Genomic DNA, 55,802 nt, shown 5'->3' with positions numbered 1-55,802 from the left:
TTCGAACCTGGGAGCGCCCTTCAGCTTAGCCTCAGATCGACGCCGGGGTGGAGTTTCTTGAGGTTCGGCAGGGACTTCGTCTGCCAGGGGAACTCGGAGCTTCCGCGAACGGTAAACTGGATGTTCGGCCGCTTGCGCGCTTCGATGGTGAGCTTCGCGAGCAGGTTGATTCCGGAGGAATTGAGAAACTGCAGCCCCGTGAGATCCACAGTCATGCGCTCCGGCTCGGCTTCGAGCATATCCATTACGAGGGAGAAAATCGGGGCGTAGGCTTCGGTGCTCGGCAAGCGCATCGTCCCGTCGAAATAGATGTCCTTGTCTTCCGACCAAACGCGATATTCGTCTTCCTTGATTTCCATGTTTTCGTTGTCCGTCAATTCGAGAGGTCGGGGATGGCGATAGAAGCATAGGTTTCCAGCGGGATCTTGCCATCCGCTTCGCCGGATCCGAATATCCAGGCGAAGTGTGCACCATAATCGCTCATGAGCGTCAAAAGTCCAAGGCCGGAACCGGAGCCGGATCCTGTTGCGTTCGCCTCTATCCGCTCAATCAGGAGGTCGGACGGATCTCCTATCGTTATTTCAGAAAGCAGATGGCGGAACTTGTCGGCCGTGCCCTCGTCGACAAGATTGGAAATCTTGGTTCGGAACGTGTTGGAGGCGATCGCCGCCTCTACGACGATTTCGCCGCCTGCACGGAATTTCACGGCGTTCTCTATCAGCTCATTGGTCAGATAGCCGACATTGTGCCGGACTTCCTTGTAGAGGCCGCGGGACGTCTTGTAGCGCAGAGCCGCGAACTCGGCGACGAAATCGGACGTCATCGCGCAATGCTTCCAGCCGAGATCGAGCGGGCCGTCGAAGAGACGAAGTTTCGTCGAATTCTCGCCCGTGCCGACGGCAAGGTCCTCCAGTCCATATAAGGTCGTCATACGCTCACCTGTGCCTCATCACCACCAGAGTGATATCGTCATGAATTTTCTGGGTGCCGATATGTGCCATCAAATCCTCGATGATACCGGACTTGACGTCCTCGGCGCTGCTGCCATAGCGGCATCGCGCGCTTTCGCAGAGCCTTTCGATGCCGAAGAGTTCGCCGGTTCCGCTCTCCGCCTCCGTCACGCCATCGGTATGGAGGATGATCATGTCGCCGCGACCGAAGGAGATTTCGCGCGTTGCGACAAAGGCGGAAATATCCGGCTCCAAACCGATGGGCAGACCGAGATCGAGAGTGTCGATCCGCTCCACCCTTTCCAGATCTCTGATGACGATCAGCTCCTCGTGCTGACCGGAGAGCGTCAGCCTTGCGCCGTCATAGTCGAGAAATGCCAGGGAGAGATGCTTGTTGGTCCTGGTCCTGACGAGATTCTTGTAGATCGCCCGGTTCACGCGATTGAGGAATTGCGCCGGCTCCATCTCGCCCATCTCCTGCAAGGCGCGGGCTACGGATTGGACCATCAGCATCAGCACGCCACTCTCGAGACCATGCCCCGTCACGTCGCCAATGCCGATCTTCAGCCGCTTTCCGTCCTTCAGCACGTCGTAATAGTCGCCGCCGACCTCGTCGGCGGGCCGCATATAGGCGGCGATCTCCAGTTCGGCAATTTCTTCGAGTTCGCCGGCCTTCGGCAGGACCATCATCTGGATATGGCGGGCAACGGCGAGTTCCGCGCCGAGACGCAGGTTCTCGCTGCGCAACTGCTGGTTCAGCGCTGATATCTGGAGGTTCGCCTCCTCGATCTCTTTCGTCCGATCCTCGACCAGCTGTTCGAGGTTCTCGGTGTGGAAGCTGATCTCTTCCGCCATACGATTGAAGGCGGCGCCGGCGTCGCCGACCTCGTCACGCGTCGGAATGTCGACCCGCACCGAATAGTCCTTGGCCTCGATGCGCTTGGCGGCATTGGCAAGGGCGCTGATGCCGCCGGTGATCCGCTTGGATATGGCGAATACTGCGGCAATGACGAAAAACAGGGATACGAGGAGCGCCAGGACCTGATAAATCAAGATCCTGTTGGTCGCCTCCGATATCCCGGCTTGGGCGGCAAACAGCGAAGCGTAGATTTCCCGCTCGGGCACGGCGATGCCAAGCAGCATCGCTTCACGGCGGACCGGGCCCGATGCCCAAAGGTTGGTCGGCTGCAACTGTTTCAGGACGACCAGATAGGGTACCCTCTCGCCGTTCTCCTCAAGGAAAATATGCTTGAGCAGCCCATCCTCGCCCAAGGGCAATCGTGCAATTTCCGGCTGGGCGCTACGACGGAGAGAGCGATCGACACCCGTCACACCTCCGCTGGCGGCCGCGTTCGACGCCCGAAGGCCGATGATCTTTTCTCCAACCGGATTGATGGCAACGACGTTGCCGTCCGACATCGTCAGAAAGCCGAAACCGGTCTCGGCAACCTTAACGTTCTCGACGATCTCGGCCAGCTGGTCGAGCGTGATATCCGTGCCGGCAGCGCCCAGCACACGACTGCGGTCGCGCGACCACAGCGGCTGGAAGAAACTCACGATGAGCTTGCCGGTAATCGCGTCGGTATAGGGCGCCGTCTGAGTGATGTCGCCATTCATGGGACGTGACTTCGGATCATGCGCCCATTGTTCCCAGGATTCGTAAAGCCCGGGAAAGAAGAAAGACCAGAACTCCGCCGAATTGTGTCCCGGGTAGAGCTTGTCAAAGGTCTGCGCCTGGTCGGTATAGGGCGCCGTCCTGAATATCGGCCGCTCTTTCGGGCCGATATAATACATCTGCAGTTTCGACTGACCGTTTGCGAGCAGGCTCGGCGCGACAAGGTCCAGAACCGCGCTGTTCTCGATGTCCGTCTGCACGTCGGGAAGCGGAACGTGGTTCTGATCAAGAAGATAGCCCCAGACGCTGACGACCGAGGGAGGGCCCGGCAGGTTCTGAGCCCATCCCCCTTTCTGATCGTAGGCGACCGTCACCGTTCCCGGCGCACCGCGCGCCATCGCCTCCCCGATTTCCGATTTTCTCACCGGCCGATCGATCTGCTCCTGGAGAACGCCCGCCAATGTGCCCACATCGGAGTGGACCTGGTTGAGCAGCAGGTTGACCCGGGCGGCCGTGGTTGCCGCATAGGAGCGGATATAGTCCTGGTTGGCCTCCTCGAGGCCGCGGCCGACTTCCGCCGCCGCGTCGCGGGAAAGTCTCTGCACGTTCCAGAGCGCAAGACCGCCGGTGACGAGCAGATCGAAGAGCACCGCGCTTCCGACGACCAGCACGAACTTGGCGCGGAAGGAGCGCAGGCCCAAACGGGAGGTGTTTTCCCCGGGCAGGCTCATAGCGGCTTGCGCCCCGAGGCCGCCCAGATCGGCCAGCCGGCATAACCCTTGGGATGGAGAGCCGCAAAAATATGATCCCGGAAACCCTGCCGGAATCGTTCGATGAACTCGGGCGGGTCGCCGCGCTTTACGGCCATTTCACCGGCATAGACGTTCTCCCAGGCGGCGATGATATCGGCGAAGTCTTGAGGGTCTCCGTCGAGATTGGTGACCATGAACGATTCGACGATGATATCGTCAAAGCCGGCATCAACAAGATAGCGCTTGCTCTTCGGTCCGAGCTCCACATCCATCTCGAAATGGCTGAACAGCCTCGCGACCTCGTTGTAGGTCCATTGAATGCTCTGTGCGCGCGGCTCGCCGAGACAGTGCGAATTTTTCTCGTTGGTTATATAGACGCGCCCGCCCGGCTTGCAAATGCGGAAGAGTTCCTTCAGGAGCACGTCCGGCTGATTGAAGATCTGCAGCGAGTGGCGGCAGGTGACGAAATCGAACTGGTTATCCTCCAGCAGCATCTCGGAGGCATCGCCATAGGTATATTCGATATCCGTGACGCCGAAACCGGACGCCACATCGCGCGCATAAGCGAGGCTCGCCTTCGAATGGTCGAGTGCGACGATGCGTGCCGGCTGGAACTCCTTTCGAGCCAGCATGGCGAAGTCGCCGATGCCGCAACATATGTCCGCCATCGTCATACCCGGGCGCAGGCCGTGACGCGGGAGGATCGTGCGCTCGTGGCGCCAGGTCATTTTCGTCTGTGTGCGAAGGATCGGGATGAAGCTCGTATTTTCTACGAAGCTCTGCCCGGGATAGAACTTCGAGTCGTAGACCTCGACGGTCACTTGCGGCTCGATCCTGTTCAAATGGGCGAACATGCGCTCGGTCCAGCCCACGACGCTCGAGGTCACGACGACGAAGCGAATGTCCGACCGCGTGCGGCAGGCATCGAGAAGGACGCGCGCGAAGGCGTGATAGGCCGTGTTGTTCATCTGTACCAGGCGCTTGACGTTGATGTAGAGAACGCCCCGCACCTCTTCGATTGCGCCTTTGAGCATCGATATGCTTGCGGCAATCTCGTCGGCCGAGCGCGGCCGCATCACCCCGGAAAGAGCGAATTCCTGACTGTTCGGGTCGAATTCCACCTTGAAGGGAACTGCAAACGCTGTCGTACTCACCTCACCACTCCTTCAAGAGGCAGATCCACGACAAGCTTGATCGATGGCGGATCGCTTTCGTCGAGCCGGACGTCGGCATCGAAATTGATCGACAAGTCCAGAAGAACGGCCTCGCGACTCGGTGCGAGATCGGTGGAGATGGAATCAAGGTAGCGCGCATGGGCGTCGCCGTCGCGGGTCTTCGACACCGCCTCGCGATAAAACTGCCTCTGCCCGGGCGGGCACGGGAACGTAAGCTCCACCCGCTCAGTCGGCCCCCATCGATAAACCGCACAGCCGATCCGGCCGTCGGGGGAGCCGCTGCGAAACGAGACCTCGAGAAGTTCGTTCAAGGCGGAGGAGAAGAAATTCGAGTGGCGAACGGGATCAGTGCGATTGTGACTTATCATTCGCGCCATGAAGGTCGACAGCTGATCGCAATGGTTCCAATCGGAAAGAAAGGCGCCCATCTCCATCTCGAACTGGAGCAAGGGCTCGAAAGCGGCTTCCGTGGGCTGGTTCTCGGCTCCGTGCATGCGGCTTCCTCCGTTACGCAAAAAAAGCGACGCGAAATTCAATGACTGCCCGAAATAATTCCCGGCATTGACCCCCTCATCTTCGTTGAAAACCTGCCGCAGGGATGGCCGGCGTTTTGCGGATAAAGTCGGCTATCGCTTCCGCGCGCATCGGCATGCCCAGAAAATATCCCTGCAGGCGATCGCAGCCTTCATTCCTGAGCCAGGCTGCTTGCTCCGCGGTCTCCACTCCTTCGGCGGTAACATCCATGCCGAGGCCGTGGGCGAGCGCGATGATGGAGCGCACGATCGTCTGGCTCTTCTCGTCCCTTTCCAGGTCCCTAATGAAATATTGGTCGATCTTGATCGTGTCGAAGGGGAAATTCTTCAGGTAGCTCAGCGACGAATAGAAGGTGCCGAAATCATCAAGCGAAATCTGCACGCCTAATACATTCAAAGTATTGAGCGTATCGAGGTTGTTGGTCGTACGCTCCAGAAGCACCGACTCGGTGATTTCGAGCTCGAGACGGTCTGCGCGCATGCCGACCAGGTCGAGCGTCTGGGCCACGCGGTCCGTAAGCCCCTCGTGAAGGAATTCGGCGGGAGAGAGATTGACGGCGATCGTGAAGTGGGACGGCCAGTCCATGGCAGCCCGGCACGCCCGCTCCAGCAGCCATCGCCCGATATCGCTCATCAAACCGTCGGCTTCCGCCATCGGAATGAAGACACTCGGAGGGATGATGCCGACCAGTGGGTGACGCCAGCGCAAAAGGGCTTCGAAGCCGACCACCGCCGAGGAGGGCTTCACCAAGGGCTGATATTCAAGGAAGAACTGCCCCTCCTGAAGGGCGGTGCGCAGGCTTCGGCGCAACATTTCCCTTTGTTCCAGCACCATGAGCATCGAGCGGCTGAACGTGCTTGACCGGCCCCGACCGTCCTTCTTCGCAGCATAAAGCGCGATATCGGCAGCTTTCATCAGTTGCTCGACCTCGTTGCCGTCCGCCGGCGCGACGGCAATTCCGACGCTTGCTCCGACGAAGACGTTGATGCCCTCGACCGTGAACGGTTCCTTGAACGCGTTGATCAGTGCGTCTGCCAGACGTTCTGCTTCGCTCGGCTGATCGGCCCTCCACTGAATGACCGCGAACTCGTCCCCGGCCAGACGGTAGGCGAATTCCCGATCCCTCAGGACGCTCCTGATCCGGTCCGCCGCCATCTTGAGAACGGCGTCGCCTGCCCCGTGTCCCAATGTGTCGTTGATCGGCTTGAAATCGTCGAGGTCGATCTGCATGAGCGCCAATCGGACGCCGTTAGGCACAGGCAATGCGCCCCGCAGCTGATCGCTGAACTGCCGCCGGTTAGGCAACCCAGTGAGAACGTCATGGGTCGCCTGATGCAGGAGAAGAGCACGATCGCTCTCGCCCTGACTGAACGCTTCGCGGTAGGTGGAACTGCTTTCAGCTTCGACGACCCCGATGCCGCGCGCACTGCGGAAAATGACGAGCGTGCGTCGGCTCCCGGTCGATGCATGGGCAATCTCGACGGTTCGCGGCAATCCGCTTGCGACGACGAATTCGACGGCGGACTTCGGTCCGGGCGCCAGCAGTTCCGGATAGATGTGCCAAAGGGACGCCTCGACGAGAGAATCGACGGCATAGGTCTGTCTGTGCCGCGGCGTGCATTCGACGAGCTGAAAACTCGCGTCATAAAGCGAGACAAGTTCGTCGGAACCGGCGAAAAAGTCGGACTCGACGGAAGATGAAGCAGGCAGTGTCGTATCGCCGTCCGGCATCCTCGCCTTTCCTTCCGTTCCGTGTCGCCCGAGCAAGCCCCTGAGGCTACAGTTCGCTATCTTCGATGCAACCCTGCCATTCCCAGAAAAATTATCGCGGAACGTGTCGCGGTCAATGGCGCACGACTGCAGAGAGTTAATTTGCGTGATTCCGGCGGAAAGATGGCTAAGGGTTGAACTCGGCTGCGGGCACGCAGCCGCGGCCGATCCATCTTGTCTCGATGGACCGGTTTCCGGACGCTACGGCGCAAGGATCAACTTCTCGCGGCAGGCAGACCATAGGTCGCGTGCGAGAGAGCCCGCTCTATGCCGCGCAATTCTGCGAGCCCTTTCAGTCGGCCGATCGCCGGATAGCCGGGCTGGGCCCCACGGGAGAGGTCGTCGAGAATCTCCTGCCCGTGATCCGGCCGCATCGGAATCTGGTGGTCCGCCCGTCCGGCGGCGCGCCGCCGCTGCTCTTCCTTGAGCAGTTCGGCAATGACCGCCACCATGTCCGTGTCGCCCTGCAGATGCTCGTCCTCGTAGAAGGAACAGGGTGTCCGTTCCTCCTCGCGATGGACGTTGCGCAGGTGGACGAAATGAATTCGGGACGCGAACTGGCGGGCCATGGCCGGCAGATCGTTGACGGCAAGGGCGCCGAGAGAACCCGTGCAGAGGGTGACACCATTGGCCGGGCTGTCGACCTCCCGCAGCATGAAGGCGTAATCTTCGGCGTTCGAGAGAATGCGCGGCAGGCCGAGCAGCGCCCAGGGCGGATCGTCGGGATGGGCACAGATGTTGATGCCCGCCCGTTCCGCCACCGGCGTCACTTCCGCGAGGAACTCTACAAGGTGACGCTGCAGTTTTTCGCGACCGACGCCGTCATAGGCGCGCAGATGCTCTCGAAGCTGCGGCAGACTGTAGCCGTCGGCAGAGCCGGGAAGCCCCGCGCCGATATTGCGGGAGAGCGCGAGCCGCCGCTCCTCGGTCATTTCACGAAACCGCCGCTCGGCCGCCTCCACCGTCGGCGCGTCGTAGTCCTCGTAAGCGCCCGGCCGCTCAAGGAGATGGAGGTCGAAGGCCGCAAAGTCGATCCGGTCGAAGCGCATCGCCTTGGCGCCGTGGCGCGCGGTCCAGCGCAGATCGGTGCGGGTCCAGTCGAGGACCGGCATGAAATTGTAGCAAACCGTGTGGATGCCGGCGGATGAAAGACGACGCAGCGTTTCCTGCCAATTGGCGATGTGCTCGCGCCAGGGACCGGTCTGAGTCTTGATGGACTCGGAAACGGGCACGCTTTCCACAACCTCCCACTCCAACCCGCCTGCGCGGACCTCCTCCTGCCGCTTGCCGATCTCTTCAACGGGCCAGACGTCGCCGGTCGGAATATGGTGCAGCGCGCTTACGATCCCCTGCGCACCGGCTTGCGCTGCATCTTGAACGCTCACCCGGTCCACCGGCCCGAACCAACGCCATGTATGTCGCATGTGAACTCCTCAGGAAAGAAATGTCAGCTGCACCTTGCAGGCGGCGGATCGATCGCCGGCCTGCTCGAAGGCCCGAACCGCCTCGTCGACCGGAAACTGATGGGAAATGATCGGCCGCACGTCGATCCGGCGATTAGAGATGAGCGCGACGGCAATGGCGAATTCTCGGTCGAACCGCTGCGATCCGACGAGCCGCAATTCCTTGCCGACCAGCGAATGGAGCGGCAGGTTGATTTCGCCCGTCACGCCGACCTGTACGATCGTGCCGCGCGGCCGAACTGCCGCGACCGCGCTGCGCAGTGCCGGTTCGGCGGCCGAGCACTCGAAGGCCACATGGAACTGGCCCTTGTCGGCCTCGTAGGCGGCAAGACCAGCCGGATCGCGACGCACATTGACGGTGCGGGTCGCGCCCATGGCCCTCGCTCTGTCGAGTGCCGCATCGGCCAGATCCGTTACCACGATCTCATCGGCTCCCGCATGGCGCGTCGCCGCCACCACGAGCGCGCCAATCGGCCCCGCTCCGGTGACGAGTATCTTCTTTCCCCTGATTTCGCCGGCCTGGGCGACCGCGTGAAGACAGACCGCCAGCGGCTCGGCGCAGGCTGCCTCGCCAGGGCTGACCAGCGAGCCCGCTGGATGACATTGGACGGCCGGAACCACCAGCCAGTCGCGGAACATGCCCTGCGTGTGGGGGAGACGCATTGCACTGCCCAGGAAGCGCATATCGAGGCAGTGGACCGGGAGGCCTTCGCCGCAAAAGCGGCAGGTCCCGCAAGGCTGGCTCGGGTTGACCGCCACCAAATCATCGACAGCAAGGCCGGAGACGCCGGCCCCGAGCGCCGCGACGCGGCCCGAGGCCTCGTGGCCGGGTATGATCGGCTCACGAACCCGGACGGGCCCGAATCCCCCGTCCCGGTAATAGTGAAGATCCGAGCCGCAAATGCCGCCTGCGGCCATCTTCAAAAGCACCTCGCCATCCCCCGGCGCAGGAACGTCGGCGACTTCCAGCCGAAGATCACGTGGGCCGTAAAGCCGGGCAAGGCGTGTGCGCATGGGTGCTCCCGACATCAGCGGATCAGTCCCACGGACTGCGGCAGCCACAATACCACAGCCGGAACGAAGGTGATCAGAATGAGAGCGATGAACAGCGGCACAAGCCATGGCAGGATCGCCATCGTCGTTCGCTCGACCGAGAGCTTCGCCACCCGCGACAGTACGAAAAGCACCATGCCGAGCGGCGGGTGAAGCAGGCCGATCATCAGGTTGAGCGTCATGATCAGGCCGAAATGCACGGGATCGATACCGAACTGGGCGGTCAATGGCAGAAGGATGGGCACCAATATGGTGATTGCCGCGATCGTATCGAGAAAACAGCCGACGAAGAGCATCAGAAGGTTCACCAGGATGAGGAAAACCCATTTGTTGTCGGTGATCGTCAGGATCGCGCCGGAGAGCATCTGCGCGGCCTGACTGACCGTCAGGAGCCATGCGAAGATCGACGCCGCCGTGACGATGAAGAGCACCGATGCCGTCGTCTCGATCGTGTCGAAGGTCGCACGGGCAAGCGTCGACATCGTCATCGTGCGGTAGCGGACCAGCCCCAGGAACAGCGACCAGATCACGGCGGCGACGGCCGCTTCCGTCGGCGTGAACCACCCCATGGTCATGCCGCCGATCAGAATGATTGGCGTCATCAGCGCCATGACGGCGGAAAAGTCGAAATACCAGTCGAGGGCCAGCAGCACCACGAGCGCGATGCCGACCGCAAGGTTCATCGACAGTCCGGCCGCCATCAGGAGATAGATGAGAAGCGGAACGGCAAGCACGACCACGACCTCGAGCGATGCCGCAAGCAGCCGCTTCAATTCGAAAGGCGTATCCGAGCCCCAGCCGCGCTTATAGGCGAAGATCGCCACCGTCAGCATCATCAGCACCGTCATCACCACGCCCGGCACGACACCGGCCATGAACAGCGCCCCGATGGAGACGTTCGCCATCATGCCGTAGATGACGAAGGGCAGCGACGGTGGGAAGATCGGACCAAGTGTCGCCGAAGCGGCGGTAACGCCGACCGCCGCATCGACCGGATAGCCGTGATCCTTCATCGCCTTAATCTCGATCGTCCCGATGCCGGCGGCGTCCGCAAGCGCGGTGCCCGACATCCCCGAGAAGATCACCGAGCCGACGATGTTGACCTGTGCCAGCCCGCCCTTCATCCAGCCGACGAGGGCGACCGCGAAGGAATAGATGCGGCCGGTGACGCCGGCGGAGTTCATGAGGTTGCCGGCCAGGATGAAAAAGGGCACCGCAAGCAGCGGAAAGCTTTCGACGCCCGCAATCATCCGCTGCGCCGCGATGATGTCGGGCGCGACATTGTAGGAAACCAGATAGAGGACTGACGCTGCAGCCATGGAGATGGCGACGGGAACGCCGACCAGCATGAGGACGAGAAAGGAACCGACGAGCAGGAGCATGGGGATCAGTCCTCGACCTTGTGGAATTCTTCGGGCTTTTCGAGAACCGAATAGCCGCGGCGCTGATTGGCCACGAAGACCTGGATGGAGCGGATCAGCATCAGCACGAAACCGGCCGTCACGCTATAGAAGACGATGTTGCGCGGCAGATCGACGGTGACCATACGTTCATGGGCGACGATCGCCACGTAGCGCCACATCAGCCAGCAGGCATAGGCGAAGAAGACGATCCGCACCAGATCCACGAAGATCGCCAGGGCACGGGCGACGGTCGGCGGCAGATAATGATAAAGCACGTCGACCTGGATGTGGCGCGACAGGCGCACGCACATGACGGAGCCCAGAAACACGACGCCGATCAGGCAGTTCGTGGCGATCTCCTCCGTCCAAGCATAGGAGTCGTTGAGCACGTAACGCGTGAAGAACTGCAGGAACACGCATCCGGTCATCAGCCAGAAGACGGCGAGCGTCACCCAATCCTCGAAGGCATAATTGGAGAGATCCGCGGCTGGCGGAGCCTCTTCGAAGGCATGGGCGATTTCTTCGGGCGTCGTTTGCAAATGGACTTCCTGGGACATGGCATCATCCGGCGTCTGGAAAAACGAAACGCCGGCCCGCCATGGAGGGCGAGCCGGCGAGAGTGGTTCACTTGATGGCGCGGATGGCCTCCCAGTCTTCCTTGTTGTAGCCGAAGTCTTCGAGCTTCACCTTTTCATTGACGGTCTTCTCGAAATCGGCCCTGTCGACCTCGGTCACTTCGATGCCACGCTCCTTGAAGGTGGCCACGAGCTCCTTTTCGCGCTCTTCGATGATCTTGGTAGCACGCACGGCCGCCTCCTGCATCACCTCGGTGAAGATCTGCTTGTCGGCATCGGAGAGCTGCGACCAGAGGTTCTTCGAAACGACCGTGTTCAGATGATCGACGATGTGGCCCGTCAGAACGATATGTTTCTGCACTTCGAAGAACTTCTTCGCCTCGATCGTCGTCAGCGGATTTTCCTGAGCCTCGACGGTGCCGTTCTGGAGCGCGAGATAGACCTCGGCAAAGGCGATCGGGGTGGTGTTGGCACCGCAGGCCCGCGGCATGGCGAGATATGCCGGTACGTCCGGCACACGCATCTTCAGGCCTTGCATGTCGGCGCATTTGGCAATCGGCCTGTTCGATGTGGTGTGGCGCGTACCGTAATAGGTGACGGCGGTGATATGGTTGCCCGAGGCCTCTTCATATCCCGCGGCCAGACGCTTGAATACGTCGCTCTTGGTATAAGCGATCATATGGGCGGGGTCGCGGAAGATATAGGGAAAATAGGTGACGCCGATCGGCGCATAGTCGCGCGCGGCGAAGCTCGAGCCTGAAATGATTATATCGACGGTGCCGAGCTTCAGGCCCTGATTGATATCCGCTTCCTTGCCGAGCTGCGACGCCGGGAACACGTCGATCTTGTAACGCCCCTCGGTGCGTTTGGCGATCTCTTCCGCCGCCCAGACGGACTCGGTATGGAACGGCTCCGACGTTTCGTAGACATGGGCCCATTTGAGCGCCGTTTGCGCATGAGCCGATAGAGCTGATGCCAGGATGGTCGCGGTGGCACCGAGTAGCGTCAGCAGTCTGATCGTCATCTTTTTCCTCCCAAAGTGAAATCGTCGCTGTGTGGATTACCGCCCGACGCGCCTCCACGCGGCGGGTATCGTGCTGTCTGACGGCTCCTCATCGAAGCTCGCGGACAGGCGAAGCTGAGACTGGTCGAGATGCGCCCGCATGGCTGCGCGCGCGGCGGCGGGATCCCCGAGCGCGATCGCGTCGCGGATGACGCGATGCTCCTCCATCGCTGCCCGCCAGGTCTCGGTGTTTTCGAAATAGCTCGCCAGCTTTTCGAAATAGGGCGTCATGCGCATGTCGTGGATGCTGCCGACGAAGCGGTTCAGAGTCGCATTGGCAATGATGCTCGAGACGATGACGTGAAACTCGCGATCGATCGCAAGCGCGAGGCGGCGATCCTCGAGTGCGGCGGCCATCCGGGCAAGATTATCGTCGAGAACGGAAATATGCTCCGGGCGTGCCAGCCGCGCCGCTTCCTCGGCGATGGCGCATTCGACCACGGCCCTGGCCCGCAGCAGTTCGAAAGGGCCTTCGAAATCCTCGGGCGGCGCATCGGCCGCCGGCGCCGGACGCGCCGTTACATAGATGCCCGAACCCATGCGGATGTCGATGAAGCCTTCCACTTCGAGCACTATCAGCGCTTCTCGGATGGTGGGTCGCGAAACGCCGAACATCTGCGCCAGCTCGCGCTCCGCCGGAAGCCGCGACCCGTGCGCCAGTTCGCCCCTTTCGATTAGGGCTCGCATCTGATCCGCCACCTGGCGATAGAGGCGACGCGATTCCACGGCAGAGAACATCATGATCCCCGTTGAGGCGACCTGCGGCCAGGTGGCCAAGTGGTCATACCAATCGCTACACATTACTCGTGCTTGCGTTCGTGTCAACGGTGACCGCTGCCTCATGACAAGTACCGCCTCCAACAAAAATGCCCGGCAGAATGCCGGGCAGTCGGCAGGGAATTGGCTATCCCTGCAGGGGAAGTGGATATCGCGACGCACGGATCCGCGGACCACGACGGCCCGGCGGAGCGTCGATCCGAACGGGCTATTGCGCAAGCGCGCCGGCCGGGACACCTCGGTCGGCCTCGCGCTTGATCTGCCGGATCGAGACATTCATCCAGACCATGGAAACGGCTACGATGACGAAGAGCAGCATGAAGCAGCTGGACCAAAGGCCGGTCACATCCTTAAGGAAGCCGAAGGCGATCGGCAGGACGAAGCCACCGAGCCCGCCCATCATGCCGACGATGCCGCCGACGGCGCCCACATGGGAGGGATAATAGACGGGTATGTGCTTGTAGACCGCCGCCTTGCCGAGGCTCATGACGAAGCCGAGCACGAAGGTTACGACGACGAAGACGATTGGGGTCACCAGGATCGGCATCGCACCGCCGGCCGCACCTGCGGGTATCGACAGAATGGCCGTCGCGACGGCAGACACGGCGAACATCGCATACATGATCTTGCGGGCCCCGAGCTTGTCCGACAAAGCGCCGCCATATGCGCGGAAGATGCTGCCGGGAATGGAATAGGCGGCGGCGATCATGCCCGCAGTCTCGATGTCGAAACCGTAGACGCCGACGAGATAGCGCGGCAGCCAGAGCGCGAGCGCCACGAAACCACCGAATGAAAAGAAGTAGTAGAGCGAGAAGCGCCAGACCTGAACGTTCTTGAGTGGCTCGAATTCTCTAAGGAAGCTCTTCCTGGGCGCACCAACATCGCGGCGGGCGCGGAATTGCGGATCGTCTTCCGTCGAGAGCCAGAAGACAACCGCCGTGACGAAAAGCGCGGCCGCCCAGACCTGCGCGACGGCCTGCCAGCCGAAGGCGACGAGAACGAATGGCGCCAGAAATTTCGTGACCGCGGCTCCGACGTTGCCGGCACCGAAAATCCCGAGGGCCGTGCCCTGTTTTTCCGGCGGAAAGAAGGGCGAGACATAGGCGACCCCAACGGCAAAGGAGCCTCCCGCCAGTCCGACGCCGAGCCCTGCAAGGAGCATCTGCGGATAGGTCGTGGCATGAGCGAGCAGGAAGGTGGCGAGTGCTGCCGCCAGCAAGGTGATCGTGTAGACGAGGCGGCCGCCATAGCGGCTGGTCCAGATGCCCAGCACGATGCGGACGAGCGAGCCGGTCAGGATCGGCATGCCGATCAGGAGCCCGAACTCGGCTTCGCTCAGGCCCAGTTCATCCTTTATGCGCACGCCGATGATCGAAAAAATGGTCCATATGGCGAAACAGATCGTAAATGCACCCGTTGAGACCCACAAGGCGCGTCCTGATGCGCCCTTATAGGTCGACTGCGTCTGGTGAAGAGCGGACATGATATCTCCCTGCGCGATACCTCGCGCGATACGCGTCGTTGATCATGGGAATAGCCGCGAGCAGGCATCGCACTCACCCAAAGGGGTGCGTCGATCCTCTCCGGCAACCTTGCTCATGGCGCGCGACATTGGGCGCCACCGGTGGCTTGCTCGGGCTCAAAGGATTGGATGCAAGCAGCGTGCCAAACCGAAATTCACGGAAGGCGGGAGAGAATTCAAAAGATTAGCGGGCGCGCGTTTCATGTACCCTGCCGGCATGGCCAAATATTGGGCCGCGCGCCACGTCATGCCCAATTATCGTGCAGGCCGCATTTGCGCTTCGCAGACAGGCAAAGACCCGCCGTCCGGAGCAAGTCCGGAGGCGGGTCCCTTGCAAGAAGTCCTACGACTCCGGGCTGGACTAGATCTATACCTCGACACCCAGGACTGCGCAGCAGTCGCCCGACTTGATCAGCCCGGGGTTATGTCGGGCCACCAGAACGCCATCCATCTTGGCTCGAACCTCGATCGGTGCGACACCGGTGCGTCCGATCGGATAGATGCACGCGATCACTGCGCCGCGGTCGACCGCTTCGCCAAGGTCGATGAGGAACTCGACGAGACCGCCATCCTCGGCGAAAGCGAAACAATCGTCGCTGGGCATGTCCAGCCATTTGGTGGGTCCCGCCTCGATCTCGCCCTTGAGTATCCCGGCATGCCTCAGCACGTTCGCTACGCCGCGCTTTGCAACCGAAGCGGTCCGGGCAGTCGCCGAACCGCCACCGCCGAGCTCCGTCGTGATGAAGATCTTGCCCATCTCCTCGGCCGCGGTGTCGTACATTCCGACCGCGTCGATCTCCAGCATCTTCATGGAATAGGGCGCCCCGAACGCCCGGACGAAGTCGAAAGCTTTCGCTTCCTGGGCCTTGTCGGGCAGGATGTGCGCCGCACAGAAAGGCAGGAAGTCGAGCGTCTTTCCGCCCGAATGGAAATCGAGCACGATGTCGGCGAGCGGCAGCAGGACACGCTGGAAGTAATCCGCGATTTTCTCGGTGACCTTTCCATCCGGCCTCCCCGGGAAGCTGCGGTTCATGTTGCCCTTGTCGATCGGCGACGTCCGCGTCTGCGCCTGGAAGGCCGGGTAATTCATCGCCGGAACGATGATCACCCTTCCCTCGACGTCAGCCGCATCCAGCTTGCGGGCGAGATCGAAGAGCGCGATCGGCCCCTCGTATTCATCGCCGTGATTGCCGCCCGTGAGGAGGGCAGTCGGGCCCTGCCCGTTCTTGACCACGGTAATCGGAATCATCACCGAACCCCACGCGGAATCATCGCGACTATAGGGAAGGCGCAGGAAGCCGTGCTGGACGCCATCGGCCTCGAAATCGACCGTCGCGCTGATCGGCGACGGCCGCAAGTGGTGCTCCCTCATGCTCTCAGTCCTTGACCATCAGCTTGCGCGGCACGGAGGCGAGGCACTCGACACCGCTCTCGGTGATGAGAATGCTCTCGGTGGTTTCGAACCCCATATCCTCGAGCCAGAGCCCCGTCATGAAGTGGAATGTCATCCCCGGCTTCAGTTCCGTCTTGTCGCCCGGACGCAGGCTCATCGTGCGCTCGCCCCAATCCGGCGGATAGGAAAGACCGATCGGGTAGCCCGTGCGGTTGTCCTTGACGATCCCGTATTTCTTCAGCACGGCGAAGAAGGCGTTCGCGATGTCCTCGCAGGTGTTGCCCGGCTTGGCGACGGCGAGCCCTGCCTCCATGCCCTCGATCGTCGCCTTCTCGGCGTCCAGAAAGGCCTGGGTCGGCTTACCCAGGAACACCGTGCGCGACAGCGGCACATGATAGCGGTTGTAGCAGCCGGCGATTTCGAAGAAGGTGCCCTCGCCCCGCTTCATCGGCCGGTCGTCCCAGGTGAGATGCGGCGCGGATGCCTCGACGCCGGAAGGAAGAAGCGGCACGATCGCCGGATAGTCGCCGCCGATGCCGTCGACGCCGCGCGTACCCGCATCGTAGATTTCCGCCACCAGGTCGCACTTGCGCATACCCACTTCGATCTTCTCGAAGATGCGCTGATGCATGGCTTCGACGATCCGCGCCGCGTTGCGCATGTATTTGATCTCGGTCTCGCTCTTGACCGCACGCTGCCAGTTCACCAGCGCCGTGGCGTCGCTGAAACGCGCATTGGGCAGGTGTTTCTGCAGCGAGGCGAAGGCGGCCGCCGAGAACCAGTAATTGTCCATTTCGACACCGATGCTGAGCGAACCAAAGCCGCGATCGGCGAGAATGCCCGAGAGATAGTCCATCGGGTGGCGTTCGGTCGACTGCACGTAATGGTCGGGATAGCCGACGATATTCTTGTGATCGAGATAGGCAGTCAGCTTCGCGCCATTCGCATCCTGGCCGCGGCCGAACCAGATCGGTTCGCCCGAAGGCGGCACGATGACCGCCTGATGCACGTAGAAGGACCAGCCGTCATAGCCGGTGAGCCAGGCCATGTTGGAAGGATCGCTCACGATCAGGAGGTCGACGCCTTTCGCCTCCATCGCCTTTCGGGTCTTCGCAAGCCGCGCTTCATATTCTCCAAGGGAGAATTTGAGGTTGGGTTGGGTCATGTCTCTTCCCTCGTTCTTCCGGCCCCTTGCAGGGTGCCGGTCTCAACTTTCCAATGTGGTGCCTGCGTCCGCCGCGTTGGCCCGCGCGAAGGCGAGCGTGGCGATGGCTGTGTCCTGGATGCCGGTGCCGGTCAGGTCGGCAATGGTGATCTCGTCGGCGCGCGTGCGTCCGGGTTTCAGACCGGCGATCACCTGGCCGAGTTCAGGGAACTCGGCCTCCGCCGACACGAGATGAGCGGCAATCGCGTGATGCAGCTCGCCGAGCCTGCGTGTCTGTTTGAGGCTGTCGGCGACGTAAGTCGCGCGGGCGATCGCATGCGGGTCCAGTTCGTTCTTGTGTTCGGCGTCCGAACCCATGGCCGTGACGTGCTGCCCCGGCTCGAGCCATTCGGCCTTGAGGACCGGCGTCTCCGACGGCGTCGTGGTGACGATGATGTCGGCACCTGCGATGGCCGCTCTCGGATCGGTTTCGGCTTTGATCGGAAAGCCGAACTTCCCGGCAAAAGCAGCGGCCGCGGTTTCAGCCTTGGCCGCATCGCGGGCCCAGATGCGTGCTTCCCGGATCGGGCGCACGAGCGCGAGCGCTTCGAGCTGAAGCCTTGCCTGCATGCCGGCGCCGAAGACCGCGGCCACCGAGGAATCTTCCCGCGACAGATGTTTCGCCGCGACCGCCCCTGCCGCCGCCGTACGCACGTCGGTCAGATAGCCGTTGTCGAGCAGCAGTGCCTGCACCAGCCCGGTTTTGCTGGACAGAAGCACCATCAGACCGTTGGTGCTCGGCAGGCCGATCTTCGGATTGTCGAAGAAGCCCGGGCTGATCTTGATCGCAAAACCGTCGAGCCCCGGCACATAGGCCGTCTTGACGTCCACCTCGCCGCGATGCTCCGGAATATCGAGCCTCAGGATGGGCGGCATCGCCACCGCCTTGGTGGCGAGAGCGCGGAACGCATCCTCAACGCAGGCAACCGCTTCGCGATCGAGCGGCACGATGCGCCGCAGTTCCGCCTCGGTCAGTATTTTCATCCGTGTCATGCCGTCTCCTCGCGGAATGGATCCGTTTCGCCGTTCATCACGCGCAGATGCAGGTCCATGTCGACGTTGCGCCCCGAGAGAATGACCGCGATGGGACCGTCGACGTCCTTGATCTTGCCGGCGAGAAGCGCCGCAATGCCGACGGCGCCCGCCCCTTCGACGATCTCGCGCTCCTCGGCATAGGCGTGGCGCATGCCGGCGGCGATTTCGGCTTCCGTCAGAAGGATGATGTCGTCGAGGAGGTCCCGGCACATGCGGAACGTGACGCGATTGTCGAGGCCGATGCCGCCGCCGAGCGAATCCGCAAGGCTCGGCTGTTCGTCGACGAGCACGGGTGTGCCGGCGGCGAAGCTCGCCTTCATCGCCGCGCCGCGCTCCATCGTCAGGCCTATGATACGGGTCGCCGGTCTTCGCGCCTTGACGGCTGCCGCCACCCCGGCCGCCAGCCCGCCACCCGAGACGGGTACAAGCACCATGGCAACGTCCGGCATCTGCGCCACGACCTCGAGCCCGAGCGTCCCCTGTCCTGCGACGATCGCCGGATGGTCGAAGGGCGGCACCATCACGAGACCATTTTCCGCAACGAGCCGTTCGACTTCTTCCTGCGCCTCGTCCTGGGAATTGCCGACAATCCGCACATTGGCGCCGAGGCGTCTGATTTCGGAGACCTTGTTCACGGGCACCAGGTGCGACATGCAGATTGTAGCGACCGAGCCTTCCGCCTTTGCAGCATGGGCAAGTGCCCGGCCATGATTGCCGGTCGAGGCCGCGATCACGCCGAGCGCCCGGTCGCCGGCAGAAAGCGAAAGCACCGCATTGGTCGCGCCGCGCAGCTTGAAGCTTCCGGTCGTCTGGTGGTGCTCGAGCTTCAAGCCGACCGGCACGCCGCAGAGCTCGCTCAACGAGCCCGACATTGCCAGCGGCGTCGTAAGTACACGGCCGGAAATGCGTCGTGCCGCCACCTCGATGTCGTCGATCGTTACGGGAAGAGAAGCGCTCACGGCCTTTCCCCCTCGAGTGGCAGCTCCATCAGCCGTCCGAGTTGCGGGCGTGCTTCCCGATCGCCGCAAAGGCGGAGGCAAGCCCAGGCGGTGGCGTAATTGCTGCTGACGACCGGCTTGCCGATCGCCTGCTCGATTTCGGCGATGACGCCTGCCGCGCGAACGGCAGTACAGGAAATGAAAAGCGCGTCCGATTCCGGCGCTGCCGCATCCTTTGCGAAGGCCACGATCTCCTTCGGGCTGATCCGCGCCATCTCACGGTCGTCGGTAAGACCCAGGCAGGTAAACCTGTCGATTGCGAAGCCGCGCTCGGCGAAATAGTCGGCCATGGGCCGGCTGGTCTCGATCGTGTAAGGGGTGAGCACCGAAATCCTGTTTGCATCCAGTGCACGCAAGCCTTGGACCGAAGCGGCCGTCGGCGTCACGACGGCCGCCTCCGGCTTTGCGGCCTTGATCGCCGCAGCCACCTCCCTGTCGCCGATGACCACGGAGGCCGAGGTGCAGGAATACATGACGACGTCCAGGGTCTCGTCCGGCAGGATCAAGGCTGCCGCTTCGGTGAGCGACGGCTGCATCGCCCGCAGATTCTCCGGCGTCACCGGATTGGCGTAGGGGATACGGGTGACATAGACCCCGATCCGGTCCGACGCGACCATGCGCTGGAAATCGACTTCCGTCGTATGGTCGGTGGCGAGGATGACGAGGCCGATCCGCTTGTCGAGCGGCCGCTCGTCGAGACGCGGCCTGCGCGCCGCAAGCGAGAGGGCGACAAGGGTTCTCATCAGCGCTCCTCCACCCGGGAATATCGCTCTTCGAGCCAGCGCAGGAAGAAGACCGAGATCAGGCTCATGATCAGGAAGAACACCCCGACCAGCGTCATTGGCTCGATATAGCGATAATTGCTGTTGGCGATGCTCTTTGCCTGGTTCATAAGTTCGAGCACCGTGATTGCCGAAAGCAGGGGTGTCTCCTTGAACATGGCAATCAGGTAATTGGCGAGCGCCGGTATCATCGGCGGAATCGCCTGCGGCAGGATCACGTGTATCCAGGTCTGCCGGGTCGTGAGGTTCGCCGCTTTGGCCGCCTCCCATTGTCCGCGCGGCACGTTCTCGATGCCGGCACGATAGACCTCGGCGGCATAGGTGCCGTAGTGGATGCCGAGACCGATGACGCCGGCGACCAGCGCAGGCAGGCGGATTCCGATGTCCGGAAGCACATAGAAGATGAAGTAGAGTTGCACGAGCAGCGGCGTTCCGCGGATGAACTCGACGGCAAAGCTCGTGACACGCGCTATCGGAGCCGGTGCGGTCATCCGAAGGATGGCGAAGACAAGACCGATCACCGCTGCGACCACCGAGCCGAGCGCCGTCGCGAGGATCGTGATCTTCAGCCCCTCGATGAGGGTCGGCATGATCTGGCGGACGAATTCCCAGTCCCATTCCATGGTCAGACCCTCACACCGTCGAGGCCGCGGGAAACGCGCCTCTCGAGCCACCGCATGCCGAGCGAGATCAGCCAGGCCATGACGAAATAAAGCAGCAGGATGGTCGCGAACGGGATCAGCGTGCTGCCGGTCTGGGCGCGGACCACCTGGGCCTGAAACGTCATGTCGCTGAGCGAGATCAGCGAGACGACCGCCGTTCCCTTCAAGAGCTCGATGGCGTTGTTGCCGAAGGTCGGCAGCATCAGGGGCAGCGCCTGGGGCAGGACGATGTGGCGCATCGCCTGGAACCGCGTGAGGTTGAGCGCGATGCAGGCCTCGCGCTGCTCGCGGCCGATCGCCTTTACCGCGCCCCGCACGACCTCCGCTCCATAGGCGCCGACATTGAGGCCGAGCGCGAGGACGCCCGCCTGCAGCGGCGTCAGCGTTATGCCGGCGAACGGCAATACGAAATAGACCCAGAAGAGCTGCACGAAAATGGAAGTGCCGCGGAAGAATTCGATATAGGTCGTGGCAAGCGCGCGCACGGCCATGAACCGGCTGAGGCGCCCGAGGCCGGCAGCGAAGGCAACCACGACGGCGAGCGCGGAACCCATGAGGGTCAGTTGCACGGTCACCCAGGCGCCCTGCAGGATCAATCCGATATAGCCGGACCAGTCGATCATCGTTTCGTTGTTCCAGTCAGAGTTTCGGCTTGGTCGTCGCCGCCCACACCGCCTTCCTCCGCATTGTGCGAGCGGAAGGCGGCGGGAAGCCCCAGCCCGGAGCTTATTTCGCGGCGCAGAGCTTTTCGCGGGTGGTCGACATCGCAGCCTTGGCCGAGAAGCCATAGGGCTCGATGATCTTCGCGAATTCGCCCGACTCCTTCAGCTTGGCGAGCTCGACATCGAAGGCGTCGCGGAGCGCCTCGTCGCCCTTTCTGAAGGCGGCGCCGTCGCAATAGACCGGCGCACCCTCGACGGGGGCCAGCACCTCGACGTTCGGGTCGTTCGCCTTGGAGACGAGATCGTTTATCGAAAGGACCGGCAGCGAGTAGACGTCGATGCGGCCGTCCTGCAGCATCTTCAATCCGCTCTGGCCATCCGGCACCACGATGACGCGGTCGCGCGGCACGCCGGCTTCGAGCGCCAGCTTCTCCTCGGTACCGCCCCCCGGTGCGCCGATCTTGGCGTCCGGATTGTCGGCGATGTCCTTGTAGCTCTTAAGTCCGAGCGGGTTGCCTTTCTTCAGCGCGAAGGCCTCGGCGTCGCAGAGGATCGGCTGCGAATAGGCGACGGCGGCGCAGCGTTCCGGCTTCATGAAGAGACCGGCGGTGATTGCGTCATGGCGCCCCGCCTGCAGGCCCGGGATCATCGCGCCGTATTCGGAAATGGAGGCGACGACGTCGGCAACGCCGAGCCGCTTGAAGATCTCGCGCGCGACATCCGGCGCTGCACCGGAGACCTTGCCGTCGGCTCCGACGGCGGTAAAGGGCGGTTCGTTGGCGATGGCGATGCGCGCGAAGCCCTGCTCTTTCAACTCCTCGAGCTTGTTCTCGTCCGCGGCGGCTGGCGTCGCCGCAGCAACTGCCATCAACGCGGTGGCGCCTGCCGCCATTACCATGATATCTCTCAGTTTCATCGTTCCCAACTCCTCTGTTCTCTCGATGTTTTCCTTGAGGCAATGTCGGCCGTAAGGCTTAGACGCGGTGCCCTGCCGCTATGATCTTGCGCAGGAAAGTCTGTGTGCGCTCCTGCTTGGGATGCCGGAAAATGTCCTCGGGTTTTCCCTCCTCCACGATCTTGCCGCGGTCGAAGAAAAGCACCCGGTCTGCGAAATCATGGGCAAAGCCCATCTCGTGGGTGACGAGCAGCATGGTCATGTCCGTCTCGGACGCGAGCTTGCGCATGACGTTCAGGACTTCCTCCACGAGCTCGGGATCGAGCGCGGAGGTGACCTCGTCGAAAAGCATGATCTTGGGTGAGAGCGCCAGCGCCCGGGCGATCGCAACACGCTGCTTCTGCCCGCCGGAAAGCTGGGCCGGCATGCTCTTGGCCTTATCGGCCAAGCCCACCATGTCGAGCAGTTCCATCGCGCGCTTTTCCGCCGCAGCGCGCGCCATGCCCTTGGTCAGCATCGGCGCCAGCGTAACGTTGTCGAGAACGCATTTATGAGGAAACAGGTTGAAGTGCTGGAAGACCATGCCGATCTTCTCGCGCATCTTATGAAGATGCCGCTCGTCGGCAGGGACGAGGTTGCCGGCCTTCTTCATGTGATAGAGATGCTCGCCGTCGACCTGGATGAAGCCGTCGCTGATGGTCTCGAGCGTCATCAGAATGCGGAGGATGGTCGTCTTACCCGAACCGGACGGCCCGATGAGAGCCAGCTTCTCGCCCGGCATCACCTCCATCGACAGGCCGTCGAGCACGGTGAGGGAACCGTATCGCTTGACGATGTTGTCGATGCGAATGATCGGCTGGGACATTCACGCCTCTCCCTTTGAGACTGAAGCGCATGGCGTCGCTCCAGCCCGCTGCATACTTCTGGGCGCCATGCGTTAATGTCCTAACGATGATCCGGTTCCAAAATCATGTCAATCTGAATAATAATATCATGACAATTATTTGAAACATGCTCAAAAGCTGAGCATTCGCCTCAAATGACGAGGAGCAGCGCCTCGGGCTCACCGAGCGCCAGAGAGGCGACGATGCCGAGCCCGGACCTCAGCTCCAGCTCGGTCGTCGAGCCGAGCGATATCCTGACCGCCGGACGCCAGCCGCTGTCCGCCGTTCGGAAGGACGCGCCCGGCGCAATCGCGACGCCGCGCAAGCGCGCCTGGGAAACAAAGGCATCTTCCTGGTGCCCCTCGGGCAGTGGCAGCCAGACATGCAGGCTCTGCGGATGGGTGTGATGGGCAAGGCTTGCCAGAACTTCCTTGGCGATCGCATGGCGAGCGGCGAGCGCCCGGCGCTGCCAGTTCACCAGCTCGATCGCCGTTCCGTCGCTCACCCATTGCGTTGCGATCTCTGCAATCGCGGGGGTCGCCATCCAGTTGGAAACCAGATGCCGGTTGGCGACGGCGGCCACGTAGCGGTCAGGCGCCACCAGATAGCCGATCCTGAGGCCCGGCACGGTGATCTTGGTGAAGCTCGTCACATAGAGCGTGCGCTCGGGCGCCAGTGCGGCGACCGGGAGCAGGCGTTCTTCCACCAAGGGTCCGAGAATGTCGTTCTCTATGATGGCGATGTCATGCCGGCGCGCCACCTCCGCCAGCGCTGCCCGCCGCTCGGCGCTCATCAGGGTCGCGGTCGGGTTGATGACCGAGGGCTGCAGAAAGACCGCGCGGATCACGCCCTTGCGGCAGGCTTCGTCCAGCGCATCCGGGATCATGCCGTCGCCGTCTATCGCGAGACCCTGAAGGTGGATGCCGAGATAGGTCGAAAGCGGCACGAGCGTATGATGGCTGACGGCCTCCGTCGCGACTGTCGAACCGGGCGGTGCCACACTCATCAGCGCCACGGTCATGGCCGAGGTGGCGCCGTTCGTCAGGTTGATGTTGAGCGGCGAAACATCGAGCCCGCAGCGCAAGAGCCATTCGGCCGCGACATTGCGGTGACGCGGGAACACCATGTTCGGGCGGAAGGAAAGCGCGGAACTCGGCGGCAGGTTCTCGGCAAGCCAGGCAAAACCCTGCCGCATCTTTTCCAGATGGTACTGCTCGCAGACGGGCTTCAAGATCGAAAGATCGATCAATTCGCCAAGGCGTTCCGGCAAATAGGGCGGCTCCGGCTCGCGCGGCCGCGTCTGTACGAAACTGCCGCGTCCGACCTCCCCGGAGATCAAGCCGCGCCGGATGAGCTCGTCATAGGCGCGACTCACCGTCTGCACCGAGAGCTTCAGATCGTCGGCGAGCTTGCGATGCGTCGGCAGCCGCGTGCCGTTCTGGAGCCTCCCCTCCTGGATGGCGCGGGCGAACTGGTCCGCCAGAGAGAGATAGGCGGGGCGGCGCAGAAGTGTCGTGTCGGGCGTCCAATTTGTCATGATTTGAACAGTGATCAAAATCAGCTCAATTGACAATGTAAAAGTGAGCACCCAATGTCATTTCCCGACTTTGACGTGACCAACACCGACGGAAGGACCTCTTTATGAAGCTCGATGCGATCGATCTGCGGATCCTCGAAGCGATCCAGGCCGACGGGCGTATCACCAAGCTGGCGCTGGCCGAGAAGGCCGGCCTGTCGCCGACGCCCTGCTGGATGCGGCTCAGAAAGCTGGAGAAAGCCGGCATCGTCACCGGCTATCACGCCCGCGTTGCGCTGCGCCGGGTGGCGCCGGTCGCCAGCGTCATGATGGAGGTGACGCTCGGCAATCACCGCCAGGCCGATTTCGACCGGTTCGAGCGCGCCATCGCCGCGATCCCCGAGATCGTCGCCTGCTGGTCGGTCGGCGGCGGGGTCGACTATATCCTCAAGGTCATGACCGCGGACATCGATGCCTATCAGCGGCTGGTCGACGGCCTGCTCGAACGCGAACTCGGCATCGACCGCTATTTCACCTACATCGTCACGAAGACGGTAAAGGAAGAAACGGTGCTGCCGTTCGGCTCGCTGCTACCGCACGCGCCGGCAGGGCAGGAATAGTCGGCAGCGGGTGTGGCCACCCCACCGGCACGCCACATAGACAATCTCTCTCCCCATTGCCCGCGCTTTGGTCAAACTCTCTCCTCCGCCACCGCCGATTGGACAATCTATCTCGACAAGCATGGCACTCTTCCCGCAACAGTCGAGGAGAACCGATATGACCGCCGTCTTTGCGCGCACAGCCTTTCACGACGCGTTGAAAAACCTGAACGACCGGCAATTGCTGCGGGAGCTGGCCTATGTCGGCGGCCGCTGGGTTGCCGGCCGGGACGGTACATGCCTGGAGGTGAGCGACCCGGCCAGCGGCGCCGCCCTCGCCTTCGTCGCCTCGCTCGACGCTGCCCAAACCTCCGAGGCGATCGACGCGGCGGAAAAGGCATTCAGGTCCTGGCGCAACATGCTGCCGCAGGCGCGCGCCGCCATCCTGCGCAAATGGCACGACCTGATGCTCGAAGCCCGCGAGGACCTCGCCTTGTTGATGACCCTTGAACAGGGCAAGCCGCTTGCCGAGTCGCGCGGCGAGATCGATTACGCGGCATCCTTCATCGAGTGGTATGCCGAGGAAGGCAAACGCCTCAATGCCGAAAGCGTGACGAGCCATCTTGCCGGGGCCGAAATGATCGTGCGCCGCGAAGCGCTCGGCGTCGTCGGCATCGTCACGCCCTGGAACTTCCCTTCCGCGATGATCACCCGGAAGGCGGCCGCCGCCCTTGCCGCAGGCTGCACCGTGGTGGCGCATCCTTCCTCCGAAACCCCTCTTTCGGCGCTCGCCCTGGCCGAGCTCGGCGAGCGCGCCGGTCTTCCCGCAGGCGTCTTCAATGTCGTCACCGGCAAAGCCGCAACGATCGTCGGACGAATGTGCGAAGACGCACGGATACGCGCCATGAGCTTCACCGGCTCTACCGAGATCGGCCGCCTGATCGCCTCCCAATGTGCGCCCACGATGAAGCGGCTGGTAATGGAGCTCGGCGGGCATGCCCCCCTGATCGTCTTTGCGGACGCGAATGTCGAAAAAGCCGCCGATATTGCGATCGCCGCGAAGTTCGCGACATCAGGACAAGATTGCCTTGCCGCCAATCGGATTTACGTCGAGCGGCCCGTTCTCAAGGCATTCCAGGAAGCTTTTGCCGCACGAATTTCCGGCCTGAAAGTCGGCTCCGGGATGGAGCCAAACACGGATATCGGTCCGCTGATGCACGAACGCGCCGTCGCCAAGGTCGAGGAACAGGTCGCGGACGCGGTGAAGCTGGGCGCCAGGCTTGCCGTCGGCGGCAAGCGCCACGCCGCCGGGCCGCTCTTTTTCCAGCCCACCCTTCTGACGGATGTGCCCGACGACGCGCTCATCATGCGCGATGAGACCTTCGGCCCCGTCGCGGCCGTAACCGCCTTCGACAGCGAAGACGAAGTGGTCGCGCGGGCGAACGACACGGAATACGGGCTCGTCGCCTATGTCGTGACCGAAAACGGCGCCCGCCAGATGCGGCTCGCCCGCGCCCTCGAATACGGTATGGTGGCAATCAATCGGGTGAAGATCACCGGCGGCCCGATCCCCTTCGGCGGCTGGAAACAATCGGGCCTCGGCCGGGAAGGCTCCCGCCATGGCATGGAGGCCTTCACCGAGCTCAAATATCTCTGCATCGACACCGCTGCCTGACCTGGGCTGTTTCCAGCAAAACTGCGTAGCGATTTTGCGTCCGGAATTGGGTAAAAACAACAGGAAAGGGCGTTTTCGCGGTTCGGCCGAAATGCTCCGGATTTCATGAAAGGAAAGACCATGCTCGAAAGAAGCAACGAACTCACCGCCTGGGACCGCGACCACTTCTTCCATCCCTCGACCCATATGGGGATGCATGCGCGCGGCGAAACCCCGACCCGCGTGATCGGCGGCGGCGAAGGCGTCTACATCACCGATATATCCGGCAAGCGCAGCCTCGATGCCTTTGCCGGCCTCTATTGCGTCAATGTCGGCTACGGCCGCCAGAAGATCGCCGACGCGATTGCCGAACAGGCTAAGAACCTCGCCTACTACCATTCCTATGTGGGCCACGGCACCGAAGCGTCGATCCGGCTTTCCAAGATGATCATCGACCGGGCGCCGGAAGGCATGAGCCGCGTCTATTTCGGACTTTCGGGCTCTGACGCCAACGAGACCAACATCAAGCTGATCTGGTACTACAACAACATTCTCGGCCGCCCGGAGAAGAAGAAGATCATTTCGCGTTGGCGCGGCTATCACGGTTCGGGCGTGATGACCGGTTCACTCACCGGCCTTCATCTCTTCCACAACGCCTTCGACCTGCCGCGGGCGCCGATCCTGCACACAGAAGCGCCCTACTACTTCCGCCGTCCCGATCGCTCGATGGGCGAAGAGCAATTCTCGCAGTATTGCGCTGACAAGCTGGAAGAGATGATCCTCGCCGAAGGTCCCGACACCGTTGCCGCCTTCATCGGCGAGCCGATCCTCGGCACCGGTGGCATCGTGCCGCCGCCGAAGGGCTATTGGGAGAAGATCCAGGCCGTCCTTCAGAAATACGATATCCTGCTTGTCGCCGACGAGGTGGTCACCGGCTTCGGCCGTCTCGGCACCATGTTCGGTTCCGACCATTACGGCATCAGGCCTGACCTGATCACCATCGCCAAGGGGCTGACCTCCGCCTATGCGCCGCTTTCCGGCACGATCGTCTCCGACAAGCTCTGGCAGGTGCTGGTGAAGGGCTCGGACGAGCTCGGAGCCATCGGGCATGGCTGGACCTATTCGGCCCATCCGATCTGCGCTGCCGCCGGCATCGCGAACCTGGAACTGATCGACGAACTCGGCATCGTCGAGAATGCCGGTTCAACGGGTGCCTATTTCCGGACCGAACTGGAAAAGGCCGTGGGCGATCATCGCCATGTCGGCGAAGTGCGCGGCGACGGCCTGATGGCGGCGATCGAGTTCGTCGAGGACCGCGATGATCGCGCCTTCTTCGATCCGGGCCGCAAGGTCGGACCGCAGGTCGCGGCAGCGCTCCTCGAACGCGGCGTCATCGGCCGCGCCATGCCGCAGGGCGACATTCTCGGCTTCGCGCCGCCGCTCTGCCTGACGCGAGACGAAGCCGACATCGTCGTCAAGGCGGCAGCCGAAGCCATCCAGTCCGTACTCGGCCGCTGAGGAAAATGCGTATGATGCATTCTGTTCCGAAGACCATGACCGCGGTGCTTTTGACGGGGCACGGCGGCTTGGAGAAGCTGGTCTACAGCCGGGACGTACCCGTCCCGGCTCCGGCTGCGGGCGAGGTGCTGATCAAGGTCACTGCCTGCGGCATGAACAATACCGACGTCTGGGTGCGCGAAGGCGCCTATGGGACAGAGGACGATCCGTCCGCCGTCTCGACCTGGCGCCGCCACGGCAACACCCTGACCTTCCCGCGCATTCAGGGTACGGACACGGTCGGCCATATCGTTGCCGTCGGCGAAGGCGTCGACCGGGCGCGCATCGGCGAACGCGTCATGGTCGATTTCTCGATCTACAACCGCGACGACGACAGTCTTGCCGACATCGATTACATGGGTCATGGCCGCGATGGCGGCTATGCCGAATATATGGCACTTCCGGCCGAAAACGCCCATGTGGTCGCGACCGACCTGACCGATGTCGAGCTCGCCACCTTCTGCTGCGCCTATCTCACCGGCGAGCGAATGCTGGAACGGGCGCGGCTTGCCGCCGGCGAAACCGTGCTCGTGACCGGCGCCTCGGGTGGCGTCGGCTCCGCGATCGTCCAGCTCGCCCGCGCCCGTGGCGCCGTTCCGATAGCAGTTGCCGGACCGGGCAAGGAAGCGGCGATGCTCGACATCGGCGCGCAGGCCGTTGTCACCCGCGGTCAAGGCGACCTCGCCGAAGCGGTGGAGGCGGCAAGCGGCGGCCGGCCGATCGATGTGGTCGCAGATCTCGTCGGCGGTCCCCTCTTCAACGACCTCCTGAAGATCCTGCGCCCGGAAGGCCGCTACACCACCGCCGGCGCAATCGCCGGGCCGGTCGTGCAGCTCGATCTCAGGACGATGTATTTGAAGCAGTTGGAGCTGCACGGATCGAGCCAGGGAAGCCGCGCCGATTTCCGCCGGCTCGTCCGTTATATCGAGGAGAGAAAGATCCGGCCGCTCGTCGGCGGCGTCTATCCGCTATCGGAATTCCATCGGGCACAGACGGACTTCATGGCGAAGAACTTCGTCGGCAAGCTCGTGGTCGTGCCGGATTAAGGGCACAACGGCGCGAAGCGGCAGAGCCGACCAAGTACGCCCGCCTCTGCCCTGCCGGTGGCCGGCAGGGCAGAGGGGATCAGCGCTCTGGATCATTCCTGATCCCGTTCTAGTTCTGGAGGCTCGCAACGGCCTCCGCAATGCGCTGCGGCGCCCTGGGACGCGCATACATCCGTTCCAGATATGCTTTTAGATTTGGAAAGCTGTCGATCAGCCCGTTTTCGTTGCCCCAGTCCAGGACATAGGCTGTGACGCAGTCGGCCACGGTTATGTTGTCGCCGACGATGAACGCGCGCCCGTCCATGTGCCGGTCAAGCACTGCTGCCATGGCCGCGAATTCCTCTCTGGCGAGAGCGACATCTTCAGGCAGGCGCTTGTCTTCGGGATAAAGAAATGTGTGCTTGGCTATCCGCCATAGCGGCTGTTCGAGTTCGGTAACCGCGAACAGAGACCATCGATATGCCTGCGCCCTTTCCTTCAGGTCCGCCGGCATAAGCCCTTTGTCACCATACTTTTCCGCCAGATACATGACGATCGCGGCGGATTCCGTGAGGACGAAGTCGCCGTCGACCAGCACCGGAAGCTTGCCCGCCGGGTTGAGGCGCAGGAAATCCGGGTGAAGGTTCTCGCCGGCCAGTATGTTGACGCGCACGAACTCGAACTCCGCATCCAGCTCCTGAAGCGCCCAAAGCGCGCGAAGCGAGCGCGTCGGACCTAATCCATATAATTTCATCATCTCGGGTCTCCTGATTTTTCGCCATCGTCGACATGGCTACCCACAAGGACGTTGCAGGAAAGGCCGTGCCGACAAAGGATTGCAAAAACTTGACGAGCGGGGGTGCCCTTACCCCTTTCGCTCTATGAACGCCGCCCGGCGGCGTCGAACCAATGCAGGCTTTCCGGCGCCGCGGCGACTTCGACCTCCTCGTCAATCGCTATGCGGGAACGGCCGGCAACCCTGAAGACGAGCGGCTCGCCGTTCGCCAGGGTGCCGTGCACATAGCTTTCCGCGCCGACGAGTTCCACGGCGCCGACGCGCGCGCGGGCTCTGAAGCCGTCGCCGGCGTCCGTGGCACCGGCGAGGGTAATGTCCTCAGGTCGGATCCCAATTGTCGCAAGCCCCGGCTTCCCGACGAGCGCCGCCGGAGCGGACCAGGCAGCATTGCCGGTATCGACATCGAGAAGGTTCATCGACGGCGAGCCGATGAAAGTTGCGACGAAAGCCGTCGCCGGCTTCTCGTACAGCTCGATCGGCGTACCGACCTGCTCGATCCTGCCCCCATTCAAAACCACCAGGCGGTCGGCGAGTGTCATCGCTTCAAGCTGATCGTGGGTGACGTAGACGCTGGTCGTGCCTAGCGCCCGTTGAAGGCGCTTGATTTCGACACGCATCTGGACCCTGAGTTTGGCGTCGAGGTTCGAGAGCGGCTCGTCGAACAGGAAGGCCGCAGGCTCCCGGACGATGGCGCGCCCCATGGCCACGCGCTGGCGCTGCCCGCCTGAAAGCTGACGGGGCTTTCGATCCAGGAAGGGCTCTATCTCCAGGGACTTCGCTGCCTTGGCTATCCGGCGTTCGATTTCTTCCTTCGGCGTGTTGCGGTTCTTCAGGCCATAGCTGAGATTCTGACGCACCGTCATATGCGGATAGAGCGCATAGTTCTGAAAGACCATCGCAATGTCGCGCTCGGAAGGCTCCAGCCCGTTGACGACGCGGTCGCCGATGAAGATCTCGCCTGACGTGATGCTCTCGAGCCCCGCGATCATCCGCAGCAGCGTCGATTTTCCGCAACCGGAAGGGCCGACGAGCACGATGAACTCGCCGTGGGCAATCGCAAGCGAAACGCCGCGGATCGCGGCGATGTCGCCGTGATAGGTCTTGTGGACATCCTTGAGAGTGATCGTTGCCATTACTTCTCCGTTTCGACGAGGCCCTTGACGAACCAGCGCTGCATCAGGACGACCACAGCGACAGGCGGGATGATCGCGAGGATGGCGGTCACCATGACGTAGTTCCACGGGGTCGACGCATCCGTGAAATCGACCATCTTTCTCAGGGCGATGATGATCGTGTTCATCCGGCTGTCATTCGTAACCAGCAGCGGCCAGAGATATTGCGTCCAGCCGTATATGAAGAGGATCACGAAAAGTGCCGCGATATTCGTCTTTGAAAGCGGCAGCAGAATATCCCGCATGAAGCGGAACGGCCCGGCATTGTCGATGCGGGCCGCTTCAACGAGCTCGCCCGGTATGGTGAGAAAGAACTGCCGGAAAAGAAAGGTGGCCGTCGCCGAGGCCATCAGGGGAAGCGTCAGCCCCGCATAGGTGTCGATCAGTCCGAGATCGACGATCACCTTGTAGGTCGGCAGGATCCGCACTTCCACCGGGAGCATCAGCGTGATGAAGATCATCCAGAAGAAGGCCATGCGCAGCGGGAATCGGAAGAATACGATGGCGAAGGCCGAGAGGAAGGAGATGACGATCTTGCCCACGGCGATCGCGATCGCCACCACGAATGTGTTGAACAGCAAGCGTTCCAGGCTGACGCCGACCACGCGCTCGACGCCACCGGAAAGCGCTTCGCCATAATTCTCGGCAAGCCGCGTGCCGGGAACGAGCGGCATCGGCGGCCGGATGATCTCGACCGAGCTCATGCTCGAGGCGACGAAGGTGTAATAGATCGGGAAGACCACAATGATGATGCCGATGATCAGCATCAGGTGCCCGATCAGGTTGGATATGGGGCGTTTTTCAATCATTGGCGATTTCAACCATAGTGGACACGCCTTTCGACGAACCGGAACTGAAAGGCGGTAAGGCCTATGACGATCGCCATGAGGATCACGGACTGGGCCGCGGACGAGCCGAGGTTCAGATTGACGAAGCCGTCGTTATAGACCTTGTAGACCAGCGTTTCCGTCGCCCTCGCCGGCCCGCCGCCCGTCACCGAGTGGATGATGCCGAACGTATCGAAGAAGGCGTAGACGGTGTTGACCACCAGCAGGAAAAAGGTCGTCGGCGCCAGCAGCGGGAAGATGATCGTCCAGAAACGCCGGGTGCCGCGCGCTCCGTCGATCGCCGCCGCTTCGATGAGCGACTTGGGTATGGCCTGGAGCCCGGCGACGAAGAAGAGAAAATTGTAGCTGATCTGTTTCCAGGCCGCGGCAACGACGATCAGGATCATCGCGTGATTGCCGTTCAGCAACGGATCCCAATGAATGCCGTTGCGCCTCAACATGTAGGCGAAGGTGCCCATCGCCGGATTGAACATGAAGAGCCACAGCATGCCCGCGACGGCCGGTGCCACGGCATAGGGCCAGATCAGCAGGGTGCGATAGAAGGTCTTGCCGCGCACGACACGGTCGGCGGCCGTGGCGAGAAGCAGGGCGACGCCCATCGCCAGCAGCGCGGTGAGAATGCTGAAGATCACCGTGACCTTCAGCGAGTTGAGATAATTCGCCTCCGAAAGCACGGCGCTGAAGTTTGCAAATCCGACGAAGCCGCTTTTGAGGCCGAACGGGTCTTCACGGATCACCGATTGGTAGAGCGCCTGGCTTGCCGGCCAGAAGAAGAAGACGATCGTCAACACGATCTGCGGAGCGACGAGCAGATAAGGGAGGATTTTGTTCGGAAAGACGACACGCTGCACGAGCAATCTCCTGGATCACGATGATCTGGGGCCGGATCGGCCCGAGATCACGTCAGGGTGGCATGACCGCAGAAAGCACGACGCCGTCGAACGACGGCGCCGGGCACCTGCTTCGATCAATTGCTGATTGCTGCTGCGATTGCGGCGTCGCCGCGCTCGACCGCCTTGTCGAGGGCCGTCTTGGCATCCTGTTGCCCGGACAGCATCGCTTCGAACTCCTCATTGAGGATGTCCCGAACCTGGGGCAGGTTGACCAGCCGGACGCCCTTCGAGTTTTCGGTCGGCGCCTTGCCCATCATCTGCAGGAGCGGCGTTTCGCGCCCGGGGTTCTTCTCGTAGAAGCCCGACTTCTTCGTTTCCTCGTAGGCGGCCATCGTGACCGGCATATAGCCCGAGACCTGGTGCAGCTTGGCCTGAATCTCGGTCTGAGAAAGGAAGTTGAAGAACTCCGCTACGCCCTTGTATTCCTCGTCGGACTTGCCGGCGAATACCCAGAGGCTCGCTCCGCCGGGGATCGTGTTCTGCGGACCGTGACCCTCGTAATAGGGGAGTTGACCGATACCGTAGTTCACGCCGCTCTTGGCGATGTCGCCGAGACCGCCCGAAGACTCGGTCAGGATGGCACATTCACCTGAGGTGAAGAGTTGCTTTGCCTCCGAGGTGCGCCCGCCATAGCGGAAGGCGCCCTCCTTGGCGAGATCCGCAATGGCCTGGAAATGCTCCACGTAAAGCGGCGCATTGATCTGCAGCTTCACGTCGGTGCCGCCGAGGCCGTTTTCATTGGTTCCGTAGGGCACGTTGTTCCAGGCCGCGAAGTTCTCCGTCTGGATCCACGTCAACCAGGTCGACGTCATTCCGCAAGGCGCCGCACCGCTCGTCTTGATCTTCTTCGCCGCTTCGAAGACTTCCGGCCAGGTCTTCGGCGGGTTGTCGACGTTCAGGCCCGCCTTCTGAAAAGCGTCCTTGTTGTAATAAAGGATTGGCGAGGAGGAGTTGTACGGAAAGGACAGCATCGTTCCGTCCGGTTTCGAATAATAGGCGACGATCCCGGGCAGATATTGCGACTTGTCGAAGGTGAAGCCGCCCTTCTGGAGTATCTCCGCTGCCGGCACGATCGCGCCCTCGGCGGCCATCATCGTGCCGCTGCCGGCATCGAACACCTGAATGATCGCCGGTGGCTGCTTCGACCGGAAAGCCGCGATCCCGGCATTCAGCGTCTCGGGATAGGTGCCCTTGAACACAGGCACCACCTTGTAGGTGCTCTGGCTCTCGTTGAACTCCTTGGTGAGTTCCTCGATCATTTCGTTGTTCGCACCCGTCATTGCGTGCCACCACTGCAGTTCCGTGGCGGCCTGCGCCTGAAAAGCGAAACCGAAGGCAATGGTCGTGGAAATGGAAATCAACCGCATAATATTCTCCTCCCTTGTACTCAACCACACCCGAGACGCTCGCAGACACTCCCGATGTCAAGCGAACCACTCGTCTTCCTCTCCACTGCGTCTTCCCTTGAATCCCGATGATTCCAAGACAAAAACATGCAGTAAATCAAAGTGCTACAGCCACCTTTTCGCATCCAGCACCGCCTCGATCCAAATAGAGTAGAGCTGGCCATTGTCGAGAGCCCTCGCGGAGAGGGTCTTAAGACTCTTCCACCGGGAGAGTGCCGCATAAAAAGCGCAGGTCAAGTCAAAAGGAACATCTTCCTTGCCGCAATTGTTTGGCGTCGGACATAGCCGAGTGCGAATAGCGGCTCGCCCGGGAAGATTGTGAGGACGAATGACGAGAGTGCTTGTGGTCGGCGCCTCCGGCCTGATCGGCTCCGCCGTGTGCGCGGGGCTCCATGGCCGCGGAAGCGAGATCGTCCGCGTGGTCCGGCCCGGCTCGGCACCAAGCCCCCACACGGCCGGCAGGGCTCTTGAACTCGACCTTCGGTCCGTCGGCCCTGAAGACTGGCTGCCGCATCTCTCAGGTATCGACGCCGTGGTAAACTGCGCGGGAACGCTCCAGGACGGTCCGGGAGAGGATACGGCGGCAGTCCATGCCCGCGGTCCCGCCTCCCTCTTCAAAGCCTGCGAGCAGGCGGGGGTGCGCCGCGTCATCCACTTTTCGGCAATGGGGGTCGACAGGGCCCAGCCGTCGCCCTTTTCGCGCACCAAGCTTCAGGGCGACGAAGCGCTGATGGCATGCGATCTCGACTGGATCATCCTGCGCCCCTCCGTCGTGCTCGGCCCTGGAGCCTACGGCGCCAGCGCTCTTTTCAGGGGCCTCGCCGCTCTGCCCTGGCTGCCGGTCATGCCGAATACCGGCTTGCTTCAGGTCGTGCGCCTCGATGACGTAGTGCGCACGGTCGAGATATTCGTCGACCGGAATGCTCCTTCGCGGCTTATCCTCGAGGTCGCGGGACCCGAGGCCCTGTCGTTCAAAGACGTGGTAGGCGCCTACAGGCGCTGGTTCGGATGGCCCGCTGCACGCGTCGTGAACATGCCAACGCCGCTCGCGAACCTCACCTACAAGCTCAGCGATATCGCCGGGGCACTGGGCTGGCGACCGCCGACCCGCAGCACCGCGCAGAAGGAGATCGTGCGCGGCGCCGTCGGCGACGTCCGGGTGTGGGCCGAGACGACCGGGATAGAACCGGTGGCGCTCGCAGACGCACTGGCGAGAACGCCGGTCTCCGTCCAGGAGCGCTGGTTCGCCAAGCTCTATCTGCTCAAGCCCGTCATCTTCGTCGTCCTCCCGCTCTTCTGGATCACGACGGGCGTCATCTCGCTCACATCGGGGTATGAGATCGGCGTTGATCTGATGGAACGGGGAGGCGCCGGCGTTCTTGCCGAGCCGAGCGTCATCGCCGGAGCCCTCGCCGATATCCTGATCGGCATGGCAATTGCGTTTCGCCGCACCAGCCGCATCGGCCTTTATGGCGCGGTCGGTCTGTCGCTTTTCTACGCCATCGCCGGAACGGTCCTGCTCCCGGAATTGTGGAACGAGCCGCTTGGACCGCTTCTGAAGATCTGGCCCATCCTGGTACTGCATCTCGCTGCCCTCGCAATCCTGGAGGAGCGTTGATGCTGTACTTCGTTCTCAAGTTCCTGCACATCATCGGCGCCTCCGTCCTCCTCGGCACAGGCGCCGGGATCGCGTTCTTCATGCTTCTGGCGCATCGGACCGGCCGCACGGAAACGGTCGCGGCCGTGGCCCGCATGGTCGTCGTCGCCGATTTTCTTTTCACCGCCACCGCCGTGGTGTTGCAGCCCGTCACGGGGATCGCCCTTGCCTGGAACGTCGGCTATTCGCTCACGGAAGGATGGATCCTGCTCTCGCTTCTCCTCTACGTGATCACAGGTGCATTCTGGCTGCCGGTGGTGTGGATGCAGATGGAAATGCGCCGGCTCGCCGAAACGGCACGCAAGTCCGGCGAGCCGCTGCCGAAGCGCTATCATCAACTTTTCCGTCTATGGTTCGCCTTCGGCTTCCCGGCCTTCGGCGCCGTCGTCGCAATCTTCTGGCTCATGATCACGCGGCCGATACTCGACTGGTAGTGTCGAGGGCGGGTTGACCAGATCTGAACCGGAGCACTCGCGGTTCTCCCGCCGATTGGAAAATGTGTTTTCGACCGTGGCCGCCGGCAAAGTGATCGGGTCCCCTCCTGTCGCCTGGTCCGGACGCACCGCCCGCGACGAACAGGTCGTGAGTTCCTCACTGGAGCCTAGCTTTTCAACGCGCTTTCAACCGCTTCCTTTGCCGGTGCTCCGTTAAACGTCGTCACCCCTTCAAGCCACGGAGCGACTGCCTCGGGATGAGCCTTCAGCCAATCGGCAGCGGCTTCCTTCGGGTCTTTGCCGTCGTTCAATATCCCGTTCATGATCTCGTTTTCCATCTCCAGGGTGAAGCGCAGGTTCGTCACGAATTTCGCGACATTCGGGCATTCCTGCGCATAACCCGCCCGGATGTTGGTATAGATATCGGCACCGCCGTAGTTCGGCCCGAAATAGGCGTCCGCGCCCGAAAGGTAATCGATCTGGTAGCGCGAGTTCATCGGATGCGGAGCCCATCCGAGAAAGACGATCCACTGGTCGTCCTTTGTCGCTCTTTCGACCTCGGCGAGCATGCCCTGCTCGGATGACTCCACGAGCTCCCAGCCGGTCAGCCCGAAGTCGCCCTTTTCGATCATGTCGAGGATCATGCGGTTGCCGTTGTTGCCGGGCTCGATCCCGTAGATCTTGCGGCCGAATCTGTCGGAGAACTTCTGGAGGTCGGAAATGTCCTTGACGCCTGCATCGGCGACGTATTTCGGTACGGCGAACGTATATTTCGCGCCGGTGAGGTTCGGACCGATCACTTCGATCGACTTGTCCTCAAGGAACGGCTTGCGGTCGGCTTCCATGCTCGGCTGCCAATCCCCGAGATAGACGTCGATGTCCTTGTTCTTCATGCTCGCATAGGTGACGGGGATAGATAGGAGCTTGCTCTGCGGCGCGTAGCCGAGCGCTTCGAGAATGGTCGAGGCGACAGCCGTCGTCGACGTGATGTCGGTCCAGCCGACATCGGAGAAACGGACTGTCTTGCAGCTCTCCGGGTCAGCAGCAGCGGCGACGCCGATCGTCATGAGCAGCCCGGCGGTCATTGCAGTGATCTGTTTCAGCATTGTCATGTTCCCTCTTCTTAGGTTCTGTATGCACTGCGAAACTCACGTCAAAAGACCAGAAAGGCGGCTCACCAAAGTGCGCCGCCCGTGATCTGTATGTTCTCCATGGTGATGCCCCTGGCGCCCTCGCCGCAGAGGAAGGCGGCCAGGGCCGCTATCTCGTCGGGCTGAATGATGCGGTTCTGCGGGTTCTGGGCGGCGATATCCGACATCGCCTCCTCCATCGTCCGCCTTCTGCCCTCCCTTTCGACGACCTGCTGAACGTTGCGGCGCATCAGTTCCGTTTCAACCCAGGTCGGGCTGATCATCACGCAGGTCACGCCATGCGGCGCCCCTTCGAGGGCTACGCAGCGGGTGAGGCCGAGGAGCCCCGCCTTCGAGGCGCAATAGGCCGGGTTGTCCTTCCAGCCGACCGTGGCAGCCGTCGAGCCTATATTGATGATGCGGCCCCATTTGCGCCCGATCATCCCGGGCAGCAGCCGGCGCGTCATTCGGAATGCGCCGTTCAGATTGGTGTCGATGATCTTCAACCATAATTCGTCGGAATGGCCCGACACCGGCTGCTCGGCGGTCGTCCCCGCGGCATTGACGAGAATGTCGGCCGGGCCGCATGTGGCTTCCGCCGCCGACACGAATAGCTCGATCGCCTCGCTGTCGCGAACGTCCAGATGGCCGGCGTAAACAGCCGTGCCGCCAACGGCAAGCCTCTTCCGGACCTCGACGATCTCCTGCGGATCGGGATAGGCCGCGGCATCGCTCTGCCGCTCGGCCGCCTCGCGGACGAAGGAGCCGACGGCGACGTTGGCGCCCTCGGCAGCGAGCGCCTCCGCAATGGCCAGCCCCTGCCCCGTCAATCCGCCGGTGATGACCGCGCTGCGGCCTTTGAGCCTGCCCGTCATGACAGATCCTTCAAAGGCTTGCCGAGCCAGTCGCGATAGAAGCCTTCCAAGTCCGGCTCGAAATCATGGACGATCGGATAGCCGGGGGCCGCCGCTTCGACTTCGTGCAGATGCGCACATTCGGGGCAGAAGAACTCGCGGATCTCCATCCATTTCGGATCCGGGATATCGCTGTTCGGGTAGATTTCCCGCAAGCTCTCCTCGGTGTCGCGCACGTTGATCACCGCGTTCAGCTTCCAGTTCCCGCGATAGTCCCCGAAGGAGTGGCCGCATTCGCAGCGGGTGACCCGGCCCTCGGCGCTGTCGCAGATGAAGAGCCGGTCGCCGACCGGGAGCAGGATCGGGTCGCTCCAGACAACGCGGTCCTGCAGCACGGCCAGATATTTGAAGAAGCGGTCGTCGTCCTTATAGCCGCTCATGATCCGCCGCGTCTGCGCCCAGGGGAGCGTGCCGTTGACGAGGTCATTGATGACTTCCTTCGAATATTCGGTCATGGCTCAATTCTCCCCGGCGATAACGAAATCGGAGGCAAGGCCCCAGAATTCCTTGAAATCTCTGGAAAAGCGCGGCGAGAGCTTCATCGCGCTCCGGTACATTTTGGCGACTTCCGGCGCGAAGTCCGAAGCCTCCACTCGCCGTTGCTCCCTGGCGATCCATTCCGATACCGGAATGGCTTGCTTCAGCCGCTTCTTGCGCAGTTCCGCGCGGCGGGCGACGGTCGCGTCGATGTCAGCCTGCGGATAACCTTCGGCATCCTCCTTGAGGATGATGCCGAATACCTTCTCGGCGGCTTCGCGCGTCAGGAAGCCGTTTTCCACGTCCCATGCCGTCTTGATCGGGTCGCGTTCCAACACGTCGCCGAAGCCGCCGCCGCCATTATAGGCATGGCTGAAAATGTCGCCGGCCTTGTGGGGCCGGGTGATGTAGGGACCCTCCTCCCAGACCTGCTCGCCTTTGTAGGTGCGCTCGAAATCCGAGACCAGCGGGTCGGTGCCCGGCGCATGCGCGAGCGGCTCCCGGCGTTCGGCGCGCTCGTAAATATCGGAGTTCCTGATCGCGTGATGTTTCTCGCAGGTCGGTGCCGGATAGCCGCCGCACAGGCCGCCATTGTCGAACACGCGCGAGGAATGCTCCGACGTCACGAGGCGCAGGTGATCGGTCTTGTTGATGAGCCAGGTCGAGATGAAGGCGCAGCCGCCGCGGTACTTTCCAGCACCGCCGGAATTCGGCACGATCGAGCGGCCGATATAGACCATCGGCATGTTCTGTTCCCAGATCTCGATATTGCCCATGTCGGATTCGGGGTTCCAGCCGACATAGGCGGTGTCGAGCCCGTCTTTGATCGCCAGCGCTCCGGAGCCCGCGGCTGCGCATTCGAAATGGGCCATGCCGAAGCCCGTGCCGTATTGGCTGGTGCCTCCCATCTCGATCATCGGGGAATTCACCTGACCGACAAAAGCTTCCTCGACAAAGCCCCGGGCGATGAAACCGCGTGAGAGCAGCCGCTGGAACACGCCGTAAGCCGGGAGCAGCAAGGCCCAGGAGGTGGCTGTCGCCGCCATCTCGTTGTCCGGGTTGGTCCAGGTGCCGTGGGGAATATTGATCTCGGTCGCCATCCAGGCGCCGTCATTGACGAGCCCCTCGAAGTTCATGTGCTGGGTGAGTGTCACGAACATGCCGCCGTCCATGCCGGCCGGGGTGCAGTTCATCGAGTGATAGCCCCAGGGCTGCGTGCCGTCGAAGTCGAGCCTGATCTTGCCCTCGCTGGTGATCTCCATCTCGATCGGGATATTGTAGAGCCAGTTCGGGTCGGCGAGCGGCTGAAAACCCGGCTTGCCCTCGGTCACGTGACCGTAGAAGGTGTGGCCGCGATAGATGCCGGGCACGGTCAACTGCCGTGTGCGGGCAAGCTGTGCTCTTCTGCCCTCTTCGATGAATTCCTTGGAAAGCCGCTGCCAATATTCGAGGCCGAGCTCGTCGATGAGCTGCTTTACGCTCTCGCGCATGTCGATGCAGGCGGCCACCTTAGCTTTTTCGTCCAGCACCCAGTAGATAGGCATGCGCAGATTGCGCTCGCAACGGATTACGTAATCCCGGCGGATCTCGTCATTCTCGCCGATCTTTTCGGCACAGACGAAAAGCCCCTCGGTGAAGCGTTCCTGCGCAAGACACACATCGCCGCCGGGCGTGATGCCACCCGCCTCGAGTTCATGGCAGACGGCGCCCGCCCAGCCGACCAGCGTGCCCTCGTGGAAGATCGGCACCACGTCCATGACGTCGGGCACCTGCACCGTCCCGATGAAGGCGTCGTTATTGGCGAAGATGTCGCCGTCGCGGATGCATGGATTCTGCTCGTAGCCGTTTCTGATCATCCACTTGATGAAGCGGCTCATCGTGTGCACATGCACCATGATGCCGTTCGAAAGCGCGATCGCGTCGCCCTCCGGCGTGTAGATCGCCACCACCATTTCGCCGACTTCCCGCACTCCCGGCGAGGCGGAGATGCGACGGGCCATTTCCCTGGCCGAGACGCAATAGGCGCGCAGCTTCGTGTGCAGGGTCTCGAATTTCAGCGGATCCTGCCTGCGCAGCCGAAGTTCGGTGATGCCGTCATAGCAGCCGGTCTCCTCCATCAGCCGTTCGGATTCGAGCAGCCGCCGCTGCAGGGGATTTGCCGTTTTGTCCAGCATGTCTGTCATCCTTCAGCTCAGGCATGGTTGTAATGAAGCAGCGTCCATTCATCGATAAAGACGCGATCGTTCGGATGCACCACCAGCGTCGTTGCCGGGTGCTCGATGATTGCGGGGCCGATCACCTCGTGGCCGGGCTCAAGCAGATCCATCTCGTAGAGATCCGCCCTGTGCCAGCGGCCGCCGATATAGGCTTCGCGCACGCCCTTGTGGGCGGATTGCGGATCGGCGCTCCCGAGAGGCCGCCTGACAAGCACCGGCTTGATCTTTTCGGCAGTGGCGATGACGCCGAGTTCCATCAGGGAGAAGCCCGCCTCGCCGTATTTCGAAACGCGGTGATTGGCCTTGGCATAGACCTCCTCGAACTGCGCCAGCACCGCGCGCATGTCGTCGGGACCGTTGATGGACGCAAGCGGCGCAATGACTTCGACGTCCTCCAGCTGGCCGGTGTAACGGGCCATGAAGAAGGGGACGGTCCTGATCTTTTCCCGCGCATGGCCGTCGGTCAGCATCTCGTCGACGGCGGCCTTTTCGAGGTCTTGCCACACCCGGGTGACCTGCGCGCCGGCTGCAGCGAGCCTGTCGTCCGAGGCGCGGGCGCCGATATCGATCTGGGTCGACACCGAATGCCGGCGCATATAATCGGCCGTCGTACAGCCGAAGGCGGAGAAAGCGGCGGCGAACTGGAACGTGATGATGTCCTTGAAGCCGATGCCCCTCGAGCAGCCGGCAAGATGCAGCGGGCCCGAGCCGCCGTAGGAAAGAAGCGTGAACTCGGAAGGATGGATGCCCTGGCCCGAGATAACGCGTCGCAGCGCGTTATTGGCGTCCTGCTCCAGCATCTCGATCATGCCTTCAGCCGCTTCCTCTACACCGACCCCGAGCACGTCCGCGCATTTTTCCTTGAAGGCCGCGCGCGCCTTCTCGACCTCGAGCACCACCTTGCCCCCGAGGAAGTAATACGGGTTCAGCCGGCCGAGGATCGCATCGCAATCTGCGATGGTCGGCTCCGTGCCGCCCTTCGCGAAGCAGATCGGACCGGGATCCGCGCCGGCGCTTTCAGGTCCGAGCGACACCTTCCTGGTCAGCGGGTCGACCTTGAGGATCATGCCGGCACCCGCCCCTATCGTGTCGAGATGGAGTGTCGGCACATTGAGCTTGAAGCGGTCCATCAGCGGCTCGTTCTCGATGCGGGTCTGGCCGCGCGAGATGACGCCCATGTCGAAGGAGGTTCCCCCCATGTCCGAGCAGATCAGCGAGTCATTGCCTATGAGCTTGCCGACATAGGCTGCCCCGAGAATGCCGCCGATCGGCCCGGAAATCATCGTCTCGTGGAGGCGCGGATGGTTGATCGACGTCAAGCCTCCGAAAGAGAGCAGCGTCTGCACGCCGTATTTGAAGCCGTATTTGTGCGAGGCCTCCTCGATTCCCTTGAGCTGCTGGCGGCCGCGCGACGTCGCATAGGCTTCGATCAGCACCGAGTTCAGCCGCGACTGTTCCCGGATCACCGGGCGCACCTCGTGGCTGGTATAGACATTGATCTCGACACCGGCGGCGGCAACCTCCTCGCGGCAGATCTCGGCGATGCGCTTCTCATGCACCGGATTGACGTGGCTGAAGATCGTCATGATGCAGATCGCGTCGACCTTGTCGCGGATCAGCGCACGGGCCGCGGCCGTTACCTCGTGCTCGTAGAGCGGCAGCACGATATCGCCGAAATGGTCGATGCGTTCGGTAACGCCATGGGTGCGGCGGCGCGGCACCAGCGGATCGGGGTGGGCGTGGGTGACCGCATGGAGCCGGTCGGCATAGGAATAATCCGCCCAGGCCTGCAGGCCGCGGCCCATCAGCACCATGTCCTCCATGCCTTTGGTGGTGATCAGGCCAAGTTTACGACCGGTGCGGGAGAGCAAGGTGTTGAGCATGCCGGTACCGGAATAGAGCACCACGTCGAGACCGGAAAAAAGACTGTCGAGGGAGATACCCCAGGCGTCCGCCGCATCGACAGCGGACGAAATGAAGCCTTCGGCCTCGTTTTTCGGCGTGGTCGCGGCCTTGCCGATCTTGAAGTGCCCGTTTTGATCGACAAGGATGGTGTCGGTCATCGTGCCGCCCGCGTCGATGCCGATCACGATTGGGTTTTCCAAGGTCTTACCTCCATGGCTTTGCTGATGGAGGAAACCTAGGTGGGAATTTTCGGCCGGGAAATGTGCCAAAAGGCACAATGACCGGCGGGGGGAACAGTGCTAGACGAACTTATGAGCGGCGATGGGTTCTGGAAGATCTTGGCGCAAGCGATCGGCGCCACCGGTACCGACAGGCATGTCGACCGGCTGATCGACATGATCGGAGCCGTGGTGCCGCAGAATCTGATCACGGTCACCCGTTATTCCGCCACCCGCAAGCCCGAATTCGTCAAGCACCGCGGTTACTCCGACGAGATGGTGGCTCGTTATCTCGATACCTATTATGTATTCGATCCCTTCTATGCCTATTGGCGTCTGAACAGGCGCGCAGGGATCGTGCCTCTCAAGAGCCTGGCGGACGACGCCCCCAAGCGCGGCCGCTACATAGCGGAGTTCCTGGCGCAATCCGAAATCTGCGACGAGGTCGGCATCCTGCTGGAAGACGGAGACGACTGGTGCCTAGGTATTTTTCTCGACCGCTCCACATCGATGTTCAGCGATGGCGAGGTCGCGGCTCTGCGCAGCCGTTTTCCGGTTTTCGAAGCACTGCACGCAACCGATACCCGCACGCGCGACCCCGATCTGAGGCGAACCAGCACGCCCGAAGCCATGGGGGAAGCACCGGTGAGTGCCGTCCAGGCCTCGCTGATCCTGTGGCCGGATCTGACGGCACGGGAGCGCGAACTCGTCGCCCTCATTCTGCAGGGGCACCCTAACGCGACCATCGCGTCCAGGCTCGGGATTGCCCCGGGCACGGTCAAGAACCACCGGGCGCACATCTATGAAAAGCTCGACATCACGACGGAGCGCGAACTCTTCCTGCAGGTCTTCCAGCAATACCGGCTGTCGTGAGGACCTGCCGTTGGATCACGCGCGCCCGACGGCGCTTCGAATTCGATCCCTGGTAAAAGGCAGATCGTAAAGGCGCTTGCCGGTCGCATCCCTGATCGCGTTGGCGACGGCTGCGGCGGCCGGGCCCTGGGCCGCCTCTCCGGTGCCGAGGAAAGGTTCCCCGGGACGCTCGACGATGTGGACCTCCACGCTTTCCGGTACACTGGCGAAACGCAGGATCGGATAGCTGGACCAATCGGTGCTGGTGATCCTGGTCCGGTCAAAGGCGACGGCCTCGTAGAGCGTCCAGCTGATCGCCTGCAAAATTCCGCCTTCGGTCTGATTGCGGATGCCGTCCGGATTGACGATCTCGCCGCTGTCGATGGCCGAAACGGCGCGGACCACATGAACACGGCCCGTTTCGGGCTCGACATCCACCTCCATCGCCACCGCCAGATAGGCGGCAAGGTTCTTGTAACGGGCGAAACCGAAGCCGCGTCCGCGATTGCGGGGCATTTGCGCCTTGTCCCAGCCGAAGCGCTGCGCCGCCAGCTCGATCACGGCACGGGCTCGCGGGTCCTCCATGTGGCGTAGCCGGAATTGGACCGGATCCGCTTCGGCGATCAGCGCCAGCTCATCGATCGTGCTTTCGATCGCGAAGACGTTGGCATAGGCCCCAAGCGCGCGAAGCGCCGATACGCGGAGCGGCATTTCGGCCAGGAAATGCCAGAGCACGCGCTTGTTCGGGATCACATAGAGCGGATTGGCATTTCGGTCGCCGTTGCCCGACGGACTGATATTGAGCTTGGCAGGCTTCGGCTGGAAGGCTTCGGCCTTGTGGCGCGCCGCCAGGAGCGCACCGGCTCCGCCCGGACGGGTGGAGTGGGTATTGCTCCAAAGGTCATAGGCCCAGCTGGCGATCCTGTCCCGGTCGTCCAGTGCTGCACTGATCTTCATGAGCATCGCAGGACCATAGGGCTCCCAGCTGTGCTCCTGCTCCCGCATCCACTGCACCCGGATCGGCTTGCCCGGCAGTTTGCTGGCGATGAGGGCCGCATCCGCAGCCGCGTCATCGGCGCCATTGTGGCCGTAACAGCCCGATCCTTCCATATGGACGACGTGGACCTTGTCTTCCGGAATGGCCAGCATCTCGGCGATCGCCGCCCGATCGGGAAAGACACCCTGCGTGTGTGACCAGACCTCCAACGCCCCGTCCGCGTTCATCCGCGCGACGGCGCAGGACGGGCCGATCGAGCCGTGGATCTGATAGGGCCGGCTAAACGTCGCCTCGAAGACCTTGCCACCGGACGAAAGCATGCCGGCCTCGGCGACCGTCCCCACCTCGCTCTCGAGTCTTTGCAATTCCGCCGGCAGGTCGGTCTGGTCGGGGAGCGTCTCGCTTTCCTGCCACCGCGCGGCCGCCGCCAGCGCCCGCATGGCGTTCACCGCCTGGAACTCTTTCGAGGCCACCACCGCCAGGAAATTGCCGTCGCGCACGACCGACACGACTCCCGGCAGCGACTCGGCGGCGCTCGCATCCACCTCCGATAGTCTGGCAGCCGGGCTCGGCGGGCGCACGACGCGCGCATGCAGCATGCCCTCCAGGCGAAGATCATGAACATAGGCCGCCTCGCCCGTCACCTTGCCCGGGATGTCGACGCGCGGCAGTGTTTTGCCGATCACGCGGAAAGTGCCAGGCGGCTTCAATGCCGATTGCGGCTGGGCTTCCACGTGCAGCATCTGTCCGGAAACGAGCTCGCCGTAGGTCGCCCGCCGTCCGTCTTTTGCCAGCACCGCCTTGTTTTCCGCCCTGAGTTCCGTCGCCGCCATGCCGAAGCGCCTGGCAGCTTCGGCCAGAAGCAGGGCCCGCACCTGCGCTGCAGCGTTCCTGATGGCGGTACCGCTGTTTTGCATCGACTGGCTGCCGGCCGTGAACCCTTCATTCGGGGTTCGGCCGGTGTCGGCCGTTATCAGCCGGATCTCCGCGGGGTCGACTTCGAGCTCCTCGGCGGCAACCTGCAACAGGGCCGTTCGAATGCCCTGCCCGAGTTCCGCCTTGCCGGTGAAGACCGTGACCGAATTGTCGGGATCGATGCGTATCCATGAATCGAGGAAACGCTCCTCGTCAAGGCTGCCCGGCAGGGACACCGGCGCAGCCGGCGGCATTGCCGGCGGAAGCTCTTGGGCAAATGCACGGCCGAGCGAGAAACCGACGACGAGCCCGCCGGCGCCTGCGATGACGCTGCGGCGGGTGATTTCTTCCTGAAACAGGCCCATCAGCCGGCCCTCCCCTGATCAGTGGCACGCAGCGAGGCGGCCTGCATCAGTTCGCCGGCGCGCCGGATCGCCGCGAGAATCCGCATATGGGTGCCGCAACGACAAAGATTGGTCGCAAGCGCCTCGCGGATGTCCTCTTCGCTCGGTTGCGCGTTGCGGCGCAAAAGCGCATGCGCGCTCATCATCATGCCCGGGATGCAATAGCCGCATTGCGCCGCCTGCAGCTCGATGAACGCCTCCTGCAGCGGCCCCGGCGCGTCGATCGTACCCAAGCCCTCGATGGTGGTGATCTCCCGCCCGTCCAGCAGCATGATAGGCACCATGCAGGAAAGCACCGCCTCGCCATCGACGACCACGGTGCATGAGCCGCACTGCCCAAGTCCGCAGCCGTATTTGGCCCCGTTGAGCGCCAGTTCGTCACGCAGGACGTAAAGCAGCGGCGTCGCCGGATCTGCCTCGATCTGATGCGGGCTGCCGTTGACTGTCAGCGATACCATCTTCAATCCTCCTCGGCGCCGACATGGTGCGGCGCCCTTTCAATGCCGTCAGAGGGCCGGATTGCCACCTTGTAGGTCCCGGAACGGGTTCTGGCCGTCTGCTCGACGAGCCCGGCCCAGGGTGGCTCCTCCGAGAACCGCTCGCGCATGTAGGCAAGGAGATCGGCCACCTGCTGATCGCTGAGCAGATGGCGGAAAGCCGGCATCACTGCGCTCGCTTCGCCATCGGCCGGCGGAAGGCCGAACAGCACCACGTTGACGATGTTTTGCGGGTTCGGCGCATTGACGGCGGTGCTGAGTTGGAAATTCAGCCCTCCGAAGGGCTGACGCCGCTCGCTCTCGTGACAGCTTGCACAGGCGGCAAGATAAATTGCTTCGCCGGGCTGGCCGCCCACCACGCTGGCCGGTGCGCTCTGGCTGTCCGCCGCCTGCTCCGGGCGCTGCCCTCCAAAAGCCTCGCGCAACTGTGCCGCCCTTTGCTCGCGTTCCGGCGTCGGGGCGCCCATGATCGACATTACATAGGTGGCGATCGCCGCGATATCGCTGTCCGGCAGGAAGGCGAGATTGCCCGTCACCTCGGCCATGGGCCCGCGCGAAACGCCATGGAATTCGTGCCAGCCGTTGCGAAGATAGAAGGCGAGGCTTTGCTCGTCCCAGGGGATCGGCGCCTTCGACTCCGTGTTGATCGCATAGGCCTGCCAGCCTTCCGCTTCGCCGCCGCCGAAATGCCGGTCGCGGTCTTCGGCGCCAAATGGGTTGCGGGGCGTATGGCAGGCGCCACAGTGGCCGAGGCCCTCGACAAGATAACGCCCGCGGTTCCAGGCCTCGCTCTGGCCGGGATCCGGCTCCCGCTCGCCGCCGTCGAGGAAAAGCAGCTTCCAGCCGGCAAGCAGGGGCCGGAACTGCAGGGGAAGCGGAAGGTCGTTTTCCGGCGCCTCGGCTTTCACTGCAACACGCGTCATGAGGAATGCGTAGAGGGCGCGATTGTCGTCTGCCGAAACACGCGTGAAGTGCTCATAGGGGAACGCCGGGTAGAGGTGACTTCCCTCCCGGTCGACACCTTCCCTCATGGCGCGCTCGAAGGCCGCCTCGCTCCAGCCGCCGATGCCCGTTTCGCGATCAGGGGTGATGTTGGTGGAGTAGATCGTGCCGAAGGGGGTGGGCAATGCAAGGCCGCCGGCAAATGCCGGTCTCCCAGGCACGGTGTGGCAGGCGATGCAATTGCCGAGCGCCGCCAGTTGCGCGCCCTTGGCAACCAGCTCCGGAGCAAAGCGCGCCTCCGCCGCCGCGGTGTCTTCGGGTAACTCCGAACGCCACGCAAATAAAAGGAAACCAGCAACAGCCACAAAGATGACCGCCGCGATGCCGATCGCCACCCTCAAAGCTCGCATCGGGAATCTCCGCCGATTTGGGGAAACGCCGCAATTGCCGATGTGTTCCAAGCGGCTTTGATGTTTGCCCGACGTAAACGCTGCCCCGGAACAGAAGCGCGCGCCTGTGGTTACACAGCAGCAATCAGAGGAGTTCCCAAGATGAGCAAGACCAATGTCGAGCAAGCCCAGAAGGACGCACGAAAACAGGCCGAGAAGACGAGCGCCGGGGGCCATTTGGGTGGCGCGTATTACGGACAGGAGCCGGATGCCAAGACAGCGACGACGGTGAAGAAGAGGGGCGACAAGGCAAGGCCGAACGATGGCCGGAATTAGCTTTTGCCGCGACTGAGGGAGGTCCCGATGTCCGTCTATCAGCGGCTTCCGGAAAGACCCGTGCCGGGCGCCATGGTCGTGAAACTCTACCACTCCGGCGACGCCGTGCGGGGATATGTGCGAAAGGTCACCGACCCCTCCGAGGATGACGTCATCTTTCCCGGAGAAGAAATGGAGGCCGAGTCGGCCTTCAGGTTAGCGGCAAGCCACAGCGAAGCGTCGGTCCCGATCTATGTCGAGCTCGTGGAGGACGTCGAATGGGATCCGTCCTGGGGCACGTTGACCGGCTGATATCGACAGAGTCACGCACGGCCGTCGGCGGTAATCCCTGAGCGCAGCTCCCGGAAGGTGATCGAATAGCGCAGGCGCTCTACCGGCGGGATGGAATGCTCCCATTCGGATCTCGCACTGCCGGAGAGGAGATATGCCGAGCCCGGCTCGAGAATGACGGAAGCCCGCTCCCATTTGCCGATCCGCTTTCGGCGCAACCTGAATGTGCAGGAAGCCAGCAGCGATATCCCGACGACATCGCCGAACACCGCCTTGTCCCTGTGCCAGCCGATCGGGGCCCCGACATCATATTCGGTGACCAGTGCCTGCTGGAGTCCCTCCGCCGGCAGTCCGGAAAAGTCGGCCGCCAGTTGCCTGAGCGGCAGAAGCAGCGGGGGAATGGCATCGATCTTCCGGACCGCCTCGGTGTCGAAGTCGTACTTCCAGCCGAATGAAACCACACGCCTCCTGCCCTCGTAGCCGTGAAAGTCGAAAGGCTTGAAGGGAAGCCCCGGCAGCGCCTCCAAAAGTACCTCCTGGAGCTTCTGCGGAACGATACCCGCCTGGTAGCGGAAGCCCTCGGGCAGATTGCCGGGCGGGTTTCCGAATAGGTCTCCTTGCATTGAAGCACCTCGCATTCGGGACGCAAGCCTGCCACCGATATTGGAGAACATTCGAAAGGCTCGCACGTTCCCCGAAGCGCCAAGCGGGAGTTTACCGCCCGGCCTGGGGGAGAATATCAACCAGCCGGACCGGACGCAGGCCTCTCGCATCCACGCCCACATCGAACTGCCGCGGGATCGGCTTCAGCCTGCCATGGGAGTGCCCGTGCAGATTGATCGACTTCTTTCCCATCTGGTTCCATGTCCGGAACGGATAATGGCAAAGGACGAGCAGCCGCCCATCGACCATCAGCTCCGCATAATGCTGCACGCTGTGCCAGCCGCTCGCCCCGGTCGTGTCGATCGGGTCATTGTTGCCTACGATGAGGTGCTTGCGGCCGTTCAGACGGGATAGCAGATCTTCGGCAAGCCCGGTTCTCTTTGCCGCGAAGTCGCCAAGGTGCCAGACGTCGTCTTGCGGCGAGACGGTTTCGTTCCAATTGGCGATCAGGGCGGCATCATGTTCGGCCATATTGGAAAACGGGCGGCGGTCGATGCGAAGCACACGCGGATCGCCGTAATGCGTGTCGCCCGTGAAATAGATCATCTCGCCAATCGCTGTCCCTGCCCGGCCGCCGCGGTCGTGCCGCATGCGAACAATCTTCGGAACATTCATCCGATTGCCGGGTTCTGGCAACCCCTGCCGCCTCGCGCGACTGACCTGCCCCGCTCCGCGGCGCGAGATGCCGCGGCTGATGCAAACCGAGAGGGTGTGCTCATGCCATCGCCCCACCGAACGCCTAAGGCGGCACCCATCCCGCCTGCCGGCTCAGCGCTGATCCTGCTGAAGATCAACGGCGTCGATTATTCCCTGTCGATCGACCCACGCACCTCTCTGCTGGACGTTCTGCGCGAGCATTTGAGCCTTACCGGGCCCAAAAAGGGATGCAACCAGGGCGCCTGCGGGGCCTGCACGGTTTTGGTGGACGGTCAGCGCGTCCTGTCCTGCCTGTCGCTGGCGCTTCAGCTTGAAGGCCGGGAGATCACCACGATCGAAGGCATTGCCAATGGCGAGCTTCAGCCGCTTCAGGCCGCATTCATAGAGCATGACGGTTTCCAATGCGGTTATTGCACCCCCGGGCAGATCTGTTCGGCGATCGGAATGTTCCAAGAATTTCAAAGCGGCTTGCCGAGCGCCGTGACCGGGGACATGGCCGCGGCTACGATCGAATTCTCGGACGCCGAGATCAAGGAACGCATGAGCGGAAACCTCTGCCGTTGCGGGGCTTATGTCGGCATCTGCGAGGCGATCCACAGCGCATTTGACCGCGAGGTGGCGAAATGAAGAGCTTCGCCTATGCGAGAGCGACTGATCTGGAAACCGCCGTGCAGCTCCTCTCCAAGACGCCGAATGCGAAGTTGCTCGGTGGCGGCACCAACCTTGTGGACCTGATGCGCGAGAACATCGAACAGCCGGACGCGCTGGTGGATGTTACCGGGCTGCCTCTGGACCGGATCGAGGAGCGGCCGGATGGCGGCCTTGCTATCGGTGCGACGGTGCGGAACACCGCGGTCGCCGGTCATCCGGTCGTGCGGGACCGCTATCCGCTTCTGGCCCAGGCGATCGTGTTCGGAGCATCTGGCCAGATCCGCAACATGGCGACCGTTGCGGGCAACCTCATGCAGCGAACGCGTTGCCTCTATTTCTACGACCACGCGGCGCGCTGCAACAAGCGTGCACCGGGAGCGGGATGCGATGCGATCGGGGGCTTCAATCGGATGCACGCGATCCTCGGAGCCTCGGACAGCTGCATCGCCACGCATCCGTCCGATATGTGCGTCGCCCTGGCGGCTCTCGATGCGAAGGTGAACGTCGTCGGGCCCAGCGGCGCGCGGACGATTGCCTTCGAGGACTTCCACCGTTTGCCGGAGCATACACCCCATATCGAGACCGACCTGCAGCCCGGCGAACTTATCACCGGCATCGAGATCCCGCCGCTCGGCTTTGCCAGGCGCTCGCTCTATCGGAAGGTCCGGGACCGCGCGAGCTATGCTTTTGCCCTGGTCAGCGTGGCCGCCGCTCTGGAGATCGACAGCGGCAAGGTCAGGAACGTCCGTCTGGCGCTCGGGGGCGTGGCGCACAAGCCGTGGCGGGCTACCGAAGCCGAGCGCGTCCTGGCGGGAGCGAACGCTGGTGCCGAGAGCTTCAGACAGGCGGCGGAAGCCGAACTCGCGCCGGCAAGAGGCCTCGCCCATAACGCCTTCAAGGTCGAGTTGGCGAAGCGCACGATCGTCGGCGTGTTGGGCGAATTGGCCGGAGGGTAAGATGAGCGTCCTGCAGAAGCTTATGGAAACCGTCGTCCAGTTTATGCCCGACAAGGCGCCGGACCCGCTTATCCACAAACACGGTTACCTCGGCACGCCCGTCAGCCGCGTTGACGGGCAACGGAAGGTGAAGGGTGAAGCGCGCTTCGCCGCGGAATTCGAGATCGAAAATCTGGCCTATGCCGTTCCGGTCTGCAGCACGATCGCCAAGGGGAGGATTGTCGGAATCGACGCCTCCGATGCCGAGAGGAGTCCAGGCGCCATAACGATCGTCACCGCCGAAAACGCCCCGAAGATGAAACGACCGCCACTCATGGACGTAAGGCACATGGACAAGGGGTTCGCGGCTAGTGATCTCGCTGTTCTGCAGGACGACGAGATCAGTTGGAATGGGCAGCCCGTCGCGGTTGTCGTTGCCGAAACGCTCGAACAGGCGGAGCATGCGGCTTCGCTCGTGCGCGTCGACTATGATGAGAAAGCAGCGCGGGTTTCGTTCGCGGACCTCAAGGCGGAAGCGACCGTGCCGTCCGCCGTCCTGGGCGAAGATCCCGAACTCGAGATCGGCGACCCTGAGAAGGCTTTCGCGGCGGCGGCATTCAAGGTCGACAATCTCTACCGGACACCGCACTACAACCACAACGCCATAGAGCCGCATGCGACGATCGCCGCCTGGGACGAAGACGGCCGGTTGACGGTTTTCGATTCGACCCAATTCGTAAACGGCTGCAAGCACGCACTCGCCGGCATGTTTGGCCTCAAGGGGGACGACGTGCGCGTCATCGCGCCATTCGTCGGCGGGGGCTTCGGCGGCAAGGCCGCCTTGTGGAATCACACCGCGCTCTGTGCGGCGGCGGCCAAAGTCGCCAATCGCCCCGTCAAAATGGCGCTCGCTCGCGAAGACGTTTTCCGCCTCATCGGCGGCCGCACGCCTTCGGAACAGCGCGTCGCGCTCGGCGCCGATGAGGATGGAAAATTCGCGGCGATCATTCACACCGGGGTGACGGCGACGACGACCCACGCCAAGTATCCCGAGCAATTTTCATTGACTCCGCGGCATCTCTACGCCTCGCAGACAATGTCCGTCGGTCAGAAGGTCGTCGATCTCGATACCGTCGCCAACACATGGATGCGCGCGCCGGGGGAATCGATCGGCACTTTCGCTCTGGAATCGGCCATAGACGAACTCGCCTACGCGATGAAGATCGATCCGGTCGAACTTCGCCGCTTGAACGAGCCCGAAAAGGATCCCACGAAAGGCACGGAATTTTCGAGCCGTCATCTCGTCGAGGCCTATCGGCGCGGCGCGGAAAGGTTCGGCTGGAGCCGGCGGCCGGCCGAGCCGTGTTCGCAGCGCGATGGAAATTGGCTGATCGGACAAGGCGTGGCGACGGCCTATTACCCGGTCTTCCGCTTTCCCGCCGCAGTTCGCCTTCGCATTTCCGCCGATGGCAGCGCACTCGTGCAAGCGGCGGCGAACGAAATGGGCATGGGAACCGCGACGGTGCAGATTCAGCACGCAGCCGACCGTCTCGGCCTGCCGCTGGAGATGGTTTCATTCCGCTATGGAGACTCCGCCCTGCCGGACTCGCCGATCATCGCCGGCGGCTCGAGCCAGACCGGCAGCATCGCCGCGGCGGTGCAGGTGGCCGTCGAAAAGATCCATCGCGAACTCATCAAGCTCGCCGGTAACGGCTCGCCGTTGGCAGGTGCAAACGTAGAGATAGAGGCACGCGACGGCGGGCTTTTCCTGTCCGGCGAGGGAAGCAAGGGCGAGACCTATGCCTCGATCCTGAAGCGCGCCGGCCGTGATTTCATTGAAGTGCAAGAGACGTCGGGAATGCCGTTCGAGGTGATGAAGTACTCCATGGCCTCCTACGGCGCGCAATTCTGCGAAGCTCGCGTCAACCGGGAAACTGGCGAAGTGCGGATCTCGCGCTGGCTCGGCTCCTTCGATTGCGGCCGGATCCTCAATCCGAAAACGGCCGTCAGCCAGCTTCGCGGCGGGATCGTCATGGGGATCGGCATGGCTCTCGCGGAGGAAACCTTGCTCGACACGCGCCGCGGGCGGATCATGAATCCGTCACTCGCCGAATATCATGTTCCGGTGCATCTCGACGTGCCGCATATCGAGGTCATCTACAACGACATTCCCGACGAACATACGCCGCTTGGCGCACACGGGGTCGGCGAAATCGGCATAACGGGCGCAGCTGCGGCAATTGCGAATGCCATCTTTCACGCGACGGGAAAACGCATTCGCGATCTGCCGATAACGCTCGACAAGCTGCTATGAGAGCGCTTTCGGAACGACGCACTTTTCCTCGGAAGAGCCTTAGCCCCGTCCATCCCGGATCATCGAAAAATAGTCGTCGAACCCGACCTGGCCGCCCTTCAGAGCGACCTCCATGCCGTCCACCCTCGGATCGGCGCTATGCGCGGTGCAGAGAGGCGATCCCGGCGACTGCGGAAGCGGCAGCCGCAATGTAAGCGCGTCGACAGAAAGCTGGCCAAGGGCGTGGCTCGACGTATCGCCCCCGGCGATCACAGCGCGGCGGAGCCCGGCCCGCGTCACCAGTTCTCTCAGCAGCGATCCGAGCCGTTCGCCGATCCGGTGACGCGAGCCATCCTCCAGAGGAATGGCTTCGCCCCGATCGGCAGAGGGGCCGAGTGCGGTATAGAGAATGATACTCCGGCCCTTCTCCAGACAGGCAAGCCCCCGCGCAACGGCATCCTCGAATGCCGAGCCGGCATCCGTCGCCGCGAGTGCGACTGCATCGAGCCCTATCCCCTCGAAACCGTTCTCCATCGCATGACGGATTTGCCGCTCCGTGGTCGGAGAGACGCTGCCCGAAACCACCGCGATCCGGTCGACCGGTCCGGGCGGCGCGAATGCCGGCGCTTCGCCGAGCAGGCCAAGGCGACGCCATTCGCGAACGAGCGCATATTCGATGCCGGACGAACCGCAGACGAATTGCCCTTCCGCCGCTCGCGTCCGCCAGAGCTGGCGCCCGACGACGGCCTGGCTCCCCTCATCCGCGACATCGAGAAGGACGAGTTGGTGATCCGCGAAAGCCCTGTCGGCGAACGCGTCCACGTCCGGCGATGCGAGTTGCACGAGGTCTACAAGTGCCGCGCTGAGCGATGTCTGACGCGAAAGGTGAAGGCGGATATCCGCCTCGTTCATCGGGGTTACCGGATGCCTGCTCATCACCGGATGCCGGTCTATGCGGTAGGTTTCGCCGCGAAAGGCGGCGAACAGATTGCCGAAGGCGGTGTAACGGCGGATCTGCGGCGCGCCGATGACCAGCGGTACCGGCGCGGCGCCGAAGACATCCCGCCCGATCTCGATCGCCTTGCCTATGTTGCCGACACCGGGGCTCGAATCGAAGGTCGAGCAAACCTTATAGTGGGCGATCTCCGCCTTCAGCGCCTTCAGCCACAGAAAGGCCGGAGGAAGGTTTTCCGCCATCCAGCCCGGTGTCTGGCTGCGGCTGGTGCCCGCGAGCCCAAAGGCCCGGCAATGGCCGAAGCGCTCGAAGAGCGAAGGCTCAGGCACCTTGAGAAACAACGCGGTTTCGACCCCGTGGGAGGAGAGTGCCTCCATCACGTCGGTCGAGCCGGTCAGATCGTCGCCGTAGTAGCTGAGCAAGGGAATGTGCATTGGGGTCTCCGGTCGCGCGGAAGTCAGG

Annotated in this window: 52 protein-coding genes (1 of these 52 running past the window's edge); 12 read left to right on the top strand and 40 right to left on the bottom strand. The window is 62.6% G+C overall.

Annotation, left to right across the window (positions count from 1 at the left end; translation table 11 throughout):
* Positions 1-20 precede the first annotated feature (20 nt).
* The 23 genes from ACTJKL_RS19505 to ehuR form a co-directional block, all read right to left on the bottom strand.
* Complete coding sequence (locus ACTJKL_RS19505; protein ID WP_026168975.1) at positions 21-359, bottom strand: slr1659 superfamily regulator; 339 nt, start codon at positions 357-359, stop codon at positions 21-23.
* Between the two features lie 14 nt (positions 360-373).
* Positions 374-931, bottom strand: a complete 558-nt coding sequence (locus ACTJKL_RS19500) for a slr1658 superfamily regulator (RefSeq protein ID WP_102762651.1) — start codon at positions 929-931, stop codon at positions 374-376.
* Positions 932-935: 4 nt separating this feature from the next.
* A complete protein-coding gene (locus tag ACTJKL_RS19495) occupies positions 936-3,296 on the bottom strand; it encodes a SpoIIE family protein phosphatase (protein WP_440853582.1) in 2,361 nt (786 codons plus the stop codon).
* Complete coding sequence (locus ACTJKL_RS19490; protein WP_379940148.1) at positions 3,293-4,471, bottom strand: methyltransferase domain-containing protein; 1,179 nt, start codon at positions 4,469-4,471, stop codon at positions 3,293-3,295. Before ACTJKL_RS19490 ends, ACTJKL_RS19495 begins: the two co-directional genes overlap by 4 nt.
* Entirely contained in the window at positions 4,468-4,986 is a 519-nt protein-coding gene (locus ACTJKL_RS19485) for a ubiquinone biosynthesis methyltransferase UbiE (RefSeq protein ID WP_379940150.1), read from the bottom strand. The genes ACTJKL_RS19490 and ACTJKL_RS19485 overlap by 4 nt, the downstream gene beginning before the upstream one ends.
* Before the next feature lie 76 nt (positions 4,987-5,062).
* Positions 5,063-6,757, bottom strand: a complete 1,695-nt coding sequence (locus ACTJKL_RS19480; RefSeq protein ID WP_338283232.1) for a putative bifunctional diguanylate cyclase/phosphodiesterase — start codon at positions 6,755-6,757, stop codon at positions 5,063-5,065.
* 254 nt (positions 6,758-7,011) lie between these two features.
* On the bottom strand, positions 7,012-8,220 hold the full coding sequence (gene uxuA, locus ACTJKL_RS19475) for a mannonate dehydratase (protein WP_440853581.1): 1,209 nt from the start codon (positions 8,218-8,220) through the stop codon (positions 7,012-7,014).
* Positions 8,221-8,229: 9 nt separating this feature from the next.
* The gene (locus ACTJKL_RS19470; RefSeq protein ID WP_440853580.1) at positions 8,230-9,273 is read right to left on the bottom strand and encodes an L-idonate 5-dehydrogenase; all 1,044 of its coding nucleotides are present in this window, start codon (positions 9,271-9,273) and stop codon (positions 8,230-8,232) included.
* Between the two features lie 14 nt (positions 9,274-9,287).
* Complete coding sequence (locus ACTJKL_RS19465) at positions 9,288-10,694, bottom strand: TRAP transporter large permease (RefSeq protein ID WP_379940158.1); 1,407 nt, start codon at positions 10,692-10,694, stop codon at positions 9,288-9,290.
* Between the two features lie 5 nt (positions 10,695-10,699).
* Complete coding sequence (locus tag ACTJKL_RS19460) at positions 10,700-11,272, bottom strand: TRAP transporter small permease (protein WP_379940160.1); 573 nt, start codon at positions 11,270-11,272, stop codon at positions 10,700-10,702.
* Between the two features lie 67 nt (positions 11,273-11,339).
* Positions 11,340-12,314, bottom strand: coding sequence for a sialic acid TRAP transporter substrate-binding protein SiaP (locus tag ACTJKL_RS19455; RefSeq protein WP_100672345.1), 975 nt, complete (start codon positions 12,312-12,314; stop codon positions 11,340-11,342).
* A gap of 36 nt (positions 12,315-12,350) precedes the next feature.
* A complete protein-coding gene (locus ACTJKL_RS19450; RefSeq protein ID WP_100672572.1) occupies positions 12,351-13,091 on the bottom strand; it encodes a FadR/GntR family transcriptional regulator in 741 nt (246 codons plus the stop codon).
* 247 nt (positions 13,092-13,338) lie between these two features.
* Entirely contained in the window at positions 13,339-14,613 is a 1,275-nt protein-coding gene (locus ACTJKL_RS19445) for an MFS transporter (RefSeq protein ID WP_440853579.1), read from the bottom strand.
* A gap of 406 nt (positions 14,614-15,019) precedes the next feature.
* On the bottom strand, positions 15,020-16,024 hold the full coding sequence (gene doeB, locus ACTJKL_RS19440; RefSeq protein WP_440853578.1) for a N(2)-acetyl-L-2,4-diaminobutanoate deacetylase DoeB: 1,005 nt from the start codon (positions 16,022-16,024) through the stop codon (positions 15,020-15,022).
* A gap of 4 nt (positions 16,025-16,028) precedes the next feature.
* A complete protein-coding gene (gene doeA, locus ACTJKL_RS19435) occupies positions 16,029-17,210 on the bottom strand; it encodes an ectoine hydrolase DoeA (protein WP_440853577.1) in 1,182 nt (393 codons plus the stop codon).
* Between the two features lie 42 nt (positions 17,211-17,252).
* Complete coding sequence (gene eutC, locus ACTJKL_RS19430) at positions 17,253-18,242, bottom strand: ectoine utilization protein EutC (protein WP_440853576.1); 990 nt, start codon at positions 18,240-18,242, stop codon at positions 17,253-17,255.
* Positions 18,239-19,243 carry a hydroxyectoine utilization dehydratase EutB gene (gene eutB / locus ACTJKL_RS19425; protein ID WP_440853575.1) on the bottom strand — a complete coding sequence of 335 codons (1,005 nt, stop codon included), beginning with the start codon at positions 19,241-19,243 and terminating at the stop codon, positions 18,239-18,241. Before eutB ends, eutC begins: the two co-directional genes overlap by 4 nt.
* Positions 19,240-20,025 carry an ectoine utilization protein EutA gene (eutA, locus tag ACTJKL_RS19420; RefSeq protein WP_440853574.1) on the bottom strand — a complete coding sequence of 262 codons (786 nt, stop codon included), beginning with the start codon at positions 20,023-20,025 and terminating at the stop codon, positions 19,240-19,242. The genes eutB and eutA overlap by 4 nt, the downstream gene beginning before the upstream one ends.
* Complete coding sequence (ehuD, locus tag ACTJKL_RS19415; protein ID WP_018098471.1) at positions 20,025-20,687, bottom strand: ectoine/hydroxyectoine ABC transporter permease subunit EhuD; 663 nt, start codon at positions 20,685-20,687, stop codon at positions 20,025-20,027. Before ehuD ends, eutA begins: the two co-directional genes overlap by 1 nt.
* A 2-nt stretch (positions 20,688-20,689) precedes the next feature.
* On the bottom strand, positions 20,690-21,349 hold the full coding sequence (ehuC, locus tag ACTJKL_RS19410; protein ID WP_003525889.1) for an ectoine/hydroxyectoine ABC transporter permease subunit EhuC: 660 nt from the start codon (positions 21,347-21,349) through the stop codon (positions 20,690-20,692).
* A gap of 103 nt (positions 21,350-21,452) precedes the next feature.
* Positions 21,453-22,304: an ectoine/hydroxyectoine ABC transporter substrate-binding protein EhuB gene (gene ehuB / locus ACTJKL_RS19405; protein ID WP_324764145.1), complete on the bottom strand. Its 852-nt coding sequence runs from the start codon at positions 22,302-22,304 to the stop codon at positions 21,453-21,455.
* A 58-nt stretch (positions 22,305-22,362) separates the two neighbouring features.
* Positions 22,363-23,148: an ectoine/hydroxyectoine ABC transporter ATP-binding protein EhuA gene (ehuA, locus tag ACTJKL_RS19400; RefSeq protein WP_018098470.1), complete on the bottom strand. Its 786-nt coding sequence runs from the start codon at positions 23,146-23,148 to the stop codon at positions 22,363-22,365.
* Between the two features lie 170 nt (positions 23,149-23,318).
* The gene (ehuR, locus tag ACTJKL_RS19395; RefSeq protein ID WP_379940181.1) at positions 23,319-24,704 is read right to left on the bottom strand and encodes a MocR-like ectoine utilization transcription factor EhuR; all 1,386 of its coding nucleotides are present in this window, start codon (positions 24,702-24,704) and stop codon (positions 23,319-23,321) included.
* Positions 24,705-24,808: 104 nt separating this feature from the next.
* On the opposite strand from ehuR, the gene ACTJKL_RS19390 reads away from it, so the two are divergent.
* The 4 genes from ACTJKL_RS19390 to ACTJKL_RS19375 all read left to right on the top strand — a co-directional run bounded on the left by ACTJKL_RS19390 (position 24,809) and on the right by ACTJKL_RS19375 (position 29,539).
* A complete protein-coding gene (locus ACTJKL_RS19390; protein WP_100672351.1) occupies positions 24,809-25,303 on the top strand; it encodes an Lrp/AsnC family transcriptional regulator in 495 nt (164 codons plus the stop codon).
* A 157-nt stretch (positions 25,304-25,460) separates the two neighbouring features.
* Entirely contained in the window at positions 25,461-26,957 is a 1,497-nt protein-coding gene (locus ACTJKL_RS19385) for an NAD-dependent succinate-semialdehyde dehydrogenase (protein ID WP_440853573.1), read from the top strand.
* Between the two features lie 120 nt (positions 26,958-27,077).
* Positions 27,078-28,454, top strand: coding sequence for an aspartate aminotransferase family protein (locus ACTJKL_RS19380; protein ID WP_379940185.1), 1,377 nt, complete (start codon positions 27,078-27,080; stop codon positions 28,452-28,454).
* A gap of 11 nt (positions 28,455-28,465) precedes the next feature.
* Positions 28,466-29,539, top strand: coding sequence for an alcohol dehydrogenase family protein (locus ACTJKL_RS19375; protein ID WP_102762644.1), 1,074 nt, complete (start codon positions 28,466-28,468; stop codon positions 29,537-29,539).
* A gap of 109 nt (positions 29,540-29,648) precedes the next feature.
* Here the strand turns inward: ACTJKL_RS19375 and ACTJKL_RS19370 are convergent, their stop codons facing one another.
* From ACTJKL_RS19370 to ugpB, 5 genes are all read right to left on the bottom strand, one after another.
* Entirely contained in the window at positions 29,649-30,275 is a 627-nt protein-coding gene (locus ACTJKL_RS19370) for a glutathione S-transferase family protein (protein ID WP_440853572.1), read from the bottom strand.
* A 122-nt stretch (positions 30,276-30,397) separates the two neighbouring features.
* Positions 30,398-31,447 carry a sn-glycerol-3-phosphate import ATP-binding protein UgpC gene (locus ACTJKL_RS19365; RefSeq protein ID WP_440853571.1) on the bottom strand — a complete coding sequence of 350 codons (1,050 nt, stop codon included), beginning with the start codon at positions 31,445-31,447 and terminating at the stop codon, positions 30,398-30,400.
* Positions 31,447-32,295 (bottom strand): sn-glycerol-3-phosphate ABC transporter permease UgpE, encoded by an 849-nt coding sequence (ugpE, locus tag ACTJKL_RS19360; protein ID WP_018098462.1) that lies wholly within the window; start codon positions 32,293-32,295, stop codon positions 31,447-31,449. Before ugpE ends, ACTJKL_RS19365 begins: the two co-directional genes overlap by 1 nt.
* A gap of 8 nt (positions 32,296-32,303) precedes the next feature.
* Complete coding sequence (ugpA, locus tag ACTJKL_RS19355; RefSeq protein WP_018098461.1) at positions 32,304-33,185, bottom strand: sn-glycerol-3-phosphate ABC transporter permease UgpA; 882 nt, start codon at positions 33,183-33,185, stop codon at positions 32,304-32,306.
* A gap of 116 nt (positions 33,186-33,301) precedes the next feature.
* Positions 33,302-34,594 carry a sn-glycerol-3-phosphate ABC transporter substrate-binding protein UgpB gene (gene ugpB / locus ACTJKL_RS19350; RefSeq protein WP_018098460.1) on the bottom strand — a complete coding sequence of 431 codons (1,293 nt, stop codon included), beginning with the start codon at positions 34,592-34,594 and terminating at the stop codon, positions 33,302-33,304.
* A 367-nt stretch (positions 34,595-34,961) separates the two neighbouring features.
* Between ugpB and ACTJKL_RS19345 the strand changes: the two genes are divergently transcribed.
* Together ACTJKL_RS19345 and ACTJKL_RS19340 are read left to right on the top strand one after the other, a co-directional pair.
* Positions 34,962-36,251 (top strand): SDR family oxidoreductase, encoded by a 1,290-nt coding sequence (locus ACTJKL_RS19345; RefSeq protein WP_440853570.1) that lies wholly within the window; start codon positions 34,962-34,964, stop codon positions 36,249-36,251.
* Complete coding sequence (locus ACTJKL_RS19340) at positions 36,251-36,724, top strand: DUF2269 family protein (RefSeq protein ID WP_102762638.1); 474 nt, start codon at positions 36,251-36,253, stop codon at positions 36,722-36,724. Before ACTJKL_RS19345 ends, ACTJKL_RS19340 begins: the two co-directional genes overlap by 1 nt.
* Before the next feature lie 167 nt (positions 36,725-36,891).
* Here the strand turns inward: ACTJKL_RS19340 and ACTJKL_RS19335 are convergent, their stop codons facing one another.
* The 5 genes from ACTJKL_RS19335 to ACTJKL_RS19315 all read right to left on the bottom strand — a co-directional run bounded on the left by ACTJKL_RS19335 (position 36,892) and on the right by ACTJKL_RS19315 (position 43,566).
* Positions 36,892-37,830, bottom strand: coding sequence for a choline ABC transporter substrate-binding protein (locus tag ACTJKL_RS19335; RefSeq protein ID WP_379940263.1), 939 nt, complete (start codon positions 37,828-37,830; stop codon positions 36,892-36,894).
* A 68-nt stretch (positions 37,831-37,898) separates the two neighbouring features.
* Positions 37,899-38,729 carry an SDR family NAD(P)-dependent oxidoreductase gene (locus ACTJKL_RS19330; protein ID WP_440853569.1) on the bottom strand — a complete coding sequence of 277 codons (831 nt, stop codon included), beginning with the start codon at positions 38,727-38,729 and terminating at the stop codon, positions 37,899-37,901.
* On the bottom strand, positions 38,726-39,223 hold the full coding sequence (locus ACTJKL_RS19325; protein ID WP_324764154.1) for an acetone carboxylase subunit gamma: 498 nt from the start codon (positions 39,221-39,223) through the stop codon (positions 38,726-38,728). The genes ACTJKL_RS19330 and ACTJKL_RS19325 overlap by 4 nt, the downstream gene beginning before the upstream one ends.
* Positions 39,224-39,226: 3 nt before the next feature.
* Positions 39,227-41,419: a hydantoinase B/oxoprolinase family protein gene (locus ACTJKL_RS19320; protein ID WP_440853568.1), complete on the bottom strand. Its 2,193-nt coding sequence runs from the start codon at positions 41,417-41,419 to the stop codon at positions 39,227-39,229.
* A 17-nt stretch (positions 41,420-41,436) separates the two neighbouring features.
* Positions 41,437-43,566, bottom strand: coding sequence for a hydantoinase/oxoprolinase family protein (locus tag ACTJKL_RS19315; protein ID WP_275598769.1), 2,130 nt, complete (start codon positions 43,564-43,566; stop codon positions 41,437-41,439).
* Between the two features lie 111 nt (positions 43,567-43,677).
* On the opposite strand from ACTJKL_RS19315, the gene ACTJKL_RS19310 reads away from it, so the two are divergent.
* A complete protein-coding gene (locus tag ACTJKL_RS19310) occupies positions 43,678-44,457 on the top strand; it encodes a helix-turn-helix transcriptional regulator (RefSeq protein WP_100672365.1) in 780 nt (259 codons plus the stop codon).
* Positions 44,458-44,472: 15 nt separating this feature from the next.
* Here the strand turns inward: ACTJKL_RS19310 and ACTJKL_RS19305 are convergent, their stop codons facing one another.
* Genes ACTJKL_RS19305 through ACTJKL_RS19295 form a run of 3 tightly spaced genes read right to left on the bottom strand, consistent with a single transcriptional unit; the run spans position 44,473 to position 48,601 of the window.
* Entirely contained in the window at positions 44,473-46,713 is a 2,241-nt protein-coding gene (locus ACTJKL_RS19305; protein WP_440853567.1) for a xanthine dehydrogenase family protein molybdopterin-binding subunit, read from the bottom strand.
* Complete coding sequence (locus ACTJKL_RS19300) at positions 46,713-47,210, bottom strand: (2Fe-2S)-binding protein (protein ID WP_275598767.1); 498 nt, start codon at positions 47,208-47,210, stop codon at positions 46,713-46,715. The genes ACTJKL_RS19305 and ACTJKL_RS19300 overlap by 1 nt, the downstream gene beginning before the upstream one ends.
* Before the next feature lie 2 nt (positions 47,211-47,212).
* Positions 47,213-48,601, bottom strand: coding sequence for a c-type cytochrome (locus ACTJKL_RS19295; RefSeq protein ID WP_440853566.1), 1,389 nt, complete (start codon positions 48,599-48,601; stop codon positions 47,213-47,215).
* A 141-nt stretch (positions 48,602-48,742) separates the two neighbouring features.
* Here ACTJKL_RS19295 and ACTJKL_RS19290 point away from each other — a divergent pair, with 141 nt between their 5' ends.
* Positions 48,743-48,916, top strand: coding sequence for a hypothetical protein (locus ACTJKL_RS19290; RefSeq protein ID WP_440853565.1), 174 nt, complete (start codon positions 48,743-48,745; stop codon positions 48,914-48,916).
* A gap of 27 nt (positions 48,917-48,943) precedes the next feature.
* Positions 48,944-49,207, top strand: coding sequence for a hypothetical protein (locus tag ACTJKL_RS19285; protein WP_440853564.1), 264 nt, complete (start codon positions 48,944-48,946; stop codon positions 49,205-49,207).
* An 11-nt stretch (positions 49,208-49,218) separates the two neighbouring features.
* On the opposite strand, the gene ACTJKL_RS19280 is transcribed toward ACTJKL_RS19285, so the two are convergent.
* Positions 49,219-49,809: an alpha-ketoglutarate-dependent dioxygenase AlkB gene (locus ACTJKL_RS19280; RefSeq protein WP_440853563.1), complete on the bottom strand. Its 591-nt coding sequence runs from the start codon at positions 49,807-49,809 to the stop codon at positions 49,219-49,221.
* Between the two features lie 91 nt (positions 49,810-49,900).
* Entirely contained in the window at positions 49,901-50,440 is a 540-nt protein-coding gene (locus ACTJKL_RS19275) for a metallophosphoesterase family protein (RefSeq protein ID WP_198516735.1), read from the bottom strand.
* A gap of 126 nt (positions 50,441-50,566) precedes the next feature.
* On the opposite strand from ACTJKL_RS19275, the gene ACTJKL_RS19270 reads away from it, so the two are divergent.
* From ACTJKL_RS19270 to ACTJKL_RS19260, 3 genes are read left to right on the top strand one after another with little or no spacing between them, the layout of a single operon-like run.
* A complete protein-coding gene (locus tag ACTJKL_RS19270; RefSeq protein ID WP_440853562.1) occupies positions 50,567-51,133 on the top strand; it encodes a (2Fe-2S)-binding protein in 567 nt (188 codons plus the stop codon).
* Positions 51,130-52,113: an FAD binding domain-containing protein gene (locus ACTJKL_RS19265; protein WP_440853561.1), complete on the top strand. Its 984-nt coding sequence runs from the start codon at positions 51,130-51,132 to the stop codon at positions 52,111-52,113. The genes ACTJKL_RS19270 and ACTJKL_RS19265 overlap by 4 nt, the downstream gene beginning before the upstream one ends.
* Before the next feature lies 1 nt (position 52,114).
* Positions 52,115-54,406: a xanthine dehydrogenase family protein molybdopterin-binding subunit gene (locus ACTJKL_RS19260; RefSeq protein ID WP_440853560.1), complete on the top strand. Its 2,292-nt coding sequence runs from the start codon at positions 52,115-52,117 to the stop codon at positions 54,404-54,406.
* Positions 54,407-54,445: 39 nt separating this feature from the next.
* On the opposite strand, the gene ACTJKL_RS19255 is transcribed toward ACTJKL_RS19260, so the two are convergent.
* Both ACTJKL_RS19255 and oiaX read right to left on the bottom strand, forming a co-directional pair.
* Positions 54,446-55,774 carry a four-carbon acid sugar kinase family protein gene (locus ACTJKL_RS19255; protein ID WP_440853559.1) on the bottom strand — a complete coding sequence of 443 codons (1,329 nt, stop codon included), beginning with the start codon at positions 55,772-55,774 and terminating at the stop codon, positions 54,446-54,448.
* A gap of 23 nt (positions 55,775-55,797) precedes the next feature.
* Positions 55,798-55,802, bottom strand: partial view of a 3-oxo-isoapionate-4-phosphate decarboxylase OiaX gene (oiaX, locus tag ACTJKL_RS19250; RefSeq protein WP_440853558.1) — the 3' portion only. Its footprint extends 1,252 nt past the window's final position; 5 of the gene's 1,257 nt are visible here — the last part of the coding sequence; the start codon falls outside the window, past its right edge; it ends in the stop codon at positions 55,798-55,800.

The sequence above is a fragment of the Sinorhizobium sp. 22678 genome (genome assembly GCF_052044265.1).
In the GTDB taxonomy this organism is placed as follows: Bacteria; Pseudomonadota; Alphaproteobacteria; order Rhizobiales; family Rhizobiaceae; genus Sinorhizobium; species Sinorhizobium meliloti_A.
This window is presented reverse-complemented; position numbering and strand designations above follow the sequence as displayed.

What these genes read in the sequence shown, in the direction of transcription:
- eutA (WP_440853574.1), bottom strand. Translation starts at nt 20,025, where the DNA reads ATGAGAACCCTTGTCGCCCTCTCGCTTGCGGCGCGCAGGCCGCGTCTC.
- ACTJKL_RS19255 (WP_440853559.1), bottom strand. Translation starts at nt 55,774, where the DNA reads ATGCACATTCCCTTGCTCAGCTACTACGGCGACGATCTGACCGGCTCG.
- ehuB (WP_324764145.1), bottom strand. Translation starts at nt 22,304, where the DNA reads ATGAAACTGAGAGATATCATGGTAATGGCGGCAGGCGCCACCGCGTTG.
- ACTJKL_RS19470 (WP_440853580.1), bottom strand. Translation starts at nt 9,273, where the DNA reads ATGCGCACACGCCTTGCCCGGCTTTACGGCCCACGTGATCTTCGGCTG.
- ACTJKL_RS19445 (WP_440853579.1), bottom strand. Translation starts at nt 14,613, where the DNA reads ATGTCCGCTCTTCACCAGACGCAGTCGACCTATAAGGGCGCATCAGGA.
- ACTJKL_RS19300 (WP_275598767.1), bottom strand. Translation starts at nt 47,210, where the DNA reads ATGGTATCGCTGACAGTCAACGGCAGCCCGCATCAGATCGAGGCAGAT.
- ACTJKL_RS19460 (WP_379940160.1), bottom strand. Translation starts at nt 11,272, where the DNA reads ATGTCCCAGGAAGTCCATTTGCAAACGACGCCCGAAGAAATCGCCCAT.
- ACTJKL_RS19295 (WP_440853566.1), bottom strand. Translation starts at nt 48,601, where the DNA reads ATGCGAGCTTTGAGGGTGGCGATCGGCATCGCGGCGGTCATCTTTGTG.
- ugpB (WP_018098460.1), bottom strand. Translation starts at nt 34,594, where the DNA reads ATGCGGTTGATTTCCATTTCCACGACCATTGCCTTCGGTTTCGCTTTT.
- ACTJKL_RS19345 (WP_440853570.1), top strand. Translation starts at nt 34,962, where the DNA reads ATGACGAGAGTGCTTGTGGTCGGCGCCTCCGGCCTGATCGGCTCCGCC.
- ACTJKL_RS19375 (WP_102762644.1), top strand. Translation starts at nt 28,466, where the DNA reads ATGATGCATTCTGTTCCGAAGACCATGACCGCGGTGCTTTTGACGGGG.
- doeA (WP_440853577.1), bottom strand. Translation starts at nt 17,210, where the DNA reads ATGACCCAACCCAACCTCAAATTCTCCCTTGGAGAATATGAAGCGCGG.
- ehuA (WP_018098470.1), bottom strand. Translation starts at nt 23,148, where the DNA reads ATGTCCCAGCCGATCATTCGCATCGACAACATCGTCAAGCGATACGGT.
- ehuC (WP_003525889.1), bottom strand. Translation starts at nt 21,349, where the DNA reads ATGATCGACTGGTCCGGCTATATCGGATTGATCCTGCAGGGCGCCTGG.
- ACTJKL_RS19495 (WP_440853582.1), bottom strand. Translation starts at nt 3,296, where the DNA reads ATGAGCCTGCCCGGGGAAAACACCTCCCGTTTGGGCCTGCGCTCCTTC.
- ACTJKL_RS19260 (WP_440853560.1), top strand. Translation starts at nt 52,115, where the DNA reads ATGAGCGTCCTGCAGAAGCTTATGGAAACCGTCGTCCAGTTTATGCCC.
- ACTJKL_RS19275 (WP_198516735.1), bottom strand. Translation starts at nt 50,440, where the DNA reads ATGCGGCACGACCGCGGCGGCCGGGCAGGGACAGCGATTGGCGAGATG.
- ACTJKL_RS19390 (WP_100672351.1), top strand. Translation starts at nt 24,809, where the DNA reads ATGAAGCTCGATGCGATCGATCTGCGGATCCTCGAAGCGATCCAGGCC.
- ACTJKL_RS19310 (WP_100672365.1), top strand. Translation starts at nt 43,678, where the DNA reads ATGAGCGGCGATGGGTTCTGGAAGATCTTGGCGCAAGCGATCGGCGCC.
- doeB (WP_440853578.1), bottom strand. Translation starts at nt 16,024, where the DNA reads ATGAGGGAGCACCACTTGCGGCCGTCGCCGATCAGCGCGACGGTCGAT.
- ACTJKL_RS19380 (WP_379940185.1), top strand. Translation starts at nt 27,078, where the DNA reads ATGCTCGAAAGAAGCAACGAACTCACCGCCTGGGACCGCGACCACTTC.
- ACTJKL_RS19465 (WP_379940158.1), bottom strand. Translation starts at nt 10,694, where the DNA reads ATGCTCCTGCTCGTCGGTTCCTTTCTCGTCCTCATGCTGGTCGGCGTT.
- ACTJKL_RS19480 (WP_338283232.1), bottom strand. Translation starts at nt 6,757, where the DNA reads ATGCCGGACGGCGATACGACACTGCCTGCTTCATCTTCCGTCGAGTCC.
- ACTJKL_RS19325 (WP_324764154.1), bottom strand. Translation starts at nt 39,223, where the DNA reads ATGACCGAATATTCGAAGGAAGTCATCAATGACCTCGTCAACGGCACG.
- ACTJKL_RS19290 (WP_440853565.1), top strand. Translation starts at nt 48,743, where the DNA reads ATGAGCAAGACCAATGTCGAGCAAGCCCAGAAGGACGCACGAAAACAG.
- ACTJKL_RS19335 (WP_379940263.1), bottom strand. Translation starts at nt 37,830, where the DNA reads ATGCTGAAACAGATCACTGCAATGACCGCCGGGCTGCTCATGACGATC.
- ACTJKL_RS19285 (WP_440853564.1), top strand. Translation starts at nt 48,944, where the DNA reads ATGTCCGTCTATCAGCGGCTTCCGGAAAGACCCGTGCCGGGCGCCATG.
- ACTJKL_RS19340 (WP_102762638.1), top strand. Translation starts at nt 36,251, where the DNA reads ATGCTGTACTTCGTTCTCAAGTTCCTGCACATCATCGGCGCCTCCGTC.
- ACTJKL_RS19365 (WP_440853571.1), bottom strand. Translation starts at nt 31,447, where the DNA reads ATGGCAACGATCACTCTCAAGGATGTCCACAAGACCTATCACGGCGAC.
- ACTJKL_RS19330 (WP_440853569.1), bottom strand. Translation starts at nt 38,729, where the DNA reads ATGACGGGCAGGCTCAAAGGCCGCAGCGCGGTCATCACCGGCGGATTG.
- eutC (WP_440853576.1), bottom strand. Translation starts at nt 18,242, where the DNA reads ATGACACGGATGAAAATACTGACCGAGGCGGAACTGCGGCGCATCGTG.
- ACTJKL_RS19500 (WP_102762651.1), bottom strand. Translation starts at nt 931, where the DNA reads ATGACGACCTTATATGGACTGGAGGACCTTGCCGTCGGCACGGGCGAG.
- ACTJKL_RS19385 (WP_440853573.1), top strand. Translation starts at nt 25,461, where the DNA reads ATGACCGCCGTCTTTGCGCGCACAGCCTTTCACGACGCGTTGAAAAAC.
- ACTJKL_RS19455 (WP_100672345.1), bottom strand. Translation starts at nt 12,314, where the DNA reads ATGACGATCAGACTGCTGACGCTACTCGGTGCCACCGCGACCATCCTG.
- ehuD (WP_018098471.1), bottom strand. Translation starts at nt 20,687, where the DNA reads ATGGAATGGGACTGGGAATTCGTCCGCCAGATCATGCCGACCCTCATC.
- uxuA (WP_440853581.1), bottom strand. Translation starts at nt 8,220, where the DNA reads ATGCGACATACATGGCGTTGGTTCGGGCCGGTGGACCGGGTGAGCGTT.
- ACTJKL_RS19505 (WP_026168975.1), bottom strand. Translation starts at nt 359, where the DNA reads ATGGAAATCAAGGAAGACGAATATCGCGTTTGGTCGGAAGACAAGGAC.
- ACTJKL_RS19450 (WP_100672572.1), bottom strand. Translation starts at nt 13,091, where the DNA reads ATGTTCTCTGCCGTGGAATCGCGTCGCCTCTATCGCCAGGTGGCGGAT.
- ACTJKL_RS19305 (WP_440853567.1), bottom strand. Translation starts at nt 46,713, where the DNA reads ATGGGCCTGTTTCAGGAAGAAATCACCCGCCGCAGCGTCATCGCAGGC.
- ACTJKL_RS19270 (WP_440853562.1), top strand. Translation starts at nt 50,567, where the DNA reads ATGCCATCGCCCCACCGAACGCCTAAGGCGGCACCCATCCCGCCTGCC.
- ACTJKL_RS19265 (WP_440853561.1), top strand. Translation starts at nt 51,130, where the DNA reads ATGAAGAGCTTCGCCTATGCGAGAGCGACTGATCTGGAAACCGCCGTG.
- ugpE (WP_018098462.1), bottom strand. Translation starts at nt 32,295, where the DNA reads ATGATTGAAAAACGCCCCATATCCAACCTGATCGGGCACCTGATGCTG.
- ehuR (WP_379940181.1), bottom strand. Translation starts at nt 24,704, where the DNA reads ATGACAAATTGGACGCCCGACACGACACTTCTGCGCCGCCCCGCCTAT.
- ACTJKL_RS19280 (WP_440853563.1), bottom strand. Translation starts at nt 49,809, where the DNA reads ATGCAAGGAGACCTATTCGGAAACCCGCCCGGCAATCTGCCCGAGGGC.
- ACTJKL_RS19370 (WP_440853572.1), bottom strand. Translation starts at nt 30,275, where the DNA reads ATGATGAAATTATATGGATTAGGTCCGACGCGCTCGCTTCGCGCGCTT.
- ACTJKL_RS19320 (WP_440853568.1), bottom strand. Translation starts at nt 41,419, where the DNA reads ATGCTGGACAAAACGGCAAATCCCCTGCAGCGGCGGCTGCTCGAATCC.
- ACTJKL_RS19485 (WP_379940150.1), bottom strand. Translation starts at nt 4,986, where the DNA reads ATGCACGGAGCCGAGAACCAGCCCACGGAAGCCGCTTTCGAGCCCTTG.